This window comes from Salirhabdus salicampi (assembly GCF_024259515.1).
GTDB classification, from domain to species: Bacteria; Bacillota; Bacilli; order Bacillales; family Alkalibacillaceae; genus Salirhabdus_A; species Salirhabdus_A salicampi.
In genome coordinates this window covers 288,358-346,028 of the sequence record NZ_JANBWE010000003.1, presented here as the reverse complement: position 1 = coordinate 346,028, position 57,671 = coordinate 288,358, and the positions used below count along the sequence as shown (strand labels likewise).

Annotated in this window: 59 protein-coding genes; 7 read left to right on the top strand and 52 right to left on the bottom strand. The window is 39.9% G+C overall.

The features are described from left to right. Positions 1-470 precede the first annotated feature (470 nt). The 3 genes from NLW78_RS11615 (at position 471) to NLW78_RS11605 (ending at position 4,665) form a co-directional block, all read left to right on the top strand. On the top strand, positions 471-2,909 hold the full coding sequence (locus NLW78_RS11615) for an SH3 domain-containing protein (RefSeq protein WP_254497375.1): 2,439 nt from the start codon (positions 471-473) through the stop codon (positions 2,907-2,909). A 192-nt stretch (positions 2,910-3,101) separates the two neighbouring features. Continuing rightward, complete coding sequence (gene tagD / locus NLW78_RS11610; RefSeq protein WP_254497294.1) at positions 3,102-3,497, top strand: glycerol-3-phosphate cytidylyltransferase; 396 nt, start codon at positions 3,102-3,104, stop codon at positions 3,495-3,497. Positions 3,498-3,615: 118 nt separating this feature from the next. After that, the gene (locus NLW78_RS11605; protein ID WP_254497293.1) at positions 3,616-4,665 is read left to right on the top strand and encodes a CDP-glycerol glycerophosphotransferase family protein; all 1,050 of its coding nucleotides are present in this window, start codon (positions 3,616-3,618) and stop codon (positions 4,663-4,665) included. 17 nt (positions 4,666-4,682) lie between these two features. Here the strand turns inward: NLW78_RS11605 and NLW78_RS11600 are convergent, their stop codons facing one another. From NLW78_RS11600 to htpX, 45 genes are all read right to left on the bottom strand, one after another. Next, on the bottom strand, positions 4,683-4,997 hold the full coding sequence (locus NLW78_RS11600) for a hypothetical protein (RefSeq protein WP_254497292.1): 315 nt from the start codon (positions 4,995-4,997) through the stop codon (positions 4,683-4,685). A gap of 75 nt (positions 4,998-5,072) precedes the next feature. Continuing rightward, positions 5,073-5,939: a UTP--glucose-1-phosphate uridylyltransferase GalU gene (gene galU, locus NLW78_RS11595; RefSeq protein ID WP_254497291.1), complete on the bottom strand. Its 867-nt coding sequence runs from the start codon at positions 5,937-5,939 to the stop codon at positions 5,073-5,075. A gap of 29 nt (positions 5,940-5,968) precedes the next feature. Next, the gene (locus tag NLW78_RS11590; protein ID WP_254497290.1) at positions 5,969-7,282 is read right to left on the bottom strand and encodes a UDP-glucose dehydrogenase family protein; all 1,314 of its coding nucleotides are present in this window, start codon (positions 7,280-7,282) and stop codon (positions 5,969-5,971) included. 154 nt (positions 7,283-7,436) lie between these two features. After that, positions 7,437-8,519, bottom strand: a complete 1,083-nt coding sequence (locus NLW78_RS11585; RefSeq protein WP_254497289.1) for a glycosyltransferase family 4 protein — start codon at positions 8,517-8,519, stop codon at positions 7,437-7,439. Between the two features lie 401 nt (positions 8,520-8,920). Next, positions 8,921-11,986, bottom strand: coding sequence for an efflux RND transporter permease subunit (locus NLW78_RS11580; protein ID WP_254497288.1), 3,066 nt, complete (start codon positions 11,984-11,986; stop codon positions 8,921-8,923). Next, positions 11,987-12,850, bottom strand: a complete 864-nt coding sequence (locus NLW78_RS11575) for an efflux RND transporter periplasmic adaptor subunit (protein WP_254497287.1) — start codon at positions 12,848-12,850, stop codon at positions 11,987-11,989. 130 nt (positions 12,851-12,980) lie between these two features. Then, the gene (locus NLW78_RS11570; RefSeq protein WP_254497286.1) at positions 12,981-13,466 is read right to left on the bottom strand and encodes a competence protein ComK; all 486 of its coding nucleotides are present in this window, start codon (positions 13,464-13,466) and stop codon (positions 12,981-12,983) included. Between the two features lie 139 nt (positions 13,467-13,605). Beyond that, complete coding sequence (locus tag NLW78_RS11565; protein ID WP_254497285.1) at positions 13,606-13,917, bottom strand: hypothetical protein; 312 nt, start codon at positions 13,915-13,917, stop codon at positions 13,606-13,608. 101 nt (positions 13,918-14,018) lie between these two features. Beyond that, positions 14,019-14,444 carry a 3-hydroxyacyl-ACP dehydratase FabZ gene (fabZ, locus tag NLW78_RS11560; protein ID WP_254497284.1) on the bottom strand — a complete coding sequence of 142 codons (426 nt, stop codon included), beginning with the start codon at positions 14,442-14,444 and terminating at the stop codon, positions 14,019-14,021. 13 nt (positions 14,445-14,457) lie between these two features. Next, on the bottom strand, positions 14,458-15,627 hold the full coding sequence (locus tag NLW78_RS11555) for a M14 family metallopeptidase (RefSeq protein ID WP_254497283.1): 1,170 nt from the start codon (positions 15,625-15,627) through the stop codon (positions 14,458-14,460). A gap of 67 nt (positions 15,628-15,694) precedes the next feature. Then, a complete protein-coding gene (locus tag NLW78_RS11550) occupies positions 15,695-15,979 on the bottom strand; it encodes a DNA-directed RNA polymerase subunit beta (RefSeq protein ID WP_254497282.1) in 285 nt (94 codons plus the stop codon). A gap of 41 nt (positions 15,980-16,020) precedes the next feature. Continuing rightward, positions 16,021-16,839, bottom strand: a complete 819-nt coding sequence (locus tag NLW78_RS11545) for a flagellar hook-basal body protein (protein ID WP_254497281.1) — start codon at positions 16,837-16,839, stop codon at positions 16,021-16,023. A gap of 13 nt (positions 16,840-16,852) precedes the next feature. Beyond that, complete coding sequence (locus NLW78_RS11540; protein WP_254497280.1) at positions 16,853-17,674, bottom strand: flagellar hook-basal body protein; 822 nt, start codon at positions 17,672-17,674, stop codon at positions 16,853-16,855. Between the two features lie 32 nt (positions 17,675-17,706). Next, a complete protein-coding gene (locus NLW78_RS11535; RefSeq protein ID WP_254497279.1) occupies positions 17,707-18,699 on the bottom strand; it encodes a rod shape-determining protein in 993 nt (330 codons plus the stop codon). Positions 18,700-18,848: 149 nt separating this feature from the next. Continuing rightward, positions 18,849-19,112 carry a sporulation transcriptional regulator SpoIIID gene (spoIIID, locus tag NLW78_RS11530; RefSeq protein ID WP_254497278.1) on the bottom strand — a complete coding sequence of 88 codons (264 nt, stop codon included), beginning with the start codon at positions 19,110-19,112 and terminating at the stop codon, positions 18,849-18,851. A 321-nt stretch (positions 19,113-19,433) separates the two neighbouring features. Then, positions 19,434-20,273 (bottom strand): stage II sporulation protein SpoIIQ, encoded by an 840-nt coding sequence (gene spoIIQ, locus NLW78_RS11525; RefSeq protein ID WP_254497277.1) that lies wholly within the window; start codon positions 20,271-20,273, stop codon positions 19,434-19,436. A gap of 174 nt (positions 20,274-20,447) precedes the next feature. Beyond that, positions 20,448-21,458, bottom strand: a complete 1,011-nt coding sequence (spoIID, locus tag NLW78_RS11520) for a stage II sporulation protein D (RefSeq protein WP_254497276.1) — start codon at positions 21,456-21,458, stop codon at positions 20,448-20,450. A 98-nt stretch (positions 21,459-21,556) separates the two neighbouring features. Further along, complete coding sequence (gene murA / locus NLW78_RS11515) at positions 21,557-22,858, bottom strand: UDP-N-acetylglucosamine 1-carboxyvinyltransferase (protein WP_254497275.1); 1,302 nt, start codon at positions 22,856-22,858, stop codon at positions 21,557-21,559. 31 nt (positions 22,859-22,889) lie between these two features. Beyond that, positions 22,890-23,615 (bottom strand): YwmB family TATA-box binding protein, encoded by a 726-nt coding sequence (locus NLW78_RS11510; protein WP_254497274.1) that lies wholly within the window; start codon positions 23,613-23,615, stop codon positions 22,890-22,892. Positions 23,616-23,707: 92 nt separating this feature from the next. After that, a complete protein-coding gene (locus NLW78_RS11505) occupies positions 23,708-23,941 on the bottom strand; it encodes a DUF1146 family protein (protein ID WP_254497273.1) in 234 nt (77 codons plus the stop codon). Positions 23,942-24,018: 77 nt separating this feature from the next. Beyond that, positions 24,019-25,488: an NADH-quinone oxidoreductase subunit NuoN gene (nuoN, locus tag NLW78_RS11500; protein WP_254497272.1), complete on the bottom strand. Its 1,470-nt coding sequence runs from the start codon at positions 25,486-25,488 to the stop codon at positions 24,019-24,021. A gap of 3 nt (positions 25,489-25,491) precedes the next feature. Then, positions 25,492-26,949 (bottom strand): complex I subunit 4 family protein, encoded by a 1,458-nt coding sequence (locus tag NLW78_RS11495; protein WP_254497271.1) that lies wholly within the window; start codon positions 26,947-26,949, stop codon positions 25,492-25,494. Continuing rightward, positions 26,950-28,812, bottom strand: coding sequence for an NADH-quinone oxidoreductase subunit L (nuoL, locus tag NLW78_RS11490; RefSeq protein ID WP_254497374.1), 1,863 nt, complete (start codon positions 28,810-28,812; stop codon positions 26,950-26,952). A 48-nt stretch (positions 28,813-28,860) separates the two neighbouring features. Then, complete coding sequence (gene nuoK, locus NLW78_RS11485; RefSeq protein ID WP_254497270.1) at positions 28,861-29,175, bottom strand: NADH-quinone oxidoreductase subunit NuoK; 315 nt, start codon at positions 29,173-29,175, stop codon at positions 28,861-28,863. Then, positions 29,172-29,678 carry an NADH-quinone oxidoreductase subunit J gene (locus NLW78_RS11480; RefSeq protein ID WP_254497269.1) on the bottom strand — a complete coding sequence of 169 codons (507 nt, stop codon included), beginning with the start codon at positions 29,676-29,678 and terminating at the stop codon, positions 29,172-29,174. Before NLW78_RS11480 ends, nuoK begins: the two co-directional genes overlap by 4 nt. A gap of 1 nt (position 29,679) precedes the next feature. Further along, positions 29,680-30,093: an NADH-quinone oxidoreductase subunit NuoI gene (nuoI, locus tag NLW78_RS11475; RefSeq protein WP_254497373.1), complete on the bottom strand. Its 414-nt coding sequence runs from the start codon at positions 30,091-30,093 to the stop codon at positions 29,680-29,682. Positions 30,094-30,111: 18 nt separating this feature from the next. Further along, on the bottom strand, positions 30,112-31,119 hold the full coding sequence (gene nuoH, locus NLW78_RS11470; protein ID WP_437181969.1) for an NADH-quinone oxidoreductase subunit NuoH: 1,008 nt from the start codon (positions 31,117-31,119) through the stop codon (positions 30,112-30,114). Then, positions 31,119-32,219: an NADH-quinone oxidoreductase subunit D gene (locus NLW78_RS11465; protein WP_254497268.1), complete on the bottom strand. Its 1,101-nt coding sequence runs from the start codon at positions 32,217-32,219 to the stop codon at positions 31,119-31,121. The genes nuoH and NLW78_RS11465 overlap by 1 nt, the downstream gene beginning before the upstream one ends. A gap of 3 nt (positions 32,220-32,222) precedes the next feature. Then, on the bottom strand, positions 32,223-32,792 hold the full coding sequence (locus NLW78_RS11460; protein WP_254497267.1) for an NADH-quinone oxidoreductase subunit C: 570 nt from the start codon (positions 32,790-32,792) through the stop codon (positions 32,223-32,225). Continuing rightward, positions 32,789-33,307, bottom strand: a complete 519-nt coding sequence (locus tag NLW78_RS11455) for a NuoB/complex I 20 kDa subunit family protein (RefSeq protein WP_254497266.1) — start codon at positions 33,305-33,307, stop codon at positions 32,789-32,791. The genes NLW78_RS11460 and NLW78_RS11455 overlap by 4 nt, the downstream gene beginning before the upstream one ends. Continuing rightward, complete coding sequence (locus NLW78_RS11450; RefSeq protein WP_254497265.1) at positions 33,298-33,672, bottom strand: NADH-quinone oxidoreductase subunit A; 375 nt, start codon at positions 33,670-33,672, stop codon at positions 33,298-33,300. The genes NLW78_RS11455 and NLW78_RS11450 overlap by 10 nt, the downstream gene beginning before the upstream one ends. 211 nt (positions 33,673-33,883) lie before the next feature. Then, positions 33,884-34,282, bottom strand: a complete 399-nt coding sequence (locus tag NLW78_RS11445) for a F0F1 ATP synthase subunit epsilon (RefSeq protein ID WP_254497264.1) — start codon at positions 34,280-34,282, stop codon at positions 33,884-33,886. Positions 34,283-34,342: 60 nt separating this feature from the next. Next, positions 34,343-35,749, bottom strand: coding sequence for a F0F1 ATP synthase subunit beta (gene atpD / locus NLW78_RS11440; RefSeq protein ID WP_254497263.1), 1,407 nt, complete (start codon positions 35,747-35,749; stop codon positions 34,343-34,345). A 36-nt stretch (positions 35,750-35,785) separates the two neighbouring features. Continuing rightward, positions 35,786-36,646, bottom strand: a complete 861-nt coding sequence (gene atpG / locus NLW78_RS11435; protein ID WP_254497262.1) for an ATP synthase F1 subunit gamma — start codon at positions 36,644-36,646, stop codon at positions 35,786-35,788. Positions 36,647-36,690: 44 nt separating this feature from the next. Then, a complete protein-coding gene (atpA, locus tag NLW78_RS11430; protein WP_254497261.1) occupies positions 36,691-38,199 on the bottom strand; it encodes a F0F1 ATP synthase subunit alpha in 1,509 nt (502 codons plus the stop codon). 18 nt (positions 38,200-38,217) lie between these two features. Continuing rightward, the gene (locus tag NLW78_RS11425) at positions 38,218-38,763 is read right to left on the bottom strand and encodes a F0F1 ATP synthase subunit delta (RefSeq protein ID WP_254497260.1); all 546 of its coding nucleotides are present in this window, start codon (positions 38,761-38,763) and stop codon (positions 38,218-38,220) included. Next, positions 38,760-39,278, bottom strand: a complete 519-nt coding sequence (locus tag NLW78_RS11420; protein WP_254497259.1) for a F0F1 ATP synthase subunit B — start codon at positions 39,276-39,278, stop codon at positions 38,760-38,762. Before NLW78_RS11420 ends, NLW78_RS11425 begins: the two co-directional genes overlap by 4 nt. Before the next feature lie 115 nt (positions 39,279-39,393). Beyond that, positions 39,394-39,603, bottom strand: a complete 210-nt coding sequence (gene atpE / locus NLW78_RS11415; protein WP_254497258.1) for a F0F1 ATP synthase subunit C — start codon at positions 39,601-39,603, stop codon at positions 39,394-39,396. A 46-nt stretch (positions 39,604-39,649) separates the two neighbouring features. Beyond that, positions 39,650-40,372, bottom strand: a complete 723-nt coding sequence (atpB, locus tag NLW78_RS11410; RefSeq protein WP_254497257.1) for a F0F1 ATP synthase subunit A — start codon at positions 40,370-40,372, stop codon at positions 39,650-39,652. Positions 40,373-40,379: 7 nt separating this feature from the next. Further along, on the bottom strand, positions 40,380-40,766 hold the full coding sequence (locus NLW78_RS11405; protein ID WP_254497256.1) for an ATP synthase subunit I: 387 nt from the start codon (positions 40,764-40,766) through the stop codon (positions 40,380-40,382). Further along, positions 40,766-40,987, bottom strand: a complete 222-nt coding sequence (locus NLW78_RS11400; RefSeq protein ID WP_254497255.1) for an AtpZ/AtpI family protein — start codon at positions 40,985-40,987, stop codon at positions 40,766-40,768. Before NLW78_RS11400 ends, NLW78_RS11405 begins: the two co-directional genes overlap by 1 nt. A gap of 146 nt (positions 40,988-41,133) precedes the next feature. Next, a complete protein-coding gene (locus tag NLW78_RS11395) occupies positions 41,134-43,308 on the bottom strand; it encodes a S8 family serine peptidase (RefSeq protein ID WP_254497254.1) in 2,175 nt (724 codons plus the stop codon). Between the two features lie 95 nt (positions 43,309-43,403). Continuing rightward, the gene (wecB, locus tag NLW78_RS11390; protein WP_367617679.1) at positions 43,404-44,546 is read right to left on the bottom strand and encodes a non-hydrolyzing UDP-N-acetylglucosamine 2-epimerase; all 1,143 of its coding nucleotides are present in this window, start codon (positions 44,544-44,546) and stop codon (positions 43,404-43,406) included. A gap of 21 nt (positions 44,547-44,567) precedes the next feature. Next, positions 44,568-45,197, bottom strand: coding sequence for a uracil phosphoribosyltransferase (gene upp, locus NLW78_RS11385; RefSeq protein ID WP_254497253.1), 630 nt, complete (start codon positions 45,195-45,197; stop codon positions 44,568-44,570). A gap of 148 nt (positions 45,198-45,345) precedes the next feature. Further along, positions 45,346-46,230 carry a protease HtpX gene (gene htpX, locus NLW78_RS11380; RefSeq protein ID WP_254497252.1) on the bottom strand — a complete coding sequence of 295 codons (885 nt, stop codon included), beginning with the start codon at positions 46,228-46,230 and terminating at the stop codon, positions 45,346-45,348. A gap of 275 nt (positions 46,231-46,505) precedes the next feature. Here htpX and NLW78_RS11375 point away from each other — a divergent pair, with 275 nt between their 5' ends. The 4 genes from NLW78_RS11375 (at position 46,506) to NLW78_RS11360 (ending at position 51,794) form a co-directional block, all read left to right on the top strand. Then, positions 46,506-47,909: a PTS mannitol transporter subunit IIBC gene (locus NLW78_RS11375; RefSeq protein WP_254497251.1), complete on the top strand. Its 1,404-nt coding sequence runs from the start codon at positions 46,506-46,508 to the stop codon at positions 47,907-47,909. Between the two features lie 187 nt (positions 47,910-48,096). Beyond that, positions 48,097-50,184 (top strand): BglG family transcription antiterminator, encoded by a 2,088-nt coding sequence (locus NLW78_RS11370; protein WP_254497250.1) that lies wholly within the window; start codon positions 48,097-48,099, stop codon positions 50,182-50,184. 13 nt (positions 50,185-50,197) lie between these two features. After that, the gene (locus NLW78_RS11365) at positions 50,198-50,635 is read left to right on the top strand and encodes a PTS mannitol transporter subunit IIA (RefSeq protein WP_254497249.1); all 438 of its coding nucleotides are present in this window, start codon (positions 50,198-50,200) and stop codon (positions 50,633-50,635) included. A gap of 1 nt (position 50,636) precedes the next feature. Continuing rightward, positions 50,637-51,794, top strand: a complete 1,158-nt coding sequence (locus tag NLW78_RS11360) for a mannitol-1-phosphate 5-dehydrogenase (RefSeq protein ID WP_254497248.1) — start codon at positions 50,637-50,639, stop codon at positions 51,792-51,794. Positions 51,795-51,837: 43 nt separating this feature from the next. Here the strand turns inward: NLW78_RS11360 and NLW78_RS11355 are convergent, their stop codons facing one another. From NLW78_RS11355 to NLW78_RS11325, 7 genes are all read right to left on the bottom strand, one after another. Next, positions 51,838-52,323 (bottom strand): hypothetical protein, encoded by a 486-nt coding sequence (locus NLW78_RS11355; RefSeq protein ID WP_254497247.1) that lies wholly within the window; start codon positions 52,321-52,323, stop codon positions 51,838-51,840. A 202-nt stretch (positions 52,324-52,525) separates the two neighbouring features. Continuing rightward, positions 52,526-53,764, bottom strand: a complete 1,239-nt coding sequence (gene glyA, locus NLW78_RS11350; protein WP_254497246.1) for a serine hydroxymethyltransferase — start codon at positions 53,762-53,764, stop codon at positions 52,526-52,528. A 19-nt stretch (positions 53,765-53,783) separates the two neighbouring features. Then, a complete protein-coding gene (locus NLW78_RS11345) occupies positions 53,784-54,362 on the bottom strand; it encodes a TIGR01440 family protein (protein WP_254497370.1) in 579 nt (192 codons plus the stop codon). Positions 54,363-54,397: 35 nt separating this feature from the next. Beyond that, on the bottom strand, positions 54,398-54,844 hold the full coding sequence (gene rpiB, locus NLW78_RS11340) for a ribose 5-phosphate isomerase B (protein WP_254497245.1): 447 nt from the start codon (positions 54,842-54,844) through the stop codon (positions 54,398-54,400). A gap of 46 nt (positions 54,845-54,890) precedes the next feature. Then, a complete protein-coding gene (locus NLW78_RS11335) occupies positions 54,891-55,487 on the bottom strand; it encodes a low molecular weight protein arginine phosphatase (RefSeq protein WP_302328528.1) in 597 nt (198 codons plus the stop codon). A 102-nt stretch (positions 55,488-55,589) separates the two neighbouring features. Then, entirely contained in the window at positions 55,590-56,141 is a 552-nt protein-coding gene (locus NLW78_RS11330; protein ID WP_254497244.1) for a manganese efflux pump MntP, read from the bottom strand. A 65-nt stretch (positions 56,142-56,206) separates the two neighbouring features. Beyond that, positions 56,207-57,253, bottom strand: coding sequence for an L-threonylcarbamoyladenylate synthase (locus NLW78_RS11325; RefSeq protein ID WP_437181968.1), 1,047 nt, complete (start codon positions 57,251-57,253; stop codon positions 56,207-56,209). Positions 57,254-57,671 lie beyond the last annotated feature (418 nt).

Below are 57,671 nucleotides of genomic sequence, written 5' to 3'. Positions count from 1 at the left end.
AATTTTAAGTAGGATTAGACGTTTATACAATATACCATTCGGTTTATTTTTATCATTTTTGACCCTTTTCATAAGGATTCCGCAAAATTCTATAAGGAATAGCGATTCAACTTACTATTCCCCTTAACATAATATCAAAATTTATCTTCTCAGAATGAATATTGTAGAAAATAACTTAACATTCTCTACTATTCTTGCGATAATAGAATAGAAGAATCATTTAGAAAAAAAGGAGGTGAAACATTCACAAATTGCACAATAGGTTGAGTAATTCCCTGTAAACGTTCGTTGTTCATGAGTTAGTCCATCGTTATTCCGCTGCTCATTGGCACTTTTCTCTAGTAATCTACATAGCCCATTTACAGCACCATATATGCACAAGAAAAGTGCGTAGCTAGTGTCATAACGTTAACTAACGATAGACAACAAATCGTTGTGTGGAAAGATTCAACTGTTGGAGGAGAAATTTGGTGAAGAACATTATGCAAAAGAAAATAGGTTTAGTGCTATTCGTTTTGTTATTACAACTTTTCTCTTTAAACGATCTAACAGTGTTAGGTACTGAGGGAGAGAGTGCAAGTATTAACGAACACTATCAAGGAACTGGGTTTGGAAGTCCAACAGAGGTGTATGCTAGTCCTGATAGAGAGGCAGAAGTGTTGAAGAGCTACAAAAAAGGGACAAACCTTAAATATCGCTCTTACACTGAGGAGTGGCATGAAGCGACCGTTTACGTAAATGGCAAGCCGACAACCGGGTATATTAACGTAAATGATGTGGAAACAACTGATTCCTATTTCTTAGGTATTGGCTTAAAGGACAAAACACACGTTTATGCTGATACATCTAGAGAGGCAAATCAATTAAAAAGTTATGCCCAAGGGACAGTGTTAAAATACCGTTCCCATGAAAAGGAAAACTGGTATGAAGCGACCGTTTACGTAAATGGCAAGCCGACAACCGGGTATATCCATGTTAACGATGTAGAGACGAGCGAAACATCGCAAGATACGCTTTATGGCGTTGGTCTTAAAAAACCAAACAATGTATACGCTAAGGCTTCTACTCAATCAAAGGTATTAAAGTCATATGGCCAAGGGACAATCCTAAAATATAAATCTTTTACCTCCGGATGGTATGAGGCTAAAGTTTATGTTGATGGAAAACCGACAACTGGCTATATTAATACGAATGATACGGATAACATCGTCGAAAACTCAGAGGTACTTTACGGAATTGGCTTGAAACAATCCAATAACGTTTATGCTAAAGCCTCTACTGATTCTAAGGTTTTGAAATCTTATGATGAAGGAACAGTGCTAAAGTATGAGACGTTCACGTCGGGATGGTATAAGGCTACCGTTTATATTAAAGGTAAACGAACTACTGGTTACATTAATGTCAACCATACCGAAAATATCATGGATGATACCGAAACACTTAATGGGATTGGGCTGAAAAACCCGACAAAGGTATTTGCTAAGGCTTCCAGGAATGCTAATGTGCTAAAGTCATATGCTCAAGGCACTGTCTTAAAATATGAAACATTTACTTCCAAATGGCTGAAAGCAACGGTATACCTTAACGGAAAACGACATACTGGATATATTCATAAAAACGATGTTGATGACAAGATTGAAAATCAAGAAGATCGTGAAGGATATCTTCTTGAAGACCCAACAAAGATCTATGCCAAGGCTTCAACAAGTGCTGACGTCCTAAAGACATTCCCACAAGGACATTTTGTACAGATGAGAACCTACACTTCTGAATGGTACGAAATGGTGCTTGATGTAAACGGAACAGAAAAAACGGGATATGTTAGAAAAGATGAAATTAGCTTCGAACCTCTTGAAACGTCTTATTTAGACGTTCATTTGCGAAAACCGGCAGACCTTACTGCCCAAGATATTGTTGATTTCTTTAACCGTGTGAAGCCAGATAGTGATTTAAAAAACTTTGCACAGCACTTCATCGATGTACAAAACGAGGTTGGTATTAATGCCCAATACTTAGTTGCCCATGCGATTTGGGAAACAGGTTGGGGAGGTTCAACGATCAGAAGTTACAAGAAGAATCTCTATGGTTATAAAGCTTACGATTCTTGTCCAGTTACATGTGCTATCTATTTCCCAACAGAAAAAGATAGTATTAACTTCGTTACTTATCAAGTGATTAACGATTATTTATCACCAGGTGGTAGTTACTATTACGAAGAACATGGTCCGACATTAACAGGTATGAACATAAAATACGCAACGGACGAAAACTGGAAGAACGGTATTGCTAAACTAATGGAGAGAATGAAGCCATTTGATCCTAAATACTATAGCAAAGTACAACCTTCTAATCATAAACCAGAACAACCAGCAAGCTATACGAGTGCAATACCTGAAGGAGAACCATCTCCAAACCATCTTTTCATTGACTTTAACTCTGGTGTAACTGCAACCGTTACACTAGATAGCGGAAACTTAAACTTTAGAAACTTACCATATTTAAGTCCTTCTACTAAAATAGGAGAAGTTCCAAATGGTAAGAAAGTTGAAATTGTAGGTTATAACAAAGATGTTCGTGAAACAGTTGATGAAGATACTGACAAGATCATTAGATGGTATCGAGTCAACGTAGATGGTCAGTACGGATGGTTACGAGGAGATTTCCTCACAATTGACAACTTAATCCAAGTTGATGTTGAGACTTCTTTAAACATTAGAGAAAGCGCAACAGCATCATCTAATAAAGTTGGAAGCGTAACTGATGAAACATTCTTAAAAGTTGTGCTTACTGACGCAGGAGATTACGTCACGGAAAAAGACGAAAATGATAAAGATTGGTACAAAGTGTACTTACCTGACTCAGATGAAACAGGTTGGGTAATCAGCGATTATATCATTCCAGTTAAATAACAAGCTTATACGCAGCAGAAAATATAAGATCAAAAGGGATGCCCTAAAGGGTGTCCCTTTTTTCAGTTAGATTCTCCCCCTTGTGAATTTTACGTAAACAGTGTAAAATCAGTGTAAATATCTGTATGCCATTTTCTCTAAATGGCTATGTAATACTAAAATAACTCCACTTTCTTTTGAGGAGGTAAAATAGTGAAAAAAGTAATCACTTATGGCACTTTTGATTTGCTCCACTATGGACATATCAACATATTACGTCGTGCCAAAGAATTAGGAGATCATTTAACCGTAGCATTATCGACAGATGAATTTAACGCCATTAAAAATAAAAAAGCTTATCATAGTTACGAGGATCGAAAGGTCGTATTAGAAGCAATTCGTTATGTAGACAAGGTTATACCCGAGAAAGATTGGGGCCAAAAGATTACCGATGTACAAGAACATAATATTGATCTTTTTGTGATGGGCGATGATTGGGAAGGGAAATTCGACTTTCTAAAAGACTATTGCGAAGTTATCTATTTACCTCGTACAAACGGTATTTCTACTACAAAAATAAAAGAAGATTTGTTCCAAAAAAATGGTTAGAGAAGCATTCATAGCCATGTATTTATTGCTCTTCAAATTGATATTTTCCATTTGCAAACTTTTTCCCCAAAAGGATAAAACTACTTTTGTAGCGTCTTTTGGGGAAAATGTTTTTTATGTGGCGAAGGAATTACAAAAATGGGAAAAACATCAACTCATCATATTAAAAACGAAGAGCTGTCGCCGAGATTTTCAAGAACTCCATCCGTCCATGACGAAAACGATTATGTTTACACCTGGTAAAATTAAGAGCTTTATCACTGGTATTTATCATTTGGCCACTTCTAAAGTCGTTTTCATTGATAATTACTACGGTTTTTTGGCAGCTATAGATTTTAAAGAAGGTGTAAAGTGTATTCAACTATGGCATGCTGCTGGCGCGATTAAGCGATTCGGGTTACAAGACCCATCCATCCATAATAGAAGCAGTAAAGCTATGCAACGTTTTCAAGACGTTTATAAACGATTTGACTATGTCATCGTCGGATCGGAAAAGATGGCCTCCATTTTCAAGGAGAGTTTCGGTTTACACGAGCAAAACATGTTACGGACGGGTATTCCGAGAACCGACTTTTTCTTCGACGAGGTACAACATCATACAATCATTACTCAGTTGCAGGATACATATCCTATCATCAAAGAAAAACAAGTTATTTTATATGCTCCAACCTTTCGTGACGGTCAATTAAATCATTATGAACTTGCTTTAAACATTGAGGACATGTATAAAGCATTAGGTGAAAATTATGTTCTGTTTCTGCGATTACATCCTGCTGTGAAAACGAGGCTTGGCAATCAGTACCCTAATTTCGTACAAGATGTTTCATCATATCCGAACATCAATCATCTTCTACTGATTACCGACTTGCTTATCACTGATTATTCCTCAATCCCTTTTGAGTTTGCCTTGCTTCAGAAGCCGATGGTTTTTTACACTTATGATGTAGAAAAATATAAGGTAGAGAGAGGTTTTTGGGGGGACTTTCAAGAACAGCTGCCCGGTCCGATTGCCTTAACGACTAATCAAGTCATTCAATACATCCAAACCAATTCTTTCGACTTACAAGAAGTTGAGAAATTTTCTGCCGCTTGGAATGAATATTCCTATGGGCAATCAAGCCGAAACGTAATCGATGTGATCTATAAACAAAGCCCTTCTGAACAATAAGTTAGAAGGGCTTTTCGTTATGATGTATATGTATTCGCTTCCTGTATCAACACGTTTAAATAATGGATTTTCGTTTTATGGCTATCTTTCACTCTAGTTAATTCTTTCATAGCCTGGTCATACTCTTCCTTATACGGCTTTACATGAAGGTCACGGAAATTGGCGTGGTCTTGCTTATCAATCTTGTTTAGAGCTGCTTGAGCAATTTCCAGCTTCGTTTTTGCCAGTTCAACTGCTTTTTCCCGTTCTTTAATTTGGTTTTCTAATGCTTGTTTTTCTAAGTTAAGTTTTTTCGTCCATTCTGACATGCTTTCTTGAAACGTCTGTTGCATATCCGATTTCACCTTCTTTATATTGTCCTCATCTTTACTATTTTACCATTTCTCTATCTATGTAAAACATGAAACTCAACGGCTTAGCATTGATTGTAAAAATTGTCTAACATCTTGACCGATTTCTTCATCCTGTAACGCAAACTCAATCGTCGTTTTAATGAAACCTAATTTTTCCCCTACATCATGCCGTCTTCCCTCAAAATTGCAGGCATAAACCGCTTCTTGTTCATTCAACCTTTGTAAGGCGTCTGTTAATTGAATTTCATTCCCTTGCCCTCTTTCATGTCTTCCGAGAATAGGAAAGATGGATGGGGATAAAATATAGCGTCCCATAATCGCTAAGTTCGATAACGTTGTACCGCGCTTCGGTTTCTCTATGAATTTCGCTATGTGATATAACTCACCGATTTGCTCATTCGCTTCTACAATTCCGTAACGCTCTGTCTCTTCAGCAGGTACTTTTTGCACACCAATAATCGAGCTTTCCTTTTCTTCATATTGGTTGATGAGTTGTTTTAGCCCTGGTACCTCTGCTTGAACAATATCATCTCCTAATAAAACGGCAAATGGTTCATCGCCAATAAATTTACGAGCACACCAAACAGCGTGCCCTAATCCTAACGGCTCCTTTTGCCGAATATAATGGATATCAACTGTAGCAGGGTGTTTCACCTTATTAAGCAAATCATATTTTTGTTTTTTCAACAAATTTTCTTCTAGTTCGAAGTTATAGTCAAAATGATCTTCAATCGCTCTTTTCCCTTTTCCCGTCACAATAATAATATCCTCTATGCCCGATTCAACAGCTTCTTCTACTATATATTGAATCGTCGGCTTATCGATAATCGGGAGCATTTCCTTCGGCATTGCTTTCGTTGCAGGTAAAAATCTCGTTCCTAAACCGGCAGCTGGTATGATGGCTTTTCTTACTTTTTTCATCGTATTTCACTCCTTAAAGCAATCCAGTATTACATTTGATGAACAACGGCAGGTCTACCGATAGAATAATATTGAAGCCCGTTTCTTTTCGCATTCGTTAAGGAAAAGCAATTCCGGCCGTCAAAGACGACTGGTTCTTTCATGAGTCGATTGAATAAAGACAAATCCATCGTACTAAATTCTTCCCATTCTGTAATAATAAAGGCGGCGTCCACCCCTTGCAATGCTTCCTCAAGGGAGTTTGCATACTCCACTTCTTCCGGAAGTAGTTCCTGTGCCTCTTCTGTTGCAACGGGATCGTATGCAATAACATCCGCTCCATTTGCTATTAGTTGCTCAGCGATAGCAATAGATGCTGCATTACGCATATCATTCGTATTCGGTTTAAAGGCTAACCCTAATAAGGCTAGTTTTCTCCCCCGTAAATCTGAGAATACCTCTTTTGCCAAGTTGATAAGGATCGTTTTTTGTTTTTCGTTAACTTGTAAAGCTGCTCTTACAATATTCATATCAGTGTTCGTTTCTGTACCCATTTGTGTTATAGCTTTCAAATCTTTCGGAAAGCATGATCCACCAAAGCCTATCCCGGCTCGCAGAAACTGTTCACCAATCCGTTTATCCATGCCTATCCCTTTAGCGACGTCGGTTATATTTGCTTCCAGCTTACCGCAAAGGTTGCCAATTTCATTAATAAAGCTAACTTTTGTAGCTAAAAAAGCATTGGAGGCATACTTAATCATTTCAGCACTTCGTAAATCGGTACGATAAATCGGTATTTGAAAAGGTTCATTAATGTTTTCAATAAGTTCAGCAGCATAATCACTTTTCGCCCCAATGATAATACGATCACCATAAAAGGCATCATGGACGGCTGAACCTTCCCGTAAAAATTCCGGATTTGAAACGACATCAACGGTAATATGATGCTTCGCATGATTCTGGATTAATGTTTCAATCCATTCATTTGTACCGACTGGAACTGTACTTTTCGTCACAACAACAACGTTTCCTTCTTTATGCTCGGCAATTGTTAACGCCACTTGTTCTATATACGATAAATTAGGATGACCATCTTCTTGTTCCGGTGTACCAACGGCAATATACACAACATCAGCCCACTGCAATGGACCAGTGTTGTCCACTGTAAAACGTAATCGGTCCTTTTGAATATTGTTCGTCATTAATTCCTTTAAACCTGGCTCAAAAATAGGGGATATCCCTTGAGCCATTTTCCGAACTTTATTCTCATCCACATCAATACATGTTACATCGTGCCCAATTTCCGCTAAGGCAACCCCGGTGACTAACCCGACATACCCGGTACCAAAAATTGCAATTTTCATCCACAACCCCCCAAGGTGTTAAAACATACTGTCAAAAGCAACAGAAAGTCGTGTCCTTTTAATACAATATATTGAAGTGGAATAAGCATTAGTACTTGTTTCTCCATTCAATATACGGCATCAAAAAAGGTGAGCAGATGTATGCTCACCTTTTCTATAACTTTTGAATCACTTTATCAAGGGGGATGACTTTATTTAATAACGTTAAGAGCGGTTTTCTCTTTCTTCCTCCAGGACTGACGATTTCGGCAAACAGCTGAATGAGGAATAGGGAGAAGAACATAATGACGTAATAAGTCGTCGTACTACCATTTAAGAATAAAATGGCGAGTATTCCGAATATCGTACTAAAGCAGTAAATGATTAATACTGTCGCTCGATGGCTAAAGCCAGCAGCTAACAGCTGATAATGAATGTGCTTTTTATCTGGACGCATTATACTTTCTTTATTATAAATTCTCCTTACAATGGCGAAAGTCGTATCCAGTATTGGAACCGCCAACACAATCATAGGAATAATAAAACTGAATAACGCGAGGTTTTTAAATAGACCGAGCATCGATATTACGGCTATCGAGTATCCTAAAAAGAGGGAGCCTGTGTCACCCATATAAATTTTCGCTGGATGAAAGTTGTGAAAGAGGAAGCCTATATTACTACCAATTAAGACGACACATAAATATACGACTAATAAACGGGAATCAATAATCGCCATCACTAAAATGCTGGAAATAGCGATAGTAGATACGCCAGAGGCTAACCCGTCTAGACCGTCAATTAAATTAATGGCGTTTGTAACCCCGACAATCCATAAAATTGTAATAGGTATGCTTAAGTAACCTAAAGAAACCATTCCGAAGAAAGGTACTGTAATCACTTCAATGACTAATCCGGATAGCACAAGCACGAGGGCCGCTGTTAATTGACCTAACAATTTGGTTACAGGACGCAGTTCATATTTGTCATCTAAAACACCAGTTAGCACAATGATTAATGAACCGAGAGCTATCGCCATAATTTCTGGGTGATTGGGCTGAAGATATAAGAGACCTGCAATAACCCCAGAAAACATTCCTAACCCACCAAGTCTCGGTGTCACTTTTTCATGAACCTTCCGTTCGTTAGGCTGATCCAAAGCCCCAATTTTTCGTGCTAACGTCATGACAGGATATGTTATTAGCAAACTTGTGATTAATGATATAAAAAACGCAATAATTAAATGGAAAACACTTATCATAAAATATCCCTGCTTTTATCAAAATTAAATATCAAACCTTTACAATCCCTTTACATATTTTAACATATTTATAATGACCACTTAACAAGTAAGCTTTATTCTAAAATTACCAATTCACATCTATTTTCTACGTGTAACGTGATTTCTATACTGTATTTTCTACTGTCTAAATAGTTAGACGGGATTTCGGGTTGGTTTGTTTCAATATTCGGGGTTTTTTTTCATGATTTTAGATAGAAATACCCCTATTTTTATAAAGAAGCCTATCTTTTTAATATTACCATATAGATATACGCTGGCTATATGGTTTTTTTGACCTACGTCAAGAAAAAATTTCCTGTACATGAAAGAGCCGCACCCTTTAAAGATGCGGCTCTTCTTCATTAATCCCCTTTCAACTTTCAGCCGTTTTGCCTTGCATTGGTTGCCATTTTTCTCGCCAAATCGTCCAAATACGTGTAAACAACTGGGATTAATAATAAAGTAAACATCATTGAGATAGATAGACCAAAAATAATTACGATTGCTAATGGCTGTTGGGCTTCCGCTCCTTCACCTAGTCCCAATGACAACGGAATCATACCGAGAACAGTCGTAATTGTTGTCATCAATATCGGTCGTAAACGGCTTGGTGCCGCTTGTAAAATTGCCTCATAGCGCTCAACTCCCCGCTGACGGAGGAGGTTAATGTAATCCACTAAAACGATAGCGTTGTTTACGACGATTCCCGCAAGCATAATGACCCCGACGAAAGCAGGGACACTTAACGGCTTTTGGGTCACGACTAAACCTAAAATTACCCCAACGACAGTAGCCGGAAGAGAAAACATAATAATAAACGGATGTAAGAAATTTTCAAACTGTATCGCCATTACCGCATACACAAGAAAGATGGAGAAGATGAGAGCCATACCGAGTTTTCGGAATGAATCCATCATATCTTCCGCCTGGCCACCGATTTTGTAAGAATACCCTTCAGGGAAATGTAATGATTGTAATTTCATGTCTACATCGTCCATAATGCTTCCTAAATCCCGATCAACGATATCACTTGTTACATTTAATTGCCGTTGACGGTTTTCCCGCATAAGCGTCACCGGGCCTTCTACTTGATCGAAAGTAGCAACCGTAGAAAGGGGGATAACTGCCCCTGATGGAGTTTGGATCGGCATTGTTTCAACATCAGCTATCGTACGACGATTCTCTTTCGGCAGTATGAGCCTTACGTCCAATTCGTCACCACCTGTACGATATCGAGTCGCTAATTGACCATTCATACTGATTCGAACTTGATTTAGCACTTGATCATAGCTCAATCCATATTGAGATGCGATTTGACGATCAACCATAATATCTATCTCCGGTATTCCTTCGCTCGTCGATGTTTCCGGCTCATGGATTCCATCTACATCTGAAATAACTGTGACGACTTGGTCACCAAGCTGCTGCAACACATCATAGTCAGGTCCTGTTAATTGAATATGAACAGGCTCACCTGAACCGAGGCTTGAAGATAGCTCTCGTACTTGTGCTTCAATACCTGGTATCATCTGCAAATCCTCGTCTATCATTTTTATCATATCCATTGTTGAAAGGGTCCGCTCTTCCTTTCCGACAAGTTGAATCGTATAGGTTGCACGGTGAGATCGCGTCGAAAAGGATTCAAAGCCTCCACCACCTACACTTAAATAGACAGTTTCGATTTGGTCTTCATACTTGCTCAATTTATCATCAATTTGCTCTGTTATTTGTTTAGTTGATTCTAGATTCGTGCCCGGCTTTGCTGTGACCCTTATTTCGATTTGACCTTGATCAGATGGTGGAATAAATTCTGTTCCAATTGTCGGCACCAATGAGAAGCTCCCACCAATAGCAAGAACAGTTGTCAATATCGTCGTTTTTCGAAACTTTAACACCGTTTTTAACAAGGATATATAAATCCCTTTGACTTTCCCCATTACGTTGAAGCGAGAAAGACGACGACCTTCTTCTGTAATTTGTTTAGGTAGCAGCTTTGAAGCCAGCATCGGGATAAGTGTAATGGATACGAGTAACGACGCGAATAGTGCAAAGGATATCGTTAATGCTAGTGGCGTAAATAACTCAGATGCAATACCTTCTACAAACACAATCGGTAAAAACACGATAAGTGTTGTTGTCGTTGCCGCAATCACTGCTGGAGCAAGTTCCGATGCACCATGCTTTGCCGCTTCCATCACACTGTATCCCCGTTGGCGGTATGTGACGATATTTTCCAAAATGACTATGGATGAATCGACCATCATTCCAATACCGAGGGCTAACCCCCCCATTGTCAACACATTTATCGTTTCTCCCGTAAAATACATAAGGGTAAACGTAGAGATAATAGCAATCGGAATTGAAATACCAATTACGAGGGTAGCACGTACACTTTTTAAAAATAGTAATAATATTACTGTTGCAAATAGCGCTCCAATGCCAATGTTTTTCACAACCGACTCAATTGACATTCGAATAAAGGTTGATGTATCAAATACAATGTTGAGAGAGAGTTCTTCCGGAAGCCGCTCTTGCAGTTCATCAATCGCTGCATACATTTCATCGGCAACCTTTACTGTATTACCGTCCGTCTTCTTTAAAATGGACATCACAACTGATGGGCTACCGTTTACGAGAGAGATGGTGCTTTTCTCCTTCGCTACTTCTTTTACATCAGCAATATCCTTTAATTGCAAAAGCGCTCCTTGTGGAGATTGAACAATCGTTTGTTTGATATCATCAATGCTCTCATATTCGCCTTTAATGCGAATTTGCAGGTTTTGGTCCCCTTTTTCGATCACCCCAGCGGAGGCTGATTGGTTGGCACTATGTAAGGCTTGGACTAGCTGCCCCGCCGATAAACCGTATTGATAAAGGCGATCTTGTTGTAACAAAACTTGAACTTCTTGTTCAGATCCACCTTCAATCGTTACTGACGCAACCCCTTCTTGTCTTTCGAAATGTGGTACAAGCTGATTTTCGGCATATGATTGTAATTCAGCATCATCAGCACCATTTAACCCAACCCACATAACAGGAATTTGTTGCGGGTCAAAACGCAGGACATTGGGAGTGCCTGCATCCTCAGGTAACATACCTTTCACTTGATCTACTTTTTCCCTTACATCCAACAAAACACTATCTAAGTTTGCTCCCGTTTCAAACATTAAAACAACTAACGAAGCACCTGGCTGCGACCTCGTTTGTACTGTTTTAATCCCTTCAATTGAACTTACACCAGACTCTATCGGTCGGCTAATTAATCGCTCCACTTCTTGTGGAGCTGCCCCTTCATAGCTTGTCGATACGACCGCAATAGGAAAATTAATGTCCGGATATAAGTCAATGGTTAAATTTCGTAACGAAACAAACCCCAATGCGACTAGGGCAAGTACAATCATTGTGACACCAACTGGTCTTCGAACAGATGAATGAATGAGTTTCACTTATGGAACCTCCTTCATGATCCGAACGGTTCCCCCATCGGTTAACGTAAATTGGCCTTTCGTTACAACTTTCGCCCCTTCATATAAGTCACCGGTAATGGCCGTTTGCTCGGATTGGGATTGTAATATGGAAATCTCTTTTCGTACAGCGATGTTTTCTTTAATGATATAAATATATGGATCTCCACTTACATAGTGAACCGCACGAGTTGGAATGATTAATTCATTTTCCATTTGGGTGATCGGGACTTGTAATATGCCAACCATACCTGGTTTCAGTTGAATATTATGATTATCAATGGACAGTTCTACCTCAAATAAACCAGTCTCATTCGCAGTAGAGGAAACAAATTGAACATCCCCTCGCACAGATTTATTTATCGATGATACATCAATTGATAATGAATCATTTGATGAAAACAATGAAAGCTGGTCAGCAGTAACATGAAACAAAGCATCAATTGGGTCCAGGGATACGATGACCCCTAATGCAGACTGCGGTGAAACCACGTCTCCCTCTTTTACGTCTAACTGTTGAATAACTCCAGTCGTTTTCGCTTCTATTTTTACGTTGCCTGGGTGAATCGTAGCAATGAGCTCTCCTTCTTCCACAACATCTCCCTTTCGAACGTTTAAATTCTCCACCTCTCCTGTACGGGAAGTCACGATGGGAGTTGTATTTGAAGGGATAAATTTACCGTAAAAAGACTGATGAATGGTCATGTCTCCTCTTTTGACTTTAGCTACTTCAACCGGTGTATACGATGTACCTTCGTCCTCACTAATTTCCCCACTTCCATTTGCACATCCAACAAATAATAGAGAAAGTATAAAGACATAGGATAGTAGTAATGCTCTGCTCACTTGCCGTCTCTCCTTCTTTTCTGTCTTATGCATTAGTGTTTGCTAAACCTCATCTGTCATGAATATTACATATTTAACAACGAAAAAACAACTGACAGTAGCAATAGACTACTGCCAGTTCTCCTCAAACTTATAACGTACTTTCCGACCATAGGCGGTCTCGATTTAACAATGCAACCGCACAGCCCGCTAACACAAACTGCCGCTTCATCTTATCAATCGGAATGTCAACTTCTTTTTCAAGTCCGTTGGAAAAGGTTATGATTGTCTTCTTATCATCCGCCGGTAATGGTTGAAAATCAGTAATATGAAAGAAAGATATCCATTCGCAACTGTAGTCATTCGGGGATTTACTCGGAAATAAATAAATGGATCGATCCGGATTAATAGGGATTGGTAACTTTTGATTTGTGCGAAGCATTTTGACCATTGCTTTTTTACGTCCTACGTATGTAGAGCCGCCTTGAATACAACTTTGGTCAATTAATTGTAACGAAGGTTGTTGACAGTAAAATTGCCGGTCTTGTTCAATGACAAGTGTAGGATATTCTACATGATAGTTTGGAAAAAGTGCCATTGTGTTCCGATTGATCATATAATGCTTACGGTGTTCCATTCCTCCATCTCCTTCCCCAGCATATCTATATGCATTTTTCCAATTCAAAATTTTACCATATACAAACATTTTTTGGTACTTTTTTTGGCTTTTTAAAAAATAAAAACCCATACCACCATCGTGATACGGGTTTCCATTATTATTGATCTTCTTCATCGTCACCTGTACCAGTACCTGTTCCAGCGTCTCCACCTTCAGTACCAGTACCAGTGTCACCTTCACCTTGGCCACCTTCTCCATTATCTTCAAGGTCGCCTTCTCCACCAAGACCATCTTCTTCACCTGCATCGTCAGCTGGTGGATCCATTTCCTCTTCAGTTGGCTCTTGTATTTCTTGATCTTCAGCCGGCTGCTCATCATCTGGTAGTTGATCATCGTTCTCAGCACAAGCCGCCATAAGGAAAATAGCTAAAAAAGGTGCACCTAACTTCAATAGCCATTTGTTTTTCATCGATGTTTCCTCCTTTTAGTTTAAGCTATTCATAAGTTAGCTTTACCAAAATAATTGTAAATATGTTGAAACATGACGAAAACAAATGGCAATTTCAAAAGTTACTCACCAATCGCAAACGTAATTTCCGCTTCACAAGCGACCTCGCCATCAACAGTTGCGATCCCTTTTCCTTTGCCAATACGACCCTTGGCACGGGTAATTTCTACTTCTAACTTCAACTGGTCACCTGGTCGAACTTGCTTTTTGAAGCGGCATTTATCAATTCCAGCAAAAAAGGCTAACTTGCCTCTGTTTTCTTCTTTGTCTAAAATGGCCACTGCGCCTACTTGTGCCATTGCCTCTACAATGAGGACGCCAGGCATAACTGGATAATTGGGAAAGTGTCCTTCAAAAAACGGTTCATTTGCCGTTACGTTTTTCAATCCTACTGCACGCTTACCTTCCTCAACTTCTAACATTTTGTCAATTAATAAAAACGGATAACGGTGTGGTATAACTTTCTTTATTGCATCAATATCATACATTACTTTTTCCTCCTTATTGGTTGAAATACGTTTTGTTCTCCATTACTTTTTTTGCTAACATGAGTCCTGCCGCTTTATTCCGTTTCCAAGCCTCATCATACTTCGATAAAGCTGGTGGTAATCCATCATTATATGGTGTGATTTCAGGAGTAAAACCAGGACGTTTCATTTCTTTAATAAACCAGTCTGTATAGCCAGCTGAAGATTGGGTTACCCACGCTTCCGGAAATAGGTCATAGCCTGTTAATTTTGCATAATCTGAAGCAATGCCATAATCGGTATCGTACCTTTTACCTTCTTGTCCATAATACCAAAAAATTTTTTGCATTGCGGAATGATATGCAACTACGATAGAAAAGTCATGTTGAATTGTAAAGTCATATAACGCTCGTGTCTCTGGTTCACTTAAGGGTGACTCGCCTTTGTAGTTTTTGTATGCTGGTTCGTATACCCCGTTGTCCACCTTTTCCCAATCAGCAGGGTATTGCCGATTTAAGTCAACTCCGCGAATATTGGCCTTCCAATAAGTAAAGTCTGTATTTCCTTCATTTAGCGCTAACACTTTCTCGGGGTGTTGAGCACTGTGGTAGCCAAACTGTTGGAGTGTAACACCGTCCGGGTTAACCATTGGAACGAACCAAATCGAAACTCGGTTTAGTATGTAACGGGCATCATATTCCTCAACAGTTGCCTCCTGTTCATATGCGGCTGCATAGTGCTCCAGCATGTTCATCACTAAATTCGTCGTTAAATGCTCTCGGCTGTGGTGGGAAGCGTTTATCATAATTTCCTTACTTCCAACTCCTAATTTTACCGCGATTATGTCTCGCCCTTCAACACTATGTCCAATGACTTTCGTTCTAATCAGATTGGGATACTGCCATTTTAACAGTTGTATGTCCCGAACAACTTCACTATAGGTGTAGGTTTGCTCCGGACTGACAATTTGACCTTTTAAGTAATTAGGTTTTGTCCACTTTTCAATATGCCCTACAAAATCGTATACGTCAACAGCGCCGCTAATAAAATAAAGTGGTGACACATTGTGCGGGAATAAAGTATGAAAAGTATGTTGAAAAACTGGTTCCAGTTTCTTTTTTGATTCGGCTTGCGATTCTATAACGGGAGACTTGAACAACAATAATAAGCTAAAGAAAATAAGAATTAAGTTTCGGACCGGCATTGTTTCCCCCCATTTATGTATAAAAAAAGGACTTCACGTCAAAAAAACGGAAATCCATCATTTGTTATTAACCTTTAACAATATTGATTATATGCTTCCACGTATCAACATTTATTACGTCCTTTGGTTCCCCATCCCCAATGATACCGTAGCCAATCATAGCACCTGCAATTAAAGCTCCAAATGCTAAAGCTAAAACAACGATAATCCTTAGCCATAGAGGAAATATACGTTTCCTCATTTTCTGTTCGCTCTTTCGTTTCTTTGCTTGGCGTTGTTCACGTTTCACGCTGTTCTTTTGTTGTTTGACTGCACGTCTTGATGTTGGTTTATGGTTCCGATCTGTTGCCATCATAAAGAAACTCCTTGTCATTGGTAATGATCTAGTGGACATTATCGAAGTTGATTCACTAATTGAAACATTTGGTCACCTAAATTAATGGATTGCGCATTAAACTGATACGCTCTTTGAACTTGCATTAGATCCGTCATTTCCGCTCCCATATCTACGTTAGACCCTTCTAATGAGCCAACGATTAACTTCGTATCAATGGGCTGGACGGCTTGGACAACTTCATCAAGCTGCACACCTAAGTCATTTGCCCGAAAGCGGTAGCTATTATCTCCTGCAGGTTCTAATGTGCGGGGATTTGTCACCTCTACCATTTCAAGGCGACCTTCCACGACAGGTTGTCCATTTCGAGTTACTTGAATAGAGCCATCATTTAGAATCGCTACGTCTTCAAAGTTATCGTTAAATTGAATCGGGCCATTATCACCGATAACCGGTGTACCTTCAGCTGTTACTAAGGCAACGGTTTCGTCATTTATTGGTTGTAAATAAAAATTTCCTGAACGAGTATAGTGGGTTTCAGTTTCCCCATTGTTATATGCAGCAATCTGGAAAAAGTGTTTCGGGTTTTCAATCGCGGCGTCCAGTGGACGATTTGTCGGTGTGATGACACCGGAAGCCGTGTTCACGTTTGTATGGGAAAGACGTGCACCTGTCCCTTGTCTTATACCAGTTGGTGTTTGACGGGGAGCTTCATCAAGCCTTGGTGTTTGGTTTAATTGTTGCATCAGCAAGGAAGAAAAGCTCGATGTTTTCGCCTTATAACCCGTCGTATTTGCGTTCGCTAAGTTATGTCCGATTAAATCCATTTTCTTTTGAAGTTGTCCCATAGTTGTCGAAGCGATTTGTGCATTTCTCATCTATTTAACCTCCTTAACGAATCCGGCCAATGTCGGTCACGGCAATTTTCATACTTTCATCGTAAGCTTTCAGTACTCGCTGGTTCATTTCAAATGATCGATATGTGCTCATCATATCTGTCATCGTCTGTTGTGGGTCCACGTTTGATCCTTCCACCATTCCCTGTTGGATTTGGAAGGTTACGCCATCGAGTTGACGCGCATCCTGCGGATTCCCCTCACCCTCATATTGGAATAAATCGTTATTCCCTTTTACGAGGTCATTGGCGTTGTCAACATACGTTACACCAATCGGAATCACATTTCCGTTTATTGTTAATTCACCACTCTTATTAACAGTGAATTCTTCATTATTTGTATCAATGGGATTGCCCCCGGCGTCTAACACGTAATGGCCATGTGCCGTCACAAGGTATCCTTCCCCATCAACAGTGAAATTCCCGTTTCTCGTATATTGTACATCTCCGTCTGCACCTTGGACAGTATATAGAAGAGCACCACTTTCATCAGGAAGGTTTCCATTCAGTAACGCAAGATCTGTATATACATCCGTATTTTGTAATGGGCCTTGTTGGAATGAAGGAATCGTTTCTTGTAAATACACACCCGAATTTAAACTGCCAATTCTCTCCCGGTACGGTAATGTTTTCCCGTTGCTAACAGGTAATGTGCGATTTTCTACACGACTCATCAACATTTCCGGAAAGGAACGAAGTGTCGTTTGTTCTGCCTTATATCCAGGTGTTAAAACGTTCGCCATATTATTGGATAAAACGTCTTGCTTTCGTTGTTGTGCAATCATGCCAGAAGCAGCACTATAATATCCTCTTAACACAACGCTTTCCTCCCTAATAAAAAATCTATTGTTTAGTCTTTTGCAATTTTGTGAATGTTCTCCAGCATCATACCAGTGCCTTTTACAACACATTGCATTGGGTCATCAGCCATTAAAACAGGTACTTTTAACTCTTCGGAAAGAAGTTGATCCAATCCGTTCAGCAAAGCTCCTCCACCTGTTAAAATTGCCCCACGATCAATGATATCTGCTGATAGTTCAGGTGGTGTCCGTTCTAACACCGACTTGGCAGCTTGTACAATAAGGGCTACCGATTCACGCAAAGCACCGTTCATTTCTTTTGAATTAACCGTTATCGTCCGTGGTAAACCGGATACTAAGTCGCGGCCGCGGATATCCATTTCTTCGTTACGACCATCCGGGAATACGGTTGCTATGTTGATTTTAATATCCTCTGCTGTCCGATCACCGATTAATAATTTATATTCCCGCTTAATATACTGAATAATTGATTGATCAAACTTGTCCCCTGCCATTTTAATAGAAGAGGCGGTGACGATATCTCCCATCGATAAAACTGCGATATCTGTCGTACCACCGCCTAAATCAATTACCATATTTCCACTTGGTTGGAATATATCCATGCCAGCACCAATGGCCGCTACCTTAGGCTCTTCTTCTAAGTATATCTTTTTTCCGCCGCTCTTCTCAGCAGCTTCTCGTATCGCCTTTTGCTCAACTTTCGTTATGTTCGTTGGGCAACAAACGAGTATACGAGGTTTAGAAAAGAAACCGCGAACATTAATCCGTTCGAGGAAATATTTCAGCATCGCTTCCGTCACATCAAAATCAGCGATTACGCCATCTTTTAAAGGACGGATTGCTTCAATGTTTCCAGGAGTACGTCCTACCATTCGTCTGGCGGCATGACCTACTTCTAAGACTTTTCCCGTGTTTCGGTCCATTGCTACAACAGATGGTTCGTTTAAGACTACCCCTTTGCCTTTTACGTGAATAAGTACGTTTGCTGTACCGAGGTCAATGCCAATATCCCTTGAAAACATGTACTATTGATCCTCCCTGCCTCTTTGTCTATTTGTCCGTAAATCACATATTTCTATTTGTTCATTTTATCATAAAAAATTACATGTGGTCGTTAATTATCAAAAAATTTTTTTACCATTATTTACGAGCACTACTAAGGAAGTCCAATTTAAGAAGGGGTTTTCGTTGTTGTACGATATTTCTTTTTCGTCGCCTCACCGCCACGCAAATGCCGGATGGACTTATGATAGTCCAAAATTTCCTTAACATCCTTCGCCAATTCAGGATTAATTTCAGGTAGCCGTTCCGTTAAATCTTTATGAACCGTACTTTTCGATACACCAAATTCCTTGGCAATCACCCTCACAGTTTTCTTCGTCTCCACGATGTATTTCCCAATCTTGATCGTTCGTTCTTTGATGTAATCGTGCACACCACTCGCCTCCCTGAGTTGGTTCTCTCAAAGGTGTGAAATGAGACAAGGTGATGGAGGTATAGAAATTAGAAATAATTCCAGATCCGTTTCGGTTTGCAGTGTATATGCATTAGGTTAGTCGCAATCCACACTTTCTCACCTCAAACCTTTCTTGCAAAGTTTGATTTGTAACATTTTATTAGATGAAATTGGTGAATATGCTTAAAATTGTTGAGGGACAAGGGGTAGAGGAAAAGTTTATTGAATAAGATAATGAGGAAATGGGAGAAAACAAAAAAATAACCCCGATATTTCGAATCGGGGTTAGGAACAAATGTTTTATGCATTTGCAGTTGTTTCGGTATCTTCTTCTTCGGATTGCTCACTATTGTCTTCTTCGCTTTGCGCTCCGTCATCTTCCTCTTCTTCTTCCTGTTCGTCATCTTCAGTACCGTCTTCTTCGGTACCTTCATCATCCATCAATTGGATTGCTGATAACGTACGATTAAAGAAGTCTTCAGGATTTAACTCCGTTCCATCTTTACGAAGCTCAAAGTGAACGTGAATTCCGTTAGCTTGTCCGAAAAGGTTTCTTCCAGCGGTTCCGATTACGTCGCCTTGTACCACTTCTGTGCCAACGTCTATGGATACATCTCCCAGACTAGCATAATGTGTAGTAACTCCGTAATCGTGTGTAAGCTCAACAACATTCCCTAATAGCGGATCATTTTTTACATTTGTTACTGTTCCACTTAAAGCGGCCATTACATCGAAAGTTTCTTCATTTGAAGAAGCGATGTCAATTCCTTTACTTTGGTAGTATTTATTATCGTAAAAAATGAGCGCTTGTTCTTGCTCTTCTGTAGAAGCGTCATAATCGTAGAATTTCGTAACGATTTGTGTTTCCTCTGCGCTTGCTACAGGCATTCTTAGTACTTCATCTTGGTCCATTACCGGAACTGTATCTTCATCATCTACTAATGAGCTTAACGGATCTTCTTCTGAACCAAGCTCGTCATTACCCATTTGTGAATCTGGCATTTCTACTGATGTTTGTTGATACCAAATCACCGCTGTTAGTAGTAATGCTGCTACTGATAAGTATACCGCCGGATAAAACCATTTTTTCTGAAGCAACCTCTTAAAAAAGGAGTTTTGATTTTTGCCTTCCTCTTTCATTTTATCACCACCTCAAAATCCATTCTGAGCAGAAAGAGGAAGAACTATACCTCCTTTTTTAAATTTTTCCTATTATTTTTCGACAGTTCCGTAATTTTATGCGTTTTTTTTATTATTTTTTAAGTTCATAACGTAAAAACCCCGAATTCCTTACTGGAATACGAGGTTTTGCCTTTAAACAGCTTTCCCTTTGAAAATTTCATCTGCTTGAATAATTTCCGTTCCTTGATAATAATGTTGAATAATTTCTTGATAAGACTTTCCTGCTTCCGCCATTCCGTTTGCACCGTATTGGCTTAAGCCAACACCATGACCATACCCTTTTGTCGTAAAAATCATATGGTCTCCTTTTATTTGAATATTGAAATCACTTGAGCTTAAATGTAATGCTTCACGTATCTCTCTACCTGTAAAGGACTTTCCAGAAATGACAATTTCTTTTACCCGGTTAGAGTCGGTCCGGGTCATCTTCGTAATAGCTTCCGGTCCACTAAAGGTTACATCAAGCATTTCTTCAACCTCGGAAATGGGGTATGTTTTTTGATCTCTAAATTTTGGTGATTTCGTATCCCACGGACTTTCTACACTTGTCAAATAGGGAAAGGCATTTTGCCAGTACTCCTCAGCATTTTCCGTATATCCATTGCTCGTTGAAAAGAAGGTTGCTGTAATCGGCTCTTCGTTGTATACGATAATTTCACCTTTCGTTTCTAAAACTGCTTCTTTAATTTTTTTCATTTTCCAGTTGAAATCTGATCCCCATATTTTCCGTAATTGTTCCTCGTCTTTATACACTTGATCCTGTATCGTATCGGTCACGTGAAATTCTCCTTCTTCTGTCTCTTTCCACTGCTTTCGTACAATATACGTTCTTGCCGCCAACGCCTGTGCTTTTAAAGCTTCTTTTTCGAATTCGGCCGGCATTTCAGAGGCCACAACTCTCGCTACGTATGTTTCTAACGGAACATCTTCAACACTTTCTGCCACTGTTCGAAATACCGCTACATGTGGGCCATCATTCAAATCTACTTCTTCTGTTTCATCCTCTCTTGTTTCTTGACTCCCTTCATAGTTTTGTTCTGCTTCATCTGCGGTAATAAATGGAGCAACAATCGCCGCCGGAATAATGAGTACGACTACTACAATGACAAGAGCAGTATAAATACTAGTATATTTCCAATTCATGAACAGGCCTCCTTTTCTTCTCTATTATCTAAATGTATACAGGAGGCCGATTTAATAGAACTAAAAAAAGAAAAGGACGATAAAATCGCCCTTTTCCCTTAAAGTGATGATATTTGATTGGAAGGAATTGTCGTTTCCTCTTCTTCATTTATCCGTGTAATATTTGCACCAATGCCTTTTAACTTTTCAGCAAGATTTACATAACCACGATCAATATGCCTTAGTTCCGTTACTCGGGTGTAACCTTCCGCTACGAGGCCAGCTAATATTAACGCTGCCCCTGCACGCAAATCCGTTGCTGAAACTTCAGCACCTTGTAATTCCATTGGTCCTTCAATAATAGCACTTCGTCCTTCGATTTTCACATTTGCATTCATACGACGAAATTCTTCAACATGCATAAAGCGGTTTTCAAAAACCGTTTCCGTTATTACACTTGTTCCTACTGCACGCATTGCAAGTGTCATCATTTGTGCCTGCACATCTGTTGGAAAACCAGGATAAGGTAATGTTTTAATGTCTACAGGCTTTAGCTTTTCTGGTCCAACAACTCTGAGTCCATCTGCTTCTTCACCTATGAGCACACCCATTTCTTCCATCTTTGCAATCACAGAGCGTAGGTGGTCAGGTTCTGCGTTCTTAACAAGCACATTTCCACCAGTAATAGCCGCGGCAACCATGAATGTTGCGGCCTCAATACGATCTGGTATGATAACATGTTCAGTACCGCTTAATTGATCCACACCATCAATGCGGATCGTTTCTGTACCAGCACCGACAACGTTAGCACCCATTTTCGTCAGGAAGTTAGCAAGATCAACAATTTCAGGTTCTCTTGCGCAATTTTCAATAATGGTTCTGCCTTCAGCTAACGCTGCTGCCATCATAATGTTTTCTGTCGCTCCTACACTTGGGAAATCCAAGTATATGCGAGCACCTTTTAAACGCTCTTCCGTATATACTTCGACAAAGCCATTACCAACGTTTACTTTCGCTCCCATGGCTTCAAAACCTTTTAAATGCTGGTCGATCGGTCTAGAGCCGATGGCACAACCACCTGGCAGTGCAACCTTTGCATGACCATAGCGTGCTAAAAGCGGTCCTAATACGAGGACAGACGCACGCATTTTGCGGACATACTCAAACGGAGCTTCAGTTTTTAAATATCTTGCTGCATCAATTACTATTGTATTATCATGTGAAAGTACATTCACATTCATATATCGTAGCACTTCACTTATCGTTTCAACGTCAGCTAGCGCGGGCACCTCATGAATGACACTTTTTCCTTCACTTGCCATTATACTTGCTGCGATGACAGGCAGTACGGCATTCTTAGCACCTTCAACTTTTACAGTGCCTTTCAGCTGCCTCCCACCACTTACAATGATTTTTTCCAAGACTTTCCCCTCCGCGTCTAATTTCACTATATTAATATTCAACAATTAGGATTGGTGTGCCTAATGTTATAATTGTTCCGGTGCCCAATCCTTCACGAACTGCGATTTGCACGTTCATTTGCTCATTTTCATTAACTGGAATACTATTTACTTGCCACGATTTTACGTAACCAGATATCGTTAAGAAATCGTTTTCTGTTATTTTATGAATCCATTTTACATCGGTTTGTTGTTGAAAATTTTCCAAAAAGATATTCTTATCAATTTTATCATTGGTTTTCGACTTCACACAAGTGAAAATCGAGTATTCTTTGACGAAGAAATGAGATAATGCTCGATTCATGTAACGTTTTGTCATTTCTTCTATATCTTCATCCCAATGTTTCCCAGTTATCGTATAACGGATTTCCGTATATGGCATATGGTGACCTTTCACTATTGATATCTTTTCGGTGATTCCTTCCGTTTTTTGTCCGTCTATTATTTCATAAACGATCGCTTCTTCAGATTCTTTCATGTTTATTGATTGGTTCGGGTATGATTCCCCCATTGCTAGCAACAATTCATCTATATCTCTATTAATCTTCTCTTTTACATTGATTTGCCATTCTGAAGTAGGTAATGACTGTGAATCTAGTATATGGGAAAGCTCTTGCAATGGTTGTAAATGGTCAGCCGATTTAGCATTTGTCTTATCGTTTACGATGGAATATGCAGCAATAATGAATATCATAGCAATCAAAACATTTCGATACATAAAAAAATCTCCTCCTCCTTTTGTCATCCATAGTATGGGCAGGAGAAAGAGATGATAAACATGTAAAAATCTATTGATTTTCGACAACTAGATTAAAAGAGATAAATTAATTCTTGGGACCAGCGTAAAAATTCTAAAAAGAAACGGCTTACTGTTGTCCCAATGGCAACCGTTACTAATATAAATAATAAATTGGCCTGCACCGTGTGGCCTTTTTTAAAGATTACATCAAACCGAACCGATTGTAATACCCACCAAGTAACAATGATGAAAAAAATGTGGGACATAATTCCGGTCAAAGCATGTATTCCTAACGATTGAAGCATAAGTTCAGCCTCCTTTTCTAACATCGTATACAACCTTGACACGGATTCACAGTTTTGTCAATTGCTCACTATATATGTTAAAACAAGTTTACGATTAGGCTTGGTACGATTCCGAGAAGGATTGTTCCAATAATACAACTTACAATCGTAATCGTAATTGGCCCTTTTATCGTAACCGTCGTCTCCGAATGTGGTGGACGGATATACATTTGGACTAAAACATTAAAGTAATAGACATATGAAATAATTGTAGCTACAGCCATTACCCCGGCCAATACGTACAACGACGGATCGTGTACCAGCGCAGTCATAAAGATTTTGAACTTGGCGATAAACCCGGCAGTACCTGGAATTCCCGCTAATGAAATGAGAAAGACGGTCATCAATAATGCTATGACACTATTTTTTTGGTAAAGCCCGGCAAATGCTGTCACCTTCTCCGACTTCTCTTCTAATGTCACAATTTGAATGATGGCGAAGGCCCCAATGTTCATAAATAAATATGAAAGCAAATAAAACCATAAATGTTCAAAGGATACAGACGTCCACCCTACTAACGGAATGAGCAGGAAGCCTGCATGGCCAATACTTGAATAAGCGAGCATCCGCTTTATGTTTTGTTGCCTTAATGCCGCTAAGTTTCCGACAAGCATCGTTAAAATGGCTAACAAGCTAATAAAGCCGACCATTGATCCAAATAAACTTTCATTTTCTGTTAAACCTGGCGTCTCTGCAAAGACGGTAAAATAGATTCGGATGATCATAAAGAATCCAGCTGCTTTTGATACAACACTTAAAAATGCTGTAACAGGTATAGGAGCACCTACATAAACATCCGGTGCCCACATGTGAAATGGTACCGAGGAAATTTTAAATGATAACCCGATAAAGGTAATGATGAAACCAATGATCGCGAGTGGCTCTCCACTTCCTAACGAAGATGACATTTCCCGGGAAATTTCGACTAGGTTCGTCGTTCCTGTCAGTCCATATATGTAGCTAAATCCGAATAACGTAAAAGCTGTTGCAATACTACCGTTAATTAAAAATTTCATTGAACTAACAGTTGAACGGGCTTCTTTTCCTTTAAAACCGACAAGTACATAGGAGGAAAGGGACAATAGTTCTAAACCGACAAACAAGGTTATAAGATCTCCTCCAGATGCAACCATCATCGCCCCTAACAGCGCGGTTAAAAGTAAGTAGTAATATTCCCCACGGTCATGCATTTCATCATTATGTTCTTTCGACATAGCCATGAACAAAACGAACAATGTCCCAAGCAATAACACAAACTTACTGTAGTAAGCAAAATGGTCAAATATATATGTGTCATACAAAATGGAAACTTGTGCACTAGCTGACTGCGTGAATAAAAACAAGAGTGCGATTCCGATTCCGGCTGCGGATAACCATCCACAAATATCCTTTTTCGCCTTGTGGTTTGAAAACAAATCAAATAGAGAGACAACAATGGTGGTAATAAGAATGGAAAACTCTGGTGCCATCATATGCCATTCAAAGCTTAATAACGTTTTTATATCCATCGGTTATCCCCCTATCCCTGTTAATATCGTTTCAATTGTAATCTGTAAATGTTCTGCGACAATATTCGGATATATGCCAATGATAATGATAGTTGCAGTTAACACGACAGCTGGCGGCCATTCTACCGGCTGTAAATCCGTTATATCTTTAAAGTCTTCTGCTTGCTTCCCGTACGTTATCGATAAGATAGCACGCAACATGTATACAACGGTCATAATTATGCCAATTGTCGCGATTGCGCCCATTACCGGCATCTCACGGAAAATGCCTAAAAACACCATAAATTCACTAATAAATCCACTCATCCCCGGTAAACCGAGTGCGGCCAAACCAGCAATCAGTAAGTAGGCGGATATGACAGGAGTAAAGGAAGCAAATCCCCCTAATTTTTCGATGTTGGTTGTACCGGTACGTATGAACAGAACACCTACAAAGAAAAAAAGGAGTGCGGATATTAAACCGTGAGAGATGGCCTGAAAGATAGCTCCTTGTATGCCCGCTTCATTAAAAGCGGCCAATCCAATTAGGACAAGTCCCATATGGGAGATACTGGCATATGCTAACACCTTTCTAAGCTCGGTTTGAACAAAGGCTAAAAATGCTCCATATAATAAGTTCACAATTCCTAACGTGACAATTAGTGGTGCAAGATTAAGAAAGGCATCCGGGAAAAACCCTAGTCCGAATTTCACTAATCCATATGCTCCAATTTTGAGTAGCACACCGGCGTGAATCATCACGATAACAGGTGGTGCATGTACGTGCACTTTTACCATCCACGAATGAAACGGTACAATCGGTAACTTTATTCCAAACGCAACAATCAAAGCTATGAGGATCGTAGTGTTTGTGACCGAAGTGCCATTCGTTTGAAAATGGTTTGCCACTGCATCGTAATTCGTCGTTCCACTTAACACCATAATCCCGACAATACCTAGCAATAAAATGAGTGAACCAATTCCATTGTAAATGACATATCGGTACGCAGCATGCTCTCGGTCAACACCGCCCCATTTCCCAATCAGGAAAAACATAGGGACTAACGTTAACTCAAAAAAGATAAAAAAGAGGAATAAGTTATCTGCTAAAAACACGCCTAATATTCCGGTTTCAAGCAGAAACAACAACTGATAAAACAGTTTTGCATTGTCATTAACTTGATAATAAATTATGAGCGTTACCAAAAACGTAATTAACGCTGTTAGCATAACGAACAGGAGACTAAGTCCGTCCATCGCAAGTTCATAATCAATATGAACGTTCCCAACCTCAATCCAATGCACCGATTCACGAATTGTGCCAATGCCGATTTGTTTATACAACATCGTTGCTATGAATAGAGGGATAATACTAGTGATTGTTGCAACTGTGTATAACACTTTTTCCTTTTTGTCTCGTAAAAACATAAAGATAAAAAAACCTAGAAACGGGGAAAAGACTAACAGTGATAATAAGCCCATTTATAAGTGCCCCCCTTTCACAATAAAGACGAATAAAATGACGACAAATCCGACAAAGGCGACAGTTCCGTATAATTGTGGTTGACCTGTTTGTAATTTCGAGGTTAAACGGCTTAACGACGTAACAGCTCCACGAATAACTTCAATCGTTAGTTGAATGACATATTTTTCAATAGAACGAAAGGCGATCCCGATTGCCCTTGCCCCATTAACAAATGTATATTGATACCATTCATCTAAATAATATTTGTTGTAAAACATTCGATAGGTTGAGGAGAATAAATCCTTCCATTCCTCATGGTCTACCGATTTCTTCACATAGATGAGATATGCCAAATAGATACCGCTTAAAGAAACGATAGTTGTAATGAAAATGAGCCAAATGCCCCCGTGATGCTCCTTCGGTATAAAGGCATTTGTTTCGTATAACCAGTGTGCTAAAAAGGAACCGAACCATTCTGAATTGGAGTATCCAGCTAAAATCGCTAAAAGTGCTAACAACCCCATTGGAATTTTCATTGCAATTGAAAGTGGGGTACGCTCCACTTCTTTCCCCTTGTTTCTTCCATAAAACATAAGGAAATACAAGCGAAACATATATAGCGATGTTAAAAAAGCGGTGACTAATGCGACAACGAATAGTCCATAATTGCCCCGTTCCCAAATCGCGACAAAAATAGCTTCTTTACTAAAAAATCCTGATAAAAATGGGAAGCCGCTAATTGCTAATGTTCCAATGAGAAAGATGATGTTTGTAAATTTTAATTCATGGCGAAGCCCACCCATTTGTTTAATGTTTTGGGTATGAACTTGATGAATAATCGCACCAGCTGCTACGAACAATAGGGCTTTAAAGAATGCGTGTGTAAATAGATGAAAAATCCCTGCTACATACCCTGCCATTCCTAAGGCAAGCATCATATATCCTAATTGGGACACAGTGGAATAGGCGAGAACACGTTTCACATCATTTTGGACGAGGCCAATTGTTGCTGCAAAAATGGCTGTAAACGCACCGACGATTGCAACAGTGAGCATTGCAACCTCACTTAGTGCAAAAAGCGGATACATAACCGCCACTAAATATACACCTGCAGCCACCATCGTAGCTGCGTGAATAAGGGCGGACACCGGCGTCGGCCCCTCCATTGCGTCTGGCAGCCACGTATGGAGCGGAAATTGACCAGACTTTCCAATCGCACCGACAAAGAATAAAATGGCGATGAACGTAATCATCCCTTCATTTACTTCCCCATTTGTGATTGCGGAAAATATTGTCGACAAGTGAAGGCTCCCTGTTTGCCAGAAAAGAAGAATTATCCCAATGAGTAAACCAATGTCACCGATACGTGTTATTATGAAAGCTTTTTTCGCTGCTTGCTTGGCACTTTCTTTATAAAAGTAAAAGCCGATCAATAAAAATGAACCTAAACCGACCAGTTCCCAGAACATATAAAACTGAAGTAAGTTTGGCGACATAACCAATCCTAGCATTGCCGCGCTAAATAAACTTAAATAGGCGAAGAAAACTGAATAGCGATCATCACCTTTCATATAACCGATCGAATAAAGGTGGATAAGAAAACTAATAAATGCAACGAGCACAATCATTAAGCCGTTTAACGGATTTAACAAGATCCCCACGGTTAGCTCTAATGAGCCAATCGTTAACCACGCCCTCTCTATCTCATAGAGAGGCGTAACGAGTAATTCTTTTCCTACGAAAAGAGCCAGTAGTAGTGAAACACCGACAAAGAATGAGGCGATGTATCCACTCCAATCTTTTACGTAGGACCGAAACGAAATCAAAATGATAAACGACACAAACGGTAGCAACGGGATGAGCCAAGCCATTTCAAACATCTTTATCACAAATCCCTTCTCACAAAGGTAATGCCTTGTTTTATTCGATTAATCATTCACTACAGTGAGCTCATCAATTTTTACAGACTTCCGATGTCGGTATATAGCAATTAAAATTGCCATACCTACTGCAACTTCAGCAGCTGCAATCGTAATCGTAAACAGAGAAAATACTTGTCCTGTAATGTTTGGGTTCATGCCCAATTTACTAAATGCAACAAGATTTAGATTTACCGCGTTAAGCATAAGTTCAATTGATATGAGAACGATAATGGTATTTCGCTTCGTTAAGGCACCAAACAATCCAATACAAAATAAGATTAAGGCGAGGAGTAAGTGTGATATGAGCGGTACACCTGTCATTCCTCTTTCGCCCCCTCTCCTTTCGTGAGTACGACTGCTCCAACTAATGCAACAAGTAATACTACCGATACAAGTTCAAAGGGAATGACATAATGGGCAAACAATTTTTCTCCAATTTGCTCTGTATTGTTCACGTGAAGTGTTGTCGCTTCCCCCTCAATATATAAATGGCGTATAGCCCGATATACGATAAGAAAGAAGGCTAACACACCAATACCGACGATCGTTGTACGTAAAGTGTTCCGACTTCCGTGGTCAGTTGCTTTGTATTTCGTCAGCATAATGCCAAAAATCAACACAATGGTGACAGCACCTGAATAAATTAAAATTTGGACGACGGCAACGAACTCAGCCGACAACATAAAGTAAACGCCAGCTAAACTTAAAAAGGTTACAACAAGCGCTAACACCATATGTATCACTTGTCGCAATGTGATCATTAAAATGCCGCCGATGATGGACATGGCCGAAAGGAGAAGAAACAAAATTAATTCGCCATTCATATTAATTCTCCTTTCGAATGTTCGTGTCGTTTTCATCCAGCCATTGCAGGTCCTTAAACAACTCATCCCGCGAGTATTCGGCCAACTCAAAGTTGTTTGTCATTACAATTGCTTCCGTCGGACAAACCTCCGTACACAAGTCACAAAGAATACAAATTTCAAAATTGATATCGTATGTCTCGATGACTCTTCCTTTACGTTCCGGATCAGGATGTTTTTTTCCCGTTAATGAAATACAATCAGTTGGACAAACGTTAACACATTGGTTACAAACGATACACTTTTCCGGGTAAAATTTTTGTATTCCACGAAAACGGTCCGGTAACGGTAAGGATTCATCCGGATAATCATATGTCACTTTCGACTTCGTCATATTTTTCAACGTATATTTTAATCCTTTTGCTAACCCCATCATCAAACATGCACCACCTTTTTATAGAAAGAGTTCCTTAATGATGGCTGATATAAAGATATTCGCCATCGCAACCGGTAATAGCACTTTCCAACCGAATTCCATTAATTGATCTGCCCGTAAGCGAGGCAACGTGGAGCGGATCCACATAAAGAGGAAGACTACAATCATTAATTTTACGGCAAACCAAATGTATCCCGGTATAAAACCGAGGCCAATAATTGGGTTCCATCCTCCTAAGAAGAGAACCGTAATTAAGGCAGACATGGCAAATAAGTACACATATTCAGCCAACATGAAAAACGCCCAGCGGAACCCTGAGTATTCGACATGATAACCAGCAACGAGCTCTGATTCTGCTTCCGGTAAATCAAATGGTGTCCGGTTTAATTCTGCAGTGGCAGAGATGAAAAAAATGATAAAGCCGATCGGTTGAAGTAATATATACGGAATCATCGCTTGCTTTTCTACAATAGTCGTTAGATTGAGACTGCCGGCAAACAATACAACTCCAACAACAGACATAATAAGTGGGATTTCATAGGAAATCATTTGTGCAGCCGAACGCATACCACCCATAAGGGCATATTTATTATTGGAAGCCCACCCTGCCGTTACGACACCGATTGTAGATAGTCCCGATATGGCTATGAAATAGAGTAATCCAACACCTATGTCCGTAAACTTTAGTGCATCCGTAAAAGGAATCACGGCTAATACCATAAAAGAAGGAACGAACGCTATGACTGGTGCTAAAATAAATAAAATCCGGTCAGCATTTTTAGGACGAACATCCTCCTTTACTAACAGTTTGAGAACGTCTGCAATAGACTGTAGTAATCCGAACCGACCACCAACCCTTGCAGGACCTTTGCGCAGCTGAATAAAACCCATCACTTTTCGTTCGGCTAGAATGGAGTAGGTCACAAAGCCGAGTACGACTGACATTAGCGGTAAGACAATCATTGCAAACGTGATCATGTTCTCCATTGCTGGGGGAGATGCTAACAGTTCTTCAATCCAAGTCATTACCCATCAACCTCCCCGAGGACAATATCTATACCACCTAAAATAGCGACTAAATTCGCCATGTTTTCATCTTTTAGTAGTTTCGGTAAGATTTGTAGATTATAGAAAGATGGTCGTCTGAACTTTAAGCGATATGGTTGTTTTTTTCCATCACTGGCAATATAGCAGCCGATTTCACCTCGGGGGGATTCAATGCGGACATAAACTTCCCCCTTTGGCGGCTTAATCACCTTTGGCACTTTCCCTAACACATCTCCTTCATCAGGGAATTGTTCGACGGCTTGCTCTAATATATTTAAAGCTTGCTCTATTTCTTCCATTCTACATTCGTAACGTGCATAACAGTCCCCCGTTTTACGGGTCGGGACACTGAACTCGAAACGGTCATAAATAGAATACGGTTCATCTCTACGCAGATCGAAATCGACTCCTGTACAGCGTAAATTAGCTCCACTTAATGAATATTGGATCGCATCTTGCGCAGTGTATGTGCCAACACCTTTCACTCGGTTCAAAAAAATTTCATTGCCACTTACGAGATCGTGGTAGCCTTTTAATTGCTCACGCATGTAGGGGATAAATTCTTCTACTTTTTGAATCCATCCGTCGGGTGCATCCCATTTTACACCTCCGACACGCATGTAATTGAATGTTAATCTAGCACCACACAATTCATTTAATAGATTAATAATCATCTCCCGGTCACGGAATGCATAAAGAAAGGGACTTGTTGCCCCAATGTCTAATAAATATGTACCAAACCAAACGAGATGACTGGCAACTCTTCCTAATTCCATTGCAATAACACGTAAATACTCCGCGCGGTCTGGTATTTCCAAACCCATTAATGTTTCCGTTGCGTGACATAAGACGTAATTGTTCGTCATAGCTGACAAATAATCCATGCGGTCCGTGTATGGAATAATTTGCGTATATGTAAGATCTTCAGCTAGCTTCTCTGTTCCACGGTGAAGATATCCAATGACAGGTGTAGCTTCGCGTATGACTTCACCTTCTACTTTTACAACTAGGCGAAACACACCGTGTGTACTCGGGTGCTGTGGTCCTACATTTAATAGCATCTCTTCAGTTCGAATCATTGGCTACACCTCCACGTCATATGGCTCGTAATCTTTACGGAGCGGATAACCTTTCCAGTCTTCACCTAGTAAAATCCGTTTCAACTCAGGATGGTTCTGAAATTGAACACCAAGAAGGTCATATACTTCGCATTCAGGCCAGTTAGCACCTTCATACAACGGTACTAATGATGGAGCAACTGGTTCTTCTCGATTTAATTGTACTTTTAGCGCAATACTATGCCGTTTCGTAAAGGAGTATAGGTGAACGTAAAGTTCCATATGGGTTTCATAATCAATTCCATGAAAATCAGAAACATAATCAAATTGAAGGTCTTGGTGGGATTTTAATGCTTTTGCAATTTCGTAGTAGTAGTCAATATGTGCGATTATGGTCGGTATATCTTTAGAAGAGGTATTTACGTAGGAGTCGACCAACGCATTTGCGCCAACTTGTTGTGTAATCACATTAACATAATGGTCTAACAATGGTTGATTTGGTGATGGAGTTTGCTCTTTCTGTTTTTCTTGATCTACAGCCTTTTTTCTCCTTGGATTCCGAGCATTTCTTTTATCATCTTTTTCCTCTGTCATTTTAAAATCACCCGCTTCCCGGTTTTTGCTTCGTAGCGGATTTTCTCTTGTAATTTATTAATACCATAAATTAAAGCAGCGGGATTTGGAGGACAGCCAGGAATATATACATCTACGGGAACGATTTGATCTACTCCTTTAACAACAGAGTAGGACTTAATGTAAGGACCTCCTGCTGTTGCACAAGACCCCATGGCAATTACCCATTTCGGTTCTGGCATTTGGTCATAAAGACGACGTACAATAGGCGCCATTTTTTTCGTTACTGTACCTGACACAATCATACAATCCGATTGACGTGGTGATGTTCGAAAGAAAGATCCAAAGCGATCTAAATCATAGTGAGATGCTCCGACTCCCATCATCTCAATGGCGCAACATGCAAGTCCAAATTGGACTGGCCAAAGGGAGTTGCTTCTTGCCCATGATTTCAGTTGTTCAAGTGTAATAAAGAAGACGTTGCGGTTCAGTTCTTCCTGTTCCTGTGGACTAATGTTCTCTAAATTCATCTCCATTTCAGCACCTTCTTTTTCCAGGCGTATATTAATCCGAGTAATAACATGACAATAAAAATTAACATTTCAATTAAAGCAAAAATTCCTAACTTCTCATAGGCTACTGCCCACGGATAAAGGAAAACAGTTTCAACATCAAAAATTAAAAATAACAGAGCAAATAAATAGTAGCGTACGTTAAACTGGGCTCTAGCATCTTGAAACGGCTCTACTCCACTTTCATAGGTTGTCATTTTTTGTTCTGTTGGTTTATGTGGCCGTAGGAGCTTCCCAAACGTTAACGCTACAATCGGTAATAGAAACCCGACAATCATGAAGATAATGATTATTAAGTAACTATTTTGATAGACGTGTAGGGAGTCCATTTTTCAACCCCTTTATACAGAATTTTCTATCTTTTCTAACCGCTTTCATTATAGCAAACTGCTATATTTGTGTCGATAGCCCCTTTCCAGATAACCTAATGTTGTTCATCCCACCACATATGTATGTACCATTATGCCCATACATGAATAGAACGAATAAAAAAAGTCTTAAGTAACGTAGAATATACGAGTACTTAAGACTTTTTCCTGTTTATTTTTCCGCCACATCAATACGATTAATGGCACGTTGTAAGGCGAATTCAGCCCGTTTAAAGTCAATATCGTCTTGCTTTGCATTTAGACGTTGCTCAGCACGTTCTTTTGCTTTACGTGCTCGTTCAACGTCAATGTCGTTTTGTTTTTCAGCTGCTTCAGCCAAGATGGTCACCTTATCAGGGCGGACTTCAACAAATCCACCGGTAACTGCAACAAAATCGGTTCCCTCTTCTTTTTCCAGCTTCACACCGCTAACGGTTAACGGAGCTACCAACGGAATGTGTTCAGGAAGTATACCGAGTTCGCCGCTTTCGGCTTTGCAGACTACCATGCTGTATTCGTCTTCCAGTACAGGGCCATCGGGAGTAACAACACTCACTGCTAGTGTTTTCATACTAACCCCTCCTCAGGCTTGCTAAATCCACGATAGTCATGATTTACAAACCCATTATTGTTACATATTTTTCGCTTTTTCAACAACTTCTTCAATGCGACCTACTAGACGGAATGCATCTTCCGGAAGATCGTCATATTTTCCTTCAAGTATCTCTTTAAAACCACGTACAGTTTCATCAACTGGCACGTAAGAACCAGGCTGACCTGTAAACTGCTCAGCAACGTGGAAGTTTTGAGATAAGAAGAACTGGATACGACGTGCACGTGATACTGTCTGCTTATCTTCGTCAGAAAGTTCATCCATACCTAAGATAGCAATGATATCTTGAAGTTCTTTGTATCGCTGAAGTGTTCTTTGAACTTCACGAGCAACGTTATAATGTTCTTCACCAACGATATTAGGATCCAAAGCACGAGAAGTAGATGCTAATGGGTCCACCGCAGGGTAAATACCTTGCTCAGACAATTTACGTTCAAGGTTTGTCGTTGCATCTAAGTGAGCGAACGTTGTAGCCGGAGCCGGATCTGTATAGTCATCGGCTGGTACGTAAATCGCCTGAATAGATGTAATGGAACCTTTATCTGTAGATGTAATACGTTCCTGCAATTGTCCCATTTCCGTTGCAAGTGTAGGCTGATAACCTACGGCAGAAGGCATACGTCCAAGTAACGCAGATACCTCAGAACCTGCCTGTGTGAAACGGTAAATGTTATCGATGAACAATAGTACGTCTTGTCCTTGCTCATCACGGAAATATTCAGCCATTGAAAGACCAGTTAAGGCAACACGCATACGTGCTCCAGGTGGTTCGTTCATCTGACCGAATACCATAGCTGTTTTCTTAATAACGCCAGAATCGCTCATTTCGAAGTAAAGGTCGTTACCCTCACGAGTACGCTCCCCTACACCTGCGAATACGGAAATACCACCGTGTTCTTGGGCGATGTTGTTAATAAGCTCCTGGATTAATACCGTTTTACCAACACCGGCACCACCGAATAGCCCAATCTTACCACCTTTAATGTAAGGAGCAAGCAAATCAACAACTTTAATCCCTGTTTCCAGGATTTCTGTTTGTGTTGATAGATTTTCAAACTTTGGTGCTTCTTTATGGATTGGTTCACGTTTTACGTTCGTTAACTCTTCATTAAGGTCAATGTGTTCCCCTAATACGTTAAATACACGACCAAGTGTTTCCTCACCTACAGGTACAGAAATTGGGGCACCTGTATCTTCTACAGCTGTTCCACGAACAAGACCGTCAGTAGAAGACATCGCAATTGTACGAACTGAGTCGTCACCTAGGTGAAGAGCAACTTCTAATGTTAAGTCGATGTTCACACTAGAACCATCTTTCGCTTCTTGACGCACTTTCAAAGCGTTATAAATTTCAGGCAGTTCTCCACTATCGAACTTTACGTCAACAACAGGTCCCATTACCTGTAAAATACGTCCTTTGCTCATCCTTTTCCCTCCTAACTTACTGTCACGTTCATCGTTCTATTCTAAAGCGGCTGCTCCACTTACGATCTCACTAATCTCTTGAGTAATTGCGGCTTGACGTGCTCGGTTATACGTTAATGTCAAGTCATCAATCAGATCGTTTGCGTTGTCCGTAGCGTTCTTCATTGCCGTCATACGAGCAGCGTGCTCACTTGCTTTCCCGTCCAATAATGCGCCATATACTAAGCTTTCAGCATATTGTGGAAGCAATACTTTCAAAATATCTTCTTGATTTGGCTCATATTCATAAGTGCTTAACGTTTTACCTTCAGTGCTTATATCAGTTAAAGGAAGCAGTTTCTTGTCTGTTACCACTTGCGATACGGCGGATTCGAAATGGTTATAGTATAGGTATAATTCGTCAATTTCTTCTTGGGCGAACATATCTACTGCACCACTTGCAATATCCTTAATATCTGCAAATTTTGGTTGGTCATCTATGCCGGTAATTTCTCGCGAAATCGGCATGTCACGCTTCTTAAAGAAGTCACGTCCAATACGTCCAATGGCAACAACAGTGTACTCATCTTTACTTTGATGACGTTCCTGAATATCCTGATACACTTTGCGCAAAACGCTACTGTTATACGGTCCCGCCAATCCCCGGTCAGAGGTAATGACGATATAACCTGTTTTCTTTACAGGTCGAGTTTGTAGCATCGGATGGTCTACATCGACATTACCTGTTGCGATGCTAGCTACTACTTCTTGAATCTTATCCACATATGGAACGAAGGACTTTGCCTTTTGTTCTGCACGATTCAATTTAGAAGCAGAAACCATCTGCATTGCTTTCGTTATTTGAGTCGTCTTTTTTGTAGACGTAATCCGTGCTTTTATATCACGAAGGGATGCCAAATCATTTCACCACCTTTTCATCAGAGGTTGTGTATACCATCAATTTATTCGGATACGACAAATGTTTTTTTGAATTCATCAAGTGCTGCATTGAACTCTTCCGCATCTGGTAAGTTACCAGTTTCACGAATTTGAGTCAGCAACTCTTTCTTATTTCCTTCCAGGAATGTGAACAGTTCTGATTCGAAACGGCGCACATCTTCTACAGGAATATCATCTAAATAACCGTTAACAAGTGCATAAATGATTGCTACCTGCTTTTCAACTGGAAGTGGTTGGTGAAGGTCTTGCTTCAACACTTCAACAGTACGTTGACCACGGTTTAATTTCGCTTGTGTTGCTTTATCTAAGTCTGAACCAAACTGTGCGAATGCTTCCAGCTCACGGTATGATGCTAAGTCAAGACGTAGCGTACCAGAAACTTTCTTCATCGCTTTAATTTGGGCTGCACCACCAACACGGGATACGGATAAACCAGCGTTTACGGCCGGACGCACACCAGAGTGGAACAAGTCAGATTCTAAGAAAATTTGTCCATCAGTGATGGAAATAACGTTTGTTGGAATATATGCGGAAATATCTCCTGCTTGCGTTTCAACGAATGGCAATGCAGTTAAAGATCCGCCACCTTTTTCATCACTTAACTTCGCTGCACGCTCTAGTAAACGAGAGTGTAGGTAGAATACGTCACCAGGGAATGCTTCACGACCTGGAGGACGACGAAGTAGCAATGACAGCTCACGGTATGCTGCTGCTTGTTTAGAAAGGTCATCATATACAACTAGAACGTGTTTACCGTTGTACATGAATTCTTCACCCATAGATACTCCAGCATAAGGAGCTAAGTATAATAATGGAGCTGGTTGAGACGCACTTGCTGTTACAACAATTGTATAATCTAATGCACCTTGCTGACGAAGTGTTTCAACTACGCCACGTACAGTAGATTCCTTCTGACCAATCGCAACATAAATACAAATCATGTCTTGGTCCTTTTGGTTAATAATTGTATCAAGTGCTACAGCTGTTTTACCTGTTTGACGGTCACCGATTACCAGCTCACGCTGCCCACGTCCAATTGGAATCATGGAATCGATAACTTTCAAACCAGTTTGTAATGGTTCATGAACAGATTTACGGTCCATAACACCAGGTGCTGCTGATTCAATTGGACGTGTTTTTGTCGTCTCAATTGCACCTTTACCATCAACAGGCTGACCTAGTGGGTTTACAACACGGCCAAGAAGCTCTTCACCAACAGGTACCTGCATAATGCGGCCTGTACGGCGTACTTCGTCACCTTCACGAATTTCCTTATACGGTCCTAGAATAACAACACCAACGTTGCTTTCTTCTAAGTTTTGGGCAAGACCCATTACACCGTTAGAAAATTCAACGAGCTCACCGGACATGACATCATCAAGACCGTGAACACGTGCGATACCGTCACCAACTTGGATGACTGTACCAACATCACTAACTTCTATATCAGATTCGTAATTTTCAATTTGTTGCTTAATCAGTGCACTGATTTCCTCAGCTTTGATGCTCATCCAATTTCACCCCTATCTTCATTTGTTCGCAGAAACAAGGTTTCGTTCAATTCTTGCTAACTTTCCGCTTACACTTCCGTCGTAAATGCGGTTTCCGATTTTCAACTTAACGCCACCAAGTAACGTAGGATCAATAACCGTACGAATACGTAATGATTTCTTGTTAAGCTTTTTCGCGAACACCTCTTGTAAAGCAGATGCTTCTTCTTCTTTTAACTCACGGGCAGTGTATACGTCTGCTTCCGCAATGCCACGAGCTTCATTTGTCATTTCAACAAATCGGTCAATGAAAGAAGGGATTACTTCTTCACGATGTCGATCGATGAATAAATGAAGGGTATGAGTTACCTCTGGCGAAAACTTTTGAAAAGCATCGGATAGAACTTTTTTCTTCTTATCCGCATCTATACGAGGGTGTTTGAAAAATGGCAATAATTGATCGTTCTCTTGAAATACGTTGCGAACAGTGAGAAGTTCTTCTTCCAAACGATCTAAAATCGATTTCTCTTGTCCTAGTTGAAAAAGAGCTACAGCATAACGCTTTGCAATTACAGAATTACTCATCGCTCTTCTCCTACCTCTTTAATGTATTCGTTAATTAATTGTTCTTGGTCATTCTCAGACAATTCTTTCTCGATTACTTTGCTTGCAATTCTTACGGACAAGGAAGCCACTTGATCTTGTAAAGCTTGAATCGCTTTATCTTTCTCTTGCTCGATTTCTTTACGAGCAGTTTCTTTTATACGTTCAGCCTCTTGTCGGGCTGTGTTGATAATTGATTTCTCTTGTTCTTTTGCAGTTTGCTTCGCCGTTTCAATCACTTCTTGTGCTTGTTGGCGAGTTTCTTTTAGTTTTTCTTGAGCTTCATTTGCTAAGCGCTCTGATTCTGCACGGTTTTTCTCCGCTGTATCAATTTCGCTTGCAATATGGTCTTCACGGTCTTTCATCACTTTCATTAATGGTCCCCACGCAAATTTACGCAGAAGGGCTAGTAAAATGATGAAAACGAATAACTGAGCAAGCATGTCGCCCCAGTTAAGACCGGCAGCTCCTAATACAAGTATGCTCGTATTTAGCACAGCTTTCACTCCTTTCGCCTAAAAACATGGACAGGCTTTACATAAAGGAATGGCGAAGTATCTTTGTGCGAACTCCGCCATTATGTTCATTTTGTTTCTTACAAAACCATTATCATTACAATACGATAAATGCGATAACAACAGCGATAATAGGAATCGCCTCTACTAATGCAACCCCGATAAACATTGTTGTTTGTAGTGCACCGCGAAGTTGTGGTTGACGCGCGATACCCTCTACTGTACGACTTACGATAAGACCGTTACCAATACCTGCACCTAATGCTGCTAGACCTACTGCAATTGCAGCCGCTACTGCTCCTGTCATTGATAATTCCTCCTCTAATATTTTAAAATTTAAGTTTGTTTATAAATTAATGGTCATGACTCACTTTGTGTGCCATATATACCATTGTTAACATAGTAAAGATAAATGCCTGAATGGCACCAATAAAGATACTGAAGCCTTGCCATGCGAGCATCGGAAGGAAACCGCCAATTGCTCCAACGGCACCTGATGTTACTAAACCTGCTAATAAGGCTAACAAAATCTCACCCGCATAAATGTTACCAAACAAACGTAGTCCGAGTGTTAGCGTATTCGCAAACTCCTCTAAGATTTTTAGCGGGAACAAGAACCACATCGGTTGGAAGAATCCTTTTACATATTCCTTAGATCCTTGTAGTTTCATGCCATAAAAATGTGTCAGGACAACAACCATTGCCGCTAACGTTAAGGTGATGCTTGGGTCTGAGGTCGGGGATTTCCACCATAGGTCATGACCTACAGTTACCATCGTAATGACCCCAAGAATGTTAGAAACGAAAATGTACAACAGCAATGTTAAACCTAATGGTAAAAATTGTTTACCAGTTTTCCAATCCATTGTATTGCCAATCATATCCTTTACAAACTCTATAATCCATTCCATAAAGTTTTGGAAACCTTTAGGTTTGCGCTGTAGATTTCGACTGGCAAAAACAGCTAGTAAGAAGACAATCGTTGAAGCAACAACCATCATAAGGATGTTCGATAAATTAAAATCAAGCCAAGAAATGCCTAAAACATCTTCTAATAAGGGTGCTCCGTGATCCAAACTTTCTTCACCTCTCTTCCTTAAATGCGTAGTCTTTATGGTGAAAAATAAAATCTATGATAATGACAAAATAAACTGTCATTAAACCAATAACAACGGAGACTATATGAAAGTAGTCTGGAAAGCGTAGTGCGATTATAATCGCTAACGCTGCTGAGCCGAATCGGGAAAACGTACCAAGAGCATGGGCCGTTTCATTTTTCGCTGCAGCACCACCTACGACGTGGATTTTTTTCTGTAACAACCAAAGGTTATAAAAACTTACGGTTGTACCGAGGAAAAGCCCTAAAAAAATATCTTGATAGTTCGTAAATCCCCATCCGAGGATAAATGCAGTAAGCAGGTACAACATGAATTTTCTTTGGCGGTTGACCATTCGTTCGTAGTGAGGCATTAATCTTCTTCTCCTATGTATTTATTTACTAAGTAGATTGTTCCGTATACACCTGCAGCTAATCCGATAAATAAACCAATGATTAAAAAGAGTGGAGATGTCGAAAAACGCTGGTCAATCCATCTGCCCAAAAATATGCCAATTAGTGTGGATCCTGACAGTTGTGATACGATACCACTCGTCAGGGCAATGGCTTTAAAAGGGGTCTGCTTACCGCCCAATACAATCTCTCCCATCAAGCATATTGGACTTTCAAATTACAAAAATAATAGTTAGAAAACTATTAATATGTATGTAAACCCTATCATACACACTAAATTAGTGTACATGAAGGGCTTTTTGATTGTCAACGAATTTACGGTGAATTTTATGTGAACTTTCCGGTAATATATACCTCTGTTGTAAAACTATTCACTTCACCTTCATTGATCACTTTTATAATGGCGATATAACGGCCTTCTTCACCCATTTCCTTTCTTTCTAGTACACCTTCTACAATCCCTGGTGATACATCATTTTGATGAACAAGTTTATGACTGAAACGCAACGTATCCGGATCATACAAATCAATGTGCAGTTCGTCTGCTCCATCCGGTAAATATAAGGTATATTTAAACTCACCCGGCTTAATCGGGGAAACCGCAATATCCATTGCGCTGACTCTCGGGTAGTCTGTTGTATTGTTCACAAATAAATATGGCAGTTCAATCGTCTCTCTTTCGGCTTCCAATGTCAACCAACCTTGGTGTGTCCCTTCCGCTACTTTCAATGGACTCACTCGTAGGCCAATTGTGATTTCCTTTTTTTCATTTGGTGAAAGGGTAAACCGTTTTGGTACGTCCCACACGACTCCATCCACCCGTTTCGGCATTTGAAAAGTGTACGTCTTTTCTTCCTCACTTGTATTTTCGAGCAATAACGTCTTTGTTTTCCGGTTTTCTTGTTCGTCAATCATACCGAAGGTCAATCGACTGTTATAAATAATTGTTTCCGGGTCTACTGCTTTCTCTTTTTGCACCTCACCCATTCCTTGAATGATCGGTTCATATTTATTTTCTTGTTCATTTAATAATGGTTGAGATGTACTTAATAATGCTGCCTTTAGCTTGCTGGGCCCCCAATCTGGATGCGCTTCTTTCATCAACGCCAAAACACCCGTTACGAATGGTGCAGCCATGCTCGTCCCTTGAAGCCGTTGGTAACCTCCCGGGACGGTACTTAAAATGGCTACCCCAGGGGCAACTACATCTGGTTTCATATCCCAGGTTGCAACAACTGGTCCTTGTGAACTAAATGGGGCTATCTTGCCTGTTAGGGTATCGTAGGAAGTTTTAAACCAGCGATCTTCGGCAACGATATATCGCTTTAGCCATTCCCCGTCTTCCTTCGACACAGAAACGACTGGAATGGACACATATTCCGCTAAGCCGCCATTAAATTCACCTGGTTCGTTATTGTAAATGATTACGCCTACCGCACCGGCCTCTTCTGCTTTTTTCGCCTTTTCACCAAAGGGGATTTCCCCCCGTTTCACTAAAGCGATTTTCCCCTCTAACGATGGGAGAGACTTCGTTCCTAATCCAATGTCGATGAGGGGATAGTCCTTCGTAAAATTCCATTGCGGTGCTCCCTGCATCGGAGTTAACGCAATCTTCTTCCTAGTAAAAGAATCGTAAAAAACAGGTATTTTCATTTCTGTTATGGAAGCACCAACTGAAATTGCTTTATTGGCTGTTGCAGGTGAGGAGACCGTCCAATGTCCCGGCCCTTCATTCCCATTAGCGATAACAACTGTTACCCCTTTATCCACTGCTCGGTTGACCGCTCTACTTGTTGGCCAATCCGGGCTATTGATTGCACTTCCGAGGGATAAATTAATGATGTCCATGCCATCTTCTACCGCTTGTTCAATCGCGGCAATCACCTCTACAGAAGTCCCGTAACCCCCTGGGCCTAATGCACGATATGCATAAAGCTCAGCTTCTGGTGCAACCCCTTTGATCTTACCATTAGCGCCGACTATGCCTGCAACATGGGTTCCGTGCATAGTAGGGGGTCCTTCACTTGGACGTGTCTCCAATGGTTGTTCATCAAAATCAACTACGTCATAGCCACCTTTATAATTAGGTGTCAAGTCAGGGTGGGTGAAGTCTATTCCCGTATCAATAATCCCCACTTTCACCCCATTCCCCGTATAAGGGAAATCATATTCTTTACTCTCTCTACTAATATCCACCATGTTTGATTCGAACGTAGGAACCTCATATTTTTGAGCTGGATTCAACGTTTTCACTAACGGGTGCGTACCCACTTTCATAATGTGACGAGGTTTTCCTTTAATAGCAACTGCTTTTAGTAACGTATCATATACGTGAACGACCTCAATAAATGGATGGTATGTTTCAATATACTCTTTCCATTCATTTGGGTCTCCATCTACTTCAACAATAATTTTCACATCTTCTTCAGATGCTAAAGCAGGGAACGGTGCAGCTGCGATTATAAGTGAAGAAATCGTGAGAATACATAGTAATTGTTTCATATATCTTCTCCCTATTTTTCACTTATCTTTTGTAACGACAGGTTTTTTATGTATATTGAAAAAGCAGGGAGATCCATTCTCCCTGCTTAAGTACTTTAGTGAAAGCTCTCCGGCCGGGTAGTCGTTTCACCAAAATAATATAATAATGCATCACAAATTCGTCGGCTTGCTTGTCCGTCACCATATGGGTTTGATGATTTTGCCATCTCCTCATAGGCGGACGGATTACTTAATAGTTCATTTGCTAGAGAAAAAATATTCTCTTCATCGGTCCCTGCTAATTTTAAGGTCCCTGCTTCTATACCTTCCGGGCGCTCGGTTGTATCTCTTAAGACTAATACCGGTACACCAAGGGAAGGTGCCTCTTCTTGCACACCTCCAGAGTCGGTTAAAATGACATGAGATCTCGCTGCAAAGTTATGAAAATCAATAACCTCCAGTGGGTTAATTAAGTGAACCCGGCTATGTCCGCCTAATATATCTTGAGCAAGTTCTTGTACCACCGGATTTAAATGAACAGGATATACGACCTCTATATCTTTATGCTCATCGGCAAGTCTTCTTATAGCTCGAAACATTTGCTCCATTTTCTTGCCTATGTTTTCCCGCCGATGAGCTGTAACTAACACAATACGATTCCCTTTTAAACGGGTTAACACTTCATGACTGTAGTCATTAGTAACCGTTGTTTTCAAGGCATCTATCGCCGTATTTCCGGTAACGAAAATACGCTCGTCACGCTTATTTTCATCCAAAAGATTTTGTTTCGCTTTATTTGTCGGGGCAAAGTGTAAATCGGTCAGCACACCAGTTAATTGCCTATTCATTTCCTCTGGAAATGGGGAATATTTATCCCAAGTTCTTAATCCAGCTTCTACATGGCCGATTGCCACCTGATTATAAAAAGCAGCTAACCCCGCAACGAAACTAGTTGTCGTATCCCCATGGACAAGCACTACATCTGGCTTCGTTTCTGCAAACACACTATGTAACCCTTCTAAGGCCCTTGTTGTAACATCTGCTAATGTCTGTCTCTGCCTCATAACGTTCAAATCATAATCAGGAACAATATGAAACCAATTTAAAACTTGATCAAGCATCTCCCGATGTTGCGCTGTAACAGTAACGATAGTTTCGAATTGTTCAGGTCTTTTCTGGAGCTCTAACACTAAAGGAGCCATCTTAATTGCTTCAGGCCTCGTCCCAAAAACAGTCATAACCTTTATTTTATTCTTCACTACGTTCACCTATATTCATTCTTACTTTGTACCGTACAAGCGGTCACCCGCATCTCCTAAACCAGGGATTATATAACCTTTTTCATTTAACTTTTCGTCTAGTGCAGCCAAATAGACATCAACGTCAGGATGCTCTTCCTTAACTGCGTCTACGCCTTCAGGAGCGGCTATTAAGCACATGAGACGGATTTGCTTAGCACCACGCTTTTTCAACGAATGAATAGCTTCGTTCGCAGATCCGCCTGTTGCTAACATCGGATCGATTACGATTAGCTCACGTTCATCAATATCAGACGGGAGTTTTACATAATACTCTACCGGTTGTAATGATTCTGGATCACGATAAAGTCCAACATGCCCAACTTTAGCCGTTGGTATTAATTTTAATATACCATCAACCATGCCAAGGCCGGCACGTAAAATCGGAATTAGACCAAGCTTTTTGCCTGATAGCACTTTTGATTGAGCTTCAGCTACTGGTGTTTGAGTGGTAATTTCTTGTAGCGGCAACTCTCTTGTAATTTCAAATGCCATTAGTGTTGCAACTTCATCAACAAGTTCACGAAATTCTTTTGTACCTGTATTTTTATCACGAATATACGTTAACTTATGTTGAATTAACGGATGGTCAAAAACGTACACTTTTCCCATGAGCCGATCTCTCCTTTAAAATTAATATCCTTAAAATTGTACTGAAAACATCGTTCACTTTCAACAACAGCTTATATTATCTTTTCCCTATCTCTTATGTTTGAACAAAAAAAACCCCCTTTATAACATAAAGGGGATTACCATTTGTTTATCTAGATTGTAAACGTTGAATACGCTCGTCTAAATCCGGGTGGGTTGAAAATATAGCAGACATCCCTTTTCGGTTGTTGATTTTCAAAGTAGATACGGCTGTATCCTCTCCACCGCGAATGCGGTTTGAATATGCTTTCAACATTTGTAGTGCATGTGTCATTTTGTCTCTTCCTGCTAAATCTGCCCCTCCACGGTCAGCATGGAATTCACGGTGACGGGAATATGCAAACACGACGAGACTTCCTAAAATGGAAAACGCAATTTGGAAAACGATAATCGCAATAAAGTGCACAATCGGTGCTAAGTCCTCTTTGACAAAACGAGACACTGCCCACGCAGCGATTCGTGACAAGAAGACAACAAACGTGTTCACAACGCCCTGTAGTAAGGTCATTGTTACCATATCTCCATTCGCTACGTGTGCCACCTCATGAGCAATTACACCCTCAACCGCATCGTCATCCATTTCTTGTAGTAAACCAGTTGAAACAGCTACTAGTGAACGCTTTTTCGATGGACCTGTTGCAAACGCGTTTACTTCTGGAGAATGATAAATCCCAACTTCAGGCATGTGCATTAAACCCGCGGCACGGGAAAGACGATGAACTTTCTCAACTACCTGTCTTTCTACCGGAGAAAGGGAACCATTTGGGTCCAACACTTTCACATTCATCATTTTCTTAGCCATCCAACGGGACATGGCCAGTGACATGAAAGCGCCAGTAAAACCAACAATGGCACTAAAAATCAACAATGTACCCATATCAATTGTACCCTGGGCATTGATGTAATTTCCTACGTTAAACACAGATAAAATGATACTGATCGTAAGAAGAACTAATACGTTAGTTAATAGAAAATAAAATATGCGCTTACCCAATACAATCATTCCTTTTTTATCATGATTTCTTTATTATATTTACCATTATTATAACAAGATTAACCTCTTAAGGGTACAGATTAAGCTTTGAATACATGAACTTTTTGTGTATGAGGGAAATATACTACATTTAATATGTGTCATTTTAGTTTAATGATGACAACAATCACGTTGACAAAATAGCTTTTTCTTTCAATTGTACTTCCTTTGAAAACGCTTTACGATTAAAAGTGTAATCATTCAATCATCAAGAATTTTGAAGGGAGTCATACATTATGGCACAAAATACTGAAAGTAAAAGCTTTCGTGTTAAAGTACAAAGTTTTGGTAGTTTCTTAAGCGGTATGATTATGCCGAACATCGGCGCTTTTATCGCATGGGGGATTATAACAGCATTATTTATTCCAACAGGTTGGTATCCGAATGAATCATTAGCGGAACTTGTTGGTCCAATGATCACATTCTTGCTTCCATTACTGATCGGTTATACCGGTGGTAAGATGGTTTACGGTGCTAGAGGAGGAGTTGTTGGTGCAACTGCAACAATGGGTGTCATCGTCGGTTCTGACATTCCGATGTTCCTTGGCGCCATGATTGTTGGTCCTTTAGGCGGTTTCTTGATTAAAAAAGTAGACAAAGCTTTCGAAGGAAAAGTAAGACAAGGCTTCGAAATGTTAGTCAACAATTTTTCGGCAGGAATTGTAGCAGGGATTCTAACATTACTATCATTCAAAGGAATTGGTCCTGTCGTATTAGGTTTAAATAAGGCCTTAGCTGCAGGAGTAGAAGTTATCGTAAACGCCGGGATGCTACCATTAGCTAATATCTTTATTGAACCAGCAAAAGTATTGTTCTTAAACAATGCCATCAATCACGGAATTTTAAGTCCATTAGGTATTGAACAGGCTGCGGAAGCTGGAAAGTCGATTTTATTCTTACTCGAAACAAATCCAGGGCCTGGCCTAGGTATTCTCCTAGCATTTATGGTGTTCGGGAAAGGTACTGCTCGTCAGACAGCACCTGGAGCGGTTGTCATCCACTTTTTCGGTGGAATTCATGAAATCTACTTCCCGTACATTTTGGCAAAACCAATGCTCATTTTAGCGGCTATAGCAGGTGGTATTAGTGGTGTATTCACATTCAACCTATTCTCTACAGGATTAGTAGCACCGCCATCACCAGGTAGTATCTTTGCTTTAATGGCGATGGCACCAAGAGGGGAGCACTTCGCAGTCCTATTAGGCGTACTTGTAGCAACTGCTGTATCATTTGCTGTTGCCTCAGTTATCTTGAAATCTGGTAAGCAAACAGAAGAAGATAATCTATCTGAAGCAGCATCAAAAATGCAACAACTTAAAGGAAAAGAAAGCAAAGTTGCAAATACGTTTAACACAAGCAATCAAGATGTAAACAAAATCGTATTTGCGTGTGATGCCGGTATGGGATCAAGCGCAATGGGTGCAGGTGTGTTACGAAACAAAGTAAAAAAAGCTGGCTTAGATATTGAAGTAACGAATACTTCCATTAGTAACCTGCCAGAAGATGCAGACATTGTTGTTACTCATAAAGATTTAACACCACGTGCAAAGGAAAAGTTACCTACTGCACAGCACGTGTCGGTTGAAAACTTTATGAACAGCCCGAAATACGATGAATTAATTGACAGCTTAAAAGGATAATACATGAAGAGAGCCTGACAAACGACAGGCTCTCTTTTATTTAAAAATGGCAACAATATAGATGACGAATTTATATTTTGATTATGTTGTGATAAGACTTTCAAGCGATTATGATAAAAAGTATAGAGTTCCATTTCAAAAGTTGACAACAATGAACCTATACAGAATTAGTTGGAGTTGAAAACGTATGTATGTTTCCGCAAGGGAAAGAAAAATCCTTGAACATTTACTTCTCAAAAAGGATGGAACCGTTGTCAAAGATATCGCAGAAGAGTTAGGTGTAAGCCCTCGTACGGTTCATCGTGATTTAAAAGGTGTAGAAGAGATATTAAAAGATTATAACCTGGCGTTAAATAAAAAATCAGGCGCTGGAATACAAGTCGTCGGTAGTGACGAGATGAAGCAAAAGCTGCATATGTTTCTTTTTAATTTATATCATAACGACTACACTCCCGAGGAACGCCAAACAATCATTTTCGCAACATTGCTCGAAGCCGTTGAACCACTTAAGTTAATGACTCTAGCTGGAGATTTAAATGTAACGATCGCTACCATTAGTAACGACTTAAACCGAGTGGAGGAACGGATCAAACCATTTGGTTTGCAACTGATTCGTAAAAGAGGGTATGGGGTAGAAATTGAGGGCTCCGAAATGTCGAAACGAAGAGCGATGAGTAGCTTAATCTCCGAAAATCTTGATGAATTCGGTTTCATTTCCATTATTAAAGAAAATATTCAAAAGAAATCAACAACGAATATTAATACGATCACTGACCGTTTGTTAGGACTTGTAGATAAACGGAAAGTATTTCTCATTGAGAAACTTGTTGACGAAGTGAAAGAAGACCTTCCTTATTCCATTGCTGACAGTTCCTATGTCGGGCTTGTCGTTCACCTTGCATTAGCGATAGAGCGAATTCAACAAGGGGAGAACATTCTCTTTAATGATGATTATTTGGAAAGTATTAAAGAGACGAAGGAACAACATGTTGCCCAAACGTTAGTTAAACGTTTAGAAGATACTTTTCAACTATCCATCTCCGAAGGTGAGGTCGGTTATATAACAATGCACCTGTTAGGTGCAAAATTACGACATGACCAAGGGGACTTTTTAGATGATATGAGCATTGGCATTGTTGCACAGCAGCTGATTAATTATGTCGGAAAACAGGTGAATGAAAACTTAGGGGAAAACTTGTCTTTATTCCAAGGGCTTGTTACCCACTTACGGCCGGCTATCTATCGACTAAAACAGAATATGGGAATATCAAATCCTTTATTAGACCGAATCCAACAAGATTATGAAGATTTGTTCACTATCGTAAAAAAAGGCATTCACGAATGCTTGCCGGATTTGCACGTTCCAGACACCGAAATCGGCTATATTGTTATGCACTTTGCTTCCGCTTTAATAAAAGGAGAAACCGTATTTCGCGGAAATGTACTTGTCGTCTGCTCAAGCGGCATTGGTACTTCTAAAGTTTTAGCAACAAAGCTGCAAAACGAGTTTCCTAACCTGTCTACTATTACGAACAAGTCTATGTTTGAAATCGATCAGCAATCATTGGAAAACTATGACTTAATTGTTTCAACGATTCCACTAGAATCGGTTCATGATTACGTATTAGTTAGCCCATTTCTATCAAAGGAAGATATCGAAAAAATTAAGGCAAAAATTCAAGAAAAACAAAATAAAGATAACCGTTCCATAAGTACTGTAACACAAGAGAAAAACATGGATCGTAATGAACATATCCAGAAACTTAACCGAATGAAAGTCTATAACGATACGACTTTAACATTATTACAATCATTTCAACTTTCAACCATCCAGGGACATACTTTGCGTGAAGTATTGTCGAATGCTTGTTCATCTTTACAGATAGCAGGAATGGTAACAGATTCTAAACATGTTGTAGAGGATTTAATAAAACGTGAACAGATAGGTGGACTTGGTATACCAGATACATCGCTAAGTTTATACCACACCCGCAGCTCATCTGTTGCAGCTCCATCCTTTACCGTTTATCAGCTTCAAAACCCGCTAGAAATTGAAGGTATGGATGATCGTAAAGTTCAGATGGAACGTTTATTGTTACTTGTTGCACCAGAACACATACAAGAAGAAGGGTTGGAAGTATTAAGCCAGGTGAGTGCATCCATTATTCGCGATGATAAAACCATTCACCAATTTGAACAAGGAAATGAACAACAGCTATTTTCATATCTCGCTGAAGAACTATCACTTTTTATAAAAGAAAAAATGAATGAATAGGAGTGTACCACCCATGACATTATCCATTTTATCAACAGACAATATTGTAGTTGGCGCAAAGATCGAATCAAAGGAAGAGGCTATTCGTAAAACCGGAGAATTATTAGTTGAAAAAGGATATGTGAAGCCTTCCTATATTGAGAAAATGCTGGAACGTGAGGAATTAACGTCTACCTATATGGGGAACTTCGTAGCTATTCCACACGGAACCGAAGATGCTAAACAGGAAGTGTTAGCTTCAGGTATTGCCATAATCCAAGTACCGGAAGGGGTAGACTTTGGTGATGGCAACATAGTCAAAATCTTAATTGGCATAGCTGGTAAGGATGGCGAGCATCTAGATATTCTATCAAACATTGCAGTTGTATGTTCTGAGGAAGAGAACATCCAGAAACTCGTTAACGCTGGCAACGCAGAAGAAATCTTACAACTATTTCATGAGGTGAATTAATATGTTAGCCGTCCATTTCGGAGCAGGAAATATTGGGAGAGGTTTCATTGGAGGATTGTTATCAAAATCCGGTTACGACGTAACCTTTGTAGACGTCAATGAAGAAATCGTTGACCTTCTAAATAAACGGAAAGAATATACTGTTGTATTAGCGGATGAAGGAAACCATGCTGAGAAGATTCGGAACGTTTCTGCACTTAATAGTCTGACAGAGCCCGAACAAGTAGTTGAGGCTATTGCCAAAGCAGATTTAGTCACAACTGCGGTCGGACCAAATATATTACCAATTATTGCTGAGCTTATGTACAAAGGACTAAGTAAACGGTCTCACGATACGAGCAAACCATTAAACATTATCGCTTGCGAAAATATGATTGGTGGAAGTGCGTTTTTAAAGGAACATGTTTATGACAAAGCTAGTGAAGAAGAGCAAAAGCAGTTTGATCAGTTATTCGCATTTCCAAATGCTGCTGTCGACCGAATCGTTCCTAATCAAACGAATGAAGACAAGCTCTTAGTATCAGTAGAGCCGTTTTACGAATGGGTCGTAGAGGAAACCGCAACGGTCGGGGATGTACCTCCTGTAAACGGCATCACATACGTACAAGACTTAACCCCTTATATTGAACGAAAATTGTTCACTGTTAATACCGGACATGCGATCGTATCTTATATCGGCTATCAATATGGGTATAAGACCGTAAAAGAAGCGATTGATGATCGAAGTGTGTATCAATCCGTTTTAGGTGCTCTTAAGGAGTCAGGTGCTGTCCTTATTGAAAAGTATGGGTTTACGAAGAAACAGCATGAAGAATATATACTGAAAATTGTAGCCCGTTACCAAAACCGTCATCTGTCGGACGAATTAACCCGAGTTGGAAGGGCGCCGATTCGCAAACTAGGACCGAATGACCGGCTTATCTCCCCCGCTAAGCAATATTACGACATGTTTGAAACAACACCCATGAACTTAACGAAAGGGATTGCTGCTGCTTTACTTTATGATGATGTTCATGATGGGGAGTCTGTAGAATTACAAAAATCAATTCGAGACCAAGGTGTATCAGCAACGATTCAAAAAATATGTGAATTAGAAGAAAATCATCCGTTAGCTCAAGCTATCCTTACCCAAGTTGAAGCGTTTCAACAGAAGAAATAATAAAACCCCGCTATTCAAATAGCGGGGTTTTACATTTCTAACCTTACTGAATTTCAGCGATTAAATCAGGAGCTAACATATCGCGGGATTCAAAAAGGTCCCCAACGATTTCGTTATATGCTTCCAAATGTGCAACCGCTTCTTCAAAATTAGGCTCTTCTGTATGTTCAATTTCACTCTGATATACAGCAAAAGCTTCTTTCACTTCATTCACTGCTTCTTCAAAAGCCTCTTGATCACTTTCACTTAAACCTTCAACATGCTCAAACGACTCAAGCTTTTCAATAGTTTCTGAAATAGCCGCAATGGTTTCTTCAGTTAAGGCCTCGGCATCTTCTTCTGTCGCGCTTTCATATGCGCTAATTGCTTGGTAACCGTCACGTACTTTACTTGCGACTTGTAGGTGGTTGTTTAAAAGAGCTGACTTTTCTGCTTTCGGATCAGCTTCTGGTTGTTGTTCTTCCTGTTGGCAAGCTAACAATAAAACAGCAAGTGCTGATATAGTTAACACTGTAATGAATTTTTTCATCCTTAATCCTCCTAGAATATGTAATGCTTACATTATTATATAAGGATAATTTCTATTTGGAAACAGCACTGTAAAAAGTAAATGTATTGCGTATTTTCAGACTTTGCTTACTATTATTTGTCATTATATGGTTTTTCATTCCAATGTTAGTATAATATTTAATATATTACACAAAAAAACATCCCCAAGCAGGGGATGCCTCTTATCTTTCATATAACGGGAATTTTCTGGTTAATTCAGTTACTCTTTCTTTCGCCTCTTTTAACTTTTCTTCATCTTCGTGGTTTTGCAACGTAAAGGACATTATGGATGCAATTTCATCCATTTCCTCTTCACCAAACCCTCTCGTCGTTACAGCTGCCGTTCCAATCCGGATACCACTAGTTACGAACGGACTTTCTTCATCAAATGGGATGGTGTTTTTATTTACTGTGATTCCTACTTCATCCAGAGCTTTTTCGGCAACTTTTCCAGTTAATCCTATCTTTTTCACATCTAACAGTAGAAGGTGATTATCCGTACCGTCAGAGACAAGGCGAAACCCTTCTTTAGTTAAAGCTTCTCCCAGACGTTTTGCATTTGACACGATATTTTTCGTATATGTTTTGAAATCCTCACCTAATGCTTCTTTGAACGCTACCGCCTTAGCTGCAATGATGTGCATAAGGGGCCCGCCCTGCATACCAGGGAATACCGATTTATCTATTTTCTTTGCAAATTCCTCTTTACATAAAATCATACCACCACGAGGTCCTCGCAACGTCTTATGTGTTGTTGTCGTAACAAAATGAGCATGGGGAATTGGGCTTGGATGTATTCCTGTCGCTACTAACCCCGCGATATGAGCCATATCTACCAACAAGTAAGCTCCCACTTCATCAGCAATTTCACGGAACTTTTTGAAGTCGATTTCACGTGGATAAGCACTGGCTCCAGCTACGATTAACTTCGGCTTTACTTCTTTTGCTTGCTTCAGTAAAGCATCGTAATCGATTTCTTCTGTTTTTTCATCTACACCGTACTCTTCAAATTTATATAATGTCCCACTGAAGTTCACTGGACTACCGTGAGTTAAATGTCCACCGTGACTTAAGTTCATTCCTAGAACTGTATCCCCAGGCTGAAGTACAGTAAAATATACTGCCATGTTTGCTTGAGCTCCAGAATGGGGTTGGACGTTCGCATGATCTGCACCAAAGAGTTGTTTTGCACGATCACGGGCTAAGTTTTCCGCATCATCTACAAATTCACAGCCCCCATAATACCTACGGTTCGGGTACCCTTCTGCATATTTGTTTGTTAAAACGGATCCTGCTGCTTGTAATACTGCCTCGGATACAAAGTTCTCTGATGCAATTAATTCTATGTTGTCTTGCTGACGTTTTCGTTCATCTTCCACCGCTTTGAAAATTTCTGGGTCAACGTTTTTTAATTGATCCATTTATTCTCCTCCTTTTACGTCATCTTCCATGACTGTCGCTTCTTTTTTTTATAGCTTCTTCTTCTGTATAAATAGCCCGATTTCCTCCAATTAATTTTGGACGTGTACGAGCGTTTATCACATTCGCGGAACCAATGTTTCGTCTAGCAAAGCGCAACGGGACGGCAACAGGTTTTAAGTGCATGCCAATTAGCGTATTTCCAATGTCAATTCCAGCATCTGCTTTTAGTGATTCTACAACAACTGGCTGTTCGAACTGCTGAAAAGCATATGATGCCATAGAACCGCCAGCACTTGGTACAGGAATGACTGACACGATACTGAATTGGTGTTTTAGCGCCACCTCTTCTTCCACCACAAGAGCACGATTTAAATGTTCACAGCATTGAAAAACTAACTCGATCGATGCCTCTCGTTGTAGTACCTTCAATTCATCATAGACAGCACGTGCAATAATTTCACTTCCCGATGTGCCAATGTTTTCACCAGCGATTTCACTAGTGGAGCATCCGACTACTAACAGCTGATTCGGTTTTAACAAATCCGAACGAAGCCACTCTTGTACAATGTCCCTTGTATGAGCTTGAATATCTTCAATCATCTTTTCACCTCACTCCTAAGAGAGGGTACCTTTTATATTGTCTTCTGTTCATAATCGGCAATTTTCCCAATACGATTTTGGTGACGACCACCTTCAAATTCAGTTTCCAGCCACGCTTTCACAATTTCCTTTGCCAGGCCTGGTCCGATAACACGTTCGCCCATCGCTATGACGTTTGCATCATTATGTGCTTTCGTCATTTTTGCACTAAACACATCATGTACAAGCGCACAACGTACCCCTTTTACTTTGTTCGCTGCAATTGACATACCAATTCCTGTTCCGCATATCAATATGCCTAAATCAAATTCTCCTTGTGCCACCTTTTCTGCTGCTGGAATACCGTAGTCTGGATAATCGACTGATTCTTCGCAGTCACACCCCATATCTACATAGGCAATATTCATTTCTTTTAGCAGTCCTGCAATCTCTTCACGAAGGTTGATGCCTCCATGATCTGATGCTATTACTATTTTCACGTTTTACACTCCCTTTTGTTTCCACTGCCAATATGAAATCTTTTCCTTACTTATCTTTATTTTCTAACTTATTGATGAGGAGTTCAATATTTTTTTCAAGTTCTGCCAAAGTTTTTTCATAAACGTCTATCCCTTGACCAATAGGGTCTTGAATATCAACACTATCCATTTTACTCTCTAAGAGGCGAATCTTCGTAATATCTTCCTGTAATTGTTGTTCAATTTCTGCATTGGTTAAGTTATTTCGAAGTAGTTTTAACCGTTTTTCCTCTAACTCTGTGTAAGCTTCTTTTAGTTTATTCCAAATATTTGTTTGCTCATCGTCAACATATTCTTTTAACGTAAATATTTTCTCACTAAACTGTGAGTATTGTTGTAGTAAGCTTTGTTTATGTTGTGTCGTCATCGTTAAGATTACGTCAGCCCATTCTAATAGTTCTCTTGTTACTGGTTGGGAATAATGTTGAAATGAAATCCCATGACTATGAAGCGCTTTTAATGCATCTGGTGCTGCCGGCATTTGTTTGGCTGCAAATATACCTGCCGATTTTACTTGTATTGAATCGGATTTTTCCTTAAGTAATGCTTCTGCCATTGGACTTCTACATGTATTCCCGGTACAGACAAATAAGACATTTTTCATATTTTGTACCTCCGCTCCTCGTTCTATGAAAACTATACCATATCATAGACTGATGCAACAAAAAGGGACGTTATTCGTTAACGTCCCTTTCGTATATTCCGTTTATGAAAAAACCAACTGTAATCCGAAGGCGAAAAGCACACTTCCACCTAACATTTCACTATAGGATCCAAACAGATGACTAACCTTTCTCGCCAATATAAAACCGACCCAAGTTAGTATAGTCGTGATAACACCAAATAAAAAGAGTGCAATAACTGTATGGGATCCTGTCATACCTAAACTTAATCCTACTGAAAAGCTGTCCAAACTTACGGTCAACGCAAACAATAATATGCTAATGCGACTGCTCAATTTAATTTCCCGTTCTTCTGAAAAAGAGGATAGGAACATTTGTATACCTAAAATAATTAACAATACTCCTCCAATAATTGCGGCTATATTACCAAGCTTGGCCGAAAAGAAGAGACCAAGAACCATCCCTATCGAAGGCATAATGACGTGAAATAAACCGATAAGAATTCCGATAAAAAAAATTTTCTTTAAACGGAAGTACGCCATTCCCAATCCTAAGCTGACAGAAAAGGCATCCATTCCAAGGGCAACTGCCATGATTGATAATGTTAACCATTCTCCGATTATATGTGAACCCATTATAACCCCCCTCGGACATGCTAAATCCAATATATGCAAGGGGGGAATATTTTAGAAGGATAAACTTAAAGTTTTACAACGTGGGAGGCTGCTTTCAATAGTCGGTTCATCACCGCTTCACCTATACCTTCATATGGAAAGGGTTCAGCCAGGATAATATCGGCCTCCAGCTGATCAAACGACCGTAATACATCATAAAGCTTTGATGCTACCTCCTCTAAATGGGCTTTCGAACCGCAACTTTGAACGATGTCTGCCGAAATATGAGGAACATGCTCATCACTTACCATCACACCAACCTTTTTCCCTCGTTCAGTTAGTTCATTAATTTGTTTTTGCAAGGTCTCTACTCCACCTTCGACAATCCAGAGAGGGGCATTTGGTGCATAGTGAGCATACTTCATCCCAGGAGACTTCGGTTTTTGATCATCACGATACAAAGCACTATCATATATAACGTCACCAATCACTTCACGAATCGCTTCTAACGTTATTCCGCCGGGACGTAAAATAACGGGAATATCTTCTGTACAGTCTATAACCGTTGATTCAACCCCTATTCCCGTTGGGCCACCATCTAATACACCAAAGATTCGATTCGATAAATCTTGAAGGACATGGTTTGCCGTTGTTGGACTCGGCTTACCAGATCGATTGGCACTAGGTGCAGCAACAGGTAGCTGACTCGCTTGAAGCAAAGCAAGGGCTACAGGATGGTCAGGTATGCGAATGCCGACTGTATTCAGTCCTGCTGTTACATTTTCTGCACAAACCCGCTTTTCTTTCACGATAATCGTTAACGGACCCGGCCAAAAGGTGTCCATTAACTTGAATGCATGTTTTTTTATATCTAATGCCAATTCAGAGATTTGATTTTTATCCCCTATGTGGACAATAAGTGGATTATCGGATGGGCGACCTTTTGCGGAAAAAATTTTTTGTACTGCATCATATTTAGTAGCATCTGCCCCTAATCCATAAACGGTTTCGGTCGGGAAAGCCACTACTTCTCCTTTTCGTAACGCAATCGCTGCTTCTTGTATATTCGGATCCTCTACGGATACAGTATTTATATCAACTTTCCAATAGTGGGTTTTATCATAACGACTCACGGTGATTCTCCTTCCGTCTATATTGCTCTATTGCTTATTATGCGCTTGTTCTACATTTCAGGGCAAGTTTTATCATAAATTTTTATATCGGTTTTTTTCGAAAAAGGCAATGATGTCACGATTCCACTCCATCGTGTTACAAACATCAGCCGTTGTCCAGTTACCCACACTCATTTTTTATGTTGGAGTGGTTACTTAATTAAAATACTACTTAAAAATAGCAATGGGGCGAACTGTGAAGTTGTTCAAAAATCCTTTGTCTTCTTTTTTGACTAGGGTAATTGAAGTTAATCCATTCGAAACGTTATCCCGTAGTTTTCCACAAGTGAGCCAATTTTTTTCTACCAGTCTAAATGATTACATCATATTCTAATCGCTGAACCCTTTCCAGGGGCTATAAAAACATTGTTGTACGATG

Excerpts from the sequence above, each read along its gene's own strand:
- atpD (WP_254497263.1), bottom strand. The coding sequence starts at position 35,749 with ATGAGCAAAGGACGTATTTTACAGGTAATGGGACCTGTTGTTGACGTA.
- NLW78_RS11365 (WP_254497249.1), top strand. The coding sequence starts at position 50,198 with ATGACATTATCCATTTTATCAACAGACAATATTGTAGTTGGCGCAAAG.
- NLW78_RS11370 (WP_254497250.1), top strand. The coding sequence starts at position 48,097 with ATGTATGTTTCCGCAAGGGAAAGAAAAATCCTTGAACATTTACTTCTC.
- NLW78_RS11335 (WP_302328528.1), bottom strand. The coding sequence starts at position 55,487 with ATGAAAAATGTCTTATTTGTCTGTACCGGGAATACATGTAGAAGTCCA.
- NLW78_RS11450 (WP_254497265.1), bottom strand. The coding sequence starts at position 33,672 with ATGGACTCCCTACACGTCTATCAAAATAGTTACTTAATAATCATTATC.
- NLW78_RS11565 (WP_254497285.1), bottom strand. The coding sequence starts at position 13,917 with ATGAAAAACAAATGGCTATTGAAGTTAGGTGCACCTTTTTTAGCTATT.
- NLW78_RS11555 (WP_254497283.1), bottom strand. The coding sequence starts at position 15,627 with ATGCCGGTCCGAAACTTAATTCTTATTTTCTTTAGCTTATTATTGTTG.
- atpA (WP_254497261.1), bottom strand. The coding sequence starts at position 38,199 with ATGAGCATCAAAGCTGAGGAAATCAGTGCACTGATTAAGCAACAAATT.
- NLW78_RS11455 (WP_254497266.1), bottom strand. The coding sequence starts at position 33,307 with ATGGAGATGAATTTAGAGAACATTAGTCCACAGGAACAGGAAGAACTG.
- NLW78_RS11460 (WP_254497267.1), bottom strand. The coding sequence starts at position 32,792 with ATGACAGAGGAAAAAGATGATAAAAGAAATGCTCGGAATCCAAGGAGA.
- nuoN (WP_254497272.1), bottom strand. The coding sequence starts at position 25,488 with ATGGATATAAAAACGTTATTAAGCTTTGAATGGCATATGATGGCACCA.
- NLW78_RS11495 (WP_254497271.1), bottom strand. The coding sequence starts at position 26,949 with ATGGGCTTATTATCACTGTTAGTCTTTTCCCCGTTTCTAGGTTTTTTT.
- NLW78_RS11445 (WP_254497264.1), bottom strand. The coding sequence starts at position 34,282 with ATGAAAACACTAGCAGTGAGTGTTGTTACTCCCGATGGCCCTGTACTG.
- NLW78_RS11545 (WP_254497281.1), bottom strand. The coding sequence starts at position 16,839 with ATGAGAAATGCACAAATCGCTTCGACAACTATGGGACAACTTCAAAAG.
- NLW78_RS11535 (WP_254497279.1), bottom strand. The coding sequence starts at position 18,699 with ATGTTTTCAAGGGATATTGGCATTGACCTCGGTACAGCAAACGTACTT.
- NLW78_RS11590 (WP_254497290.1), bottom strand. The coding sequence starts at position 7,282 with ATGAAAATTGCAATTTTTGGTACCGGGTATGTCGGGTTAGTCACCGGG.
- spoIID (WP_254497276.1), bottom strand. The coding sequence starts at position 21,458 with ATGAATTGGAAATATACTAGTATTTATACTGCTCTTGTCATTGTAGTA.
- NLW78_RS11375 (WP_254497251.1), top strand. The coding sequence starts at position 46,506 with ATGGCACAAAATACTGAAAGTAAAAGCTTTCGTGTTAAAGTACAAAGT.
- glyA (WP_254497246.1), bottom strand. The coding sequence starts at position 53,764 with ATGGATCAATTAAAAAACGTTGACCCAGAAATTTTCAAAGCGGTGGAA.
- NLW78_RS11425 (WP_254497260.1), bottom strand. The coding sequence starts at position 38,763 with ATGAGTAATTCTGTAATTGCAAAGCGTTATGCTGTAGCTCTTTTTCAA.
- galU (WP_254497291.1), bottom strand. The coding sequence starts at position 5,939 with ATGAAAAAAGTAAGAAAAGCCATCATACCAGCTGCCGGTTTAGGAACG.
- NLW78_RS11570 (WP_254497286.1), bottom strand. The coding sequence starts at position 13,466 with ATGGAACACCGTAAGCATTATATGATCAATCGGAACACAATGGCACTT.
- atpE (WP_254497258.1), bottom strand. The coding sequence starts at position 39,603 with ATGACAGGAGCAGTAGCGGCTGCAATTGCAGTAGGTCTAGCAGCATTA.
- NLW78_RS11480 (WP_254497269.1), bottom strand. The coding sequence starts at position 29,678 with ATGAATGGCGAATTAATTTTGTTTCTTCTCCTTTCGGCCATGTCCATC.
- fabZ (WP_254497284.1), bottom strand. The coding sequence starts at position 14,444 with ATGTATGATATTGATGCAATAAAGAAAGTTATACCACACCGTTATCCG.
- NLW78_RS11395 (WP_254497254.1), bottom strand. The coding sequence starts at position 43,308 with ATGAAACAATTACTATGTATTCTCACGATTTCTTCACTTATAATCGCA.
- NLW78_RS11585 (WP_254497289.1), bottom strand. The coding sequence starts at position 8,519 with ATGATAAGTGTTTTCCATTTAATTATTGCGTTTTTTATATCATTAATC.
- NLW78_RS11405 (WP_254497256.1), bottom strand. The coding sequence starts at position 40,766 with ATGCCTCACTACGAACGAATGGTCAACCGCCAAAGAAAATTCATGTTG.
- NLW78_RS11355 (WP_254497247.1), bottom strand. The coding sequence starts at position 52,323 with ATGAAAAAATTCATTACAGTGTTAACTATATCAGCACTTGCTGTTTTA.
- nuoH (WP_437181969.1), bottom strand. The coding sequence starts at position 31,119 with ATGACTTGGATTGAAGAACTGTTAGCATCTCCCCCAGCAATGGAGAAC.
- upp (WP_254497253.1), bottom strand. The coding sequence starts at position 45,197 with ATGGGAAAAGTGTACGTTTTTGACCATCCGTTAATTCAACATAAGTTA.
- spoIIQ (WP_254497277.1), bottom strand. The coding sequence starts at position 20,273 with ATGAAAGAGGAAGGCAAAAATCAAAACTCCTTTTTTAAGAGGTTGCTT.
- NLW78_RS11330 (WP_254497244.1), bottom strand. The coding sequence starts at position 56,141 with ATGGGTTCACATATAATCGGAGAATGGTTAACATTATCAATCATGGCA.
- NLW78_RS11505 (WP_254497273.1), bottom strand. The coding sequence starts at position 23,941 with ATGCTTCAATCGTTAGGAATACATGCTTTGACCGGAATTATGTCCCAC.
- NLW78_RS11510 (WP_254497274.1), bottom strand. The coding sequence starts at position 23,615 with ATGTATCGAAATGTTTTGATTGCTATGATATTCATTATTGCTGCATAT.
- nuoL (WP_254497374.1), bottom strand. The coding sequence starts at position 28,812 with ATGTTTGAAATGGCTTGGCTCATCCCGTTGCTACCGTTTGTGTCGTTT.
- nuoK (WP_254497270.1), bottom strand. The coding sequence starts at position 29,175 with ATGACAGGTGTACCGCTCATATCACACTTACTCCTCGCCTTAATCTTA.
- NLW78_RS11360 (WP_254497248.1), top strand. The coding sequence starts at position 50,637 with ATGTTAGCCGTCCATTTCGGAGCAGGAAATATTGGGAGAGGTTTCATT.
- NLW78_RS11465 (WP_254497268.1), bottom strand. The coding sequence starts at position 32,219 with ATGATTCGAACTGAAGAGATGCTATTAAATGTAGGACCACAGCACCCG.
- nuoI (WP_254497373.1), bottom strand. The coding sequence starts at position 30,093 with ATGATGGGGTTAGCAAAAGGATTAAAATATACGTTGAAAAATATGACG.
- NLW78_RS11550 (WP_254497282.1), bottom strand. The coding sequence starts at position 15,979 with ATGGCAACAGATCGGAACCATAAACCAACATCAAGACGTGCAGTCAAA.
- NLW78_RS11600 (WP_254497292.1), bottom strand. The coding sequence starts at position 4,997 with ATGCAACAGACGTTTCAAGAAAGCATGTCAGAATGGACGAAAAAACTT.